The organism is Enterococcus sp. JNUCC 77 (genome assembly GCF_054819945.1).
On record NZ_JBTHIG010000002.1, the window covers coordinates 1 to 57671 of the forward strand.

62 protein-coding genes (1 of these 62 running past the window's edge) are annotated in these 57671 nt (G+C 35.1%); 10 read left to right on the plus strand and 52 right to left on the minus strand.

Annotated features, from left to right (window positions below):
* Positions 1–1350 (plus strand): amino acid permease (locus ACVWNY_RS12790; RefSeq protein ID WP_454072099.1); only part of this gene is annotated, 1350 nt, incomplete at its 5' end.
* Positions 1351–1436: 86 nt separating this feature from the next.
* On the opposite strand, the gene ACVWNY_RS12795 is transcribed toward ACVWNY_RS12790, so the two are convergent.
* Together ACVWNY_RS12795 and ACVWNY_RS12800 are read right to left on the minus strand one after the other, a co-directional pair.
* Positions 1437–2600 (minus strand): aminotransferase class I/II-fold pyridoxal phosphate-dependent enzyme, encoded by a 1164-nt coding sequence (locus tag ACVWNY_RS12795; protein ID WP_438720516.1) that lies wholly within the window; start codon positions 2598–2600, stop codon positions 1437–1439.
* The gene (locus tag ACVWNY_RS12800; protein WP_218325942.1) at positions 2597–3091 is read right to left on the minus strand and encodes an Lrp/AsnC family transcriptional regulator; all 495 of its coding nucleotides are present in this window, start codon (positions 3089–3091) and stop codon (positions 2597–2599) included. The genes ACVWNY_RS12795 and ACVWNY_RS12800 overlap by 4 nt, the downstream gene beginning before the upstream one ends.
* A 174-nt stretch (positions 3092–3265) precedes the next feature.
* On the opposite strand from ACVWNY_RS12800, the gene ACVWNY_RS12805 reads away from it, so the two are divergent.
* The gene (locus ACVWNY_RS12805; RefSeq protein ID WP_218325943.1) at positions 3266–3595 is read left to right on the plus strand and encodes a hypothetical protein; all 330 of its coding nucleotides are present in this window, start codon (positions 3266–3268) and stop codon (positions 3593–3595) included.
* Between the two features lie 46 nt (positions 3596–3641).
* Here ACVWNY_RS12805 and ACVWNY_RS12810 read toward each other — a convergent pair whose 3' ends face one another.
* From ACVWNY_RS12810 to ACVWNY_RS12855, 10 genes are all read right to left on the minus strand, one after another.
* Positions 3642–4196, minus strand: a complete 555-nt coding sequence (locus ACVWNY_RS12810; protein ID WP_438720514.1) for a hypothetical protein — start codon at positions 4194–4196, stop codon at positions 3642–3644.
* 67 nt (positions 4197–4263) lie between these two features.
* Positions 4264–5169, minus strand: a complete 906-nt coding sequence (locus ACVWNY_RS12815; protein WP_454072100.1) for a TMEM175 family protein — start codon at positions 5167–5169, stop codon at positions 4264–4266.
* 55 nt (positions 5170–5224) lie between these two features.
* Positions 5225–5680, minus strand: a complete 456-nt coding sequence (locus tag ACVWNY_RS12820; protein WP_454072101.1) for a GNAT family N-acetyltransferase — start codon at positions 5678–5680, stop codon at positions 5225–5227.
* Between the two features lie 10 nt (positions 5681–5690).
* Positions 5691–6080, minus strand: a complete 390-nt coding sequence (locus ACVWNY_RS12825) for a hypothetical protein (protein WP_218325947.1) — start codon at positions 6078–6080, stop codon at positions 5691–5693.
* A 55-nt stretch (positions 6081–6135) separates the two neighbouring features.
* Positions 6136–6744, minus strand: coding sequence for a DUF998 domain-containing protein (locus ACVWNY_RS12830; RefSeq protein ID WP_438721235.1), 609 nt, complete (start codon positions 6742–6744; stop codon positions 6136–6138).
* Positions 6745–6803: 59 nt separating this feature from the next.
* On the minus strand, positions 6804–8141 hold the full coding sequence (brnQ, locus tag ACVWNY_RS12835; protein ID WP_218325948.1) for a branched-chain amino acid transport system II carrier protein: 1338 nt from the start codon (positions 8139–8141) through the stop codon (positions 6804–6806).
* 137 nt (positions 8142–8278) lie between these two features.
* A complete protein-coding gene (locus ACVWNY_RS12840) occupies positions 8279–8479 on the minus strand; it encodes a cold-shock protein (protein ID WP_218325949.1) in 201 nt (66 codons plus the stop codon).
* A 225-nt stretch (positions 8480–8704) separates the two neighbouring features.
* Positions 8705–8878, minus strand: coding sequence for a hypothetical protein (locus ACVWNY_RS12845; protein WP_218325950.1), 174 nt, complete (start codon positions 8876–8878; stop codon positions 8705–8707).
* Positions 8879–8887: 9 nt separating this feature from the next.
* Complete coding sequence (locus ACVWNY_RS12850) at positions 8888–9232, minus strand: MerR family transcriptional regulator (RefSeq protein WP_218325951.1); 345 nt, start codon at positions 9230–9232, stop codon at positions 8888–8890.
* 16 nt (positions 9233–9248) lie between these two features.
* The gene (locus tag ACVWNY_RS12855) at positions 9249–9971 is read right to left on the minus strand and encodes a dihydrofolate reductase family protein (protein ID WP_218325952.1); all 723 of its coding nucleotides are present in this window, start codon (positions 9969–9971) and stop codon (positions 9249–9251) included.
* 255 nt (positions 9972–10226) lie between these two features.
* Between ACVWNY_RS12855 and ACVWNY_RS12860 the strand changes: the two genes are divergently transcribed.
* From ACVWNY_RS12860 to ACVWNY_RS12870, 3 genes are all read left to right on the plus strand, one after another.
* On the plus strand, positions 10227–10481 hold the full coding sequence (locus tag ACVWNY_RS12860) for a hypothetical protein (RefSeq protein ID WP_218325953.1): 255 nt from the start codon (positions 10227–10229) through the stop codon (positions 10479–10481).
* A 155-nt stretch (positions 10482–10636) separates the two neighbouring features.
* Positions 10637–11503 (plus strand): aldo/keto reductase, encoded by an 867-nt coding sequence (locus ACVWNY_RS12865; RefSeq protein ID WP_218325954.1) that lies wholly within the window; start codon positions 10637–10639, stop codon positions 11501–11503.
* A 57-nt stretch (positions 11504–11560) separates the two neighbouring features.
* Positions 11561–11911 carry a DUF2200 domain-containing protein gene (locus tag ACVWNY_RS12870; protein ID WP_454072102.1) on the plus strand — a complete coding sequence of 117 codons (351 nt, stop codon included), beginning with the start codon at positions 11561–11563 and terminating at the stop codon, positions 11909–11911.
* Between the two features lie 47 nt (positions 11912–11958).
* Here ACVWNY_RS12870 and ACVWNY_RS12875 read toward each other — a convergent pair whose 3' ends face one another.
* The 23 genes from ACVWNY_RS12875 to ACVWNY_RS12985 all read right to left on the minus strand — a co-directional run bounded on the left by ACVWNY_RS12875 (position 11959) and on the right by ACVWNY_RS12985 (position 34677).
* Positions 11959–12525, minus strand: a complete 567-nt coding sequence (locus ACVWNY_RS12875) for a sugar O-acetyltransferase (RefSeq protein ID WP_246601454.1) — start codon at positions 12523–12525, stop codon at positions 11959–11961.
* Positions 12526–12537: 12 nt separating this feature from the next.
* Positions 12538–13566, minus strand: a complete 1029-nt coding sequence (locus tag ACVWNY_RS12880; protein ID WP_218325956.1) for a LacI family DNA-binding transcriptional regulator — start codon at positions 13564–13566, stop codon at positions 12538–12540.
* 53 nt (positions 13567–13619) lie between these two features.
* Positions 13620–14819, minus strand: a complete 1200-nt coding sequence (locus ACVWNY_RS12885) for an MFS transporter (protein ID WP_454072103.1) — start codon at positions 14817–14819, stop codon at positions 13620–13622.
* A gap of 2 nt (positions 14820–14821) precedes the next feature.
* On the minus strand, positions 14822–17032 hold the full coding sequence (locus tag ACVWNY_RS12890) for an alpha-galactosidase (protein WP_454072104.1): 2211 nt from the start codon (positions 17030–17032) through the stop codon (positions 14822–14824).
* A gap of 118 nt (positions 17033–17150) precedes the next feature.
* A complete protein-coding gene (locus tag ACVWNY_RS12895) occupies positions 17151–17906 on the minus strand; it encodes a DeoR/GlpR family DNA-binding transcription regulator (protein WP_218325959.1) in 756 nt (251 codons plus the stop codon).
* The gene (locus ACVWNY_RS12900) at positions 17875–18183 is read right to left on the minus strand and encodes a hypothetical protein (RefSeq protein ID WP_461211736.1); all 309 of its coding nucleotides are present in this window, start codon (positions 18181–18183) and stop codon (positions 17875–17877) included. Before ACVWNY_RS12900 ends, ACVWNY_RS12895 begins: the two co-directional genes overlap by 32 nt.
* 64 nt (positions 18184–18247) lie before the next feature.
* Entirely contained in the window at positions 18248–18961 is a 714-nt protein-coding gene (locus ACVWNY_RS12905) for an acyltransferase family protein (protein WP_454072355.1), read from the minus strand.
* Positions 18868–19089, minus strand: a complete 222-nt coding sequence (locus ACVWNY_RS12910; protein WP_454072356.1) for a hypothetical protein — start codon at positions 19087–19089, stop codon at positions 18868–18870. The genes ACVWNY_RS12905 and ACVWNY_RS12910 overlap by 94 nt, the downstream gene beginning before the upstream one ends.
* A 113-nt stretch (positions 19090–19202) precedes the next feature.
* The gene (locus ACVWNY_RS12915) at positions 19203–20066 is read right to left on the minus strand and encodes a ketose-bisphosphate aldolase (RefSeq protein ID WP_454072106.1); all 864 of its coding nucleotides are present in this window, start codon (positions 20064–20066) and stop codon (positions 19203–19205) included.
* Positions 20066–21484, minus strand: a complete 1419-nt coding sequence (locus ACVWNY_RS12920; protein ID WP_218325961.1) for a PTS fructose transporter subunit IIC — start codon at positions 21482–21484, stop codon at positions 20066–20068. Before ACVWNY_RS12920 ends, ACVWNY_RS12915 begins: the two co-directional genes overlap by 1 nt.
* 15 nt (positions 21485–21499) lie before the next feature.
* Complete coding sequence (locus ACVWNY_RS12925) at positions 21500–21946, minus strand: PTS sugar transporter subunit IIA (protein WP_454072107.1); 447 nt, start codon at positions 21944–21946, stop codon at positions 21500–21502.
* A 193-nt stretch (positions 21947–22139) separates the two neighbouring features.
* Positions 22140–23054: an Mn/Fe ABC transporter substrate-binding lipoprotein EfaA gene (gene efaA / locus ACVWNY_RS12930; protein WP_438720500.1), complete on the minus strand. Its 915-nt coding sequence runs from the start codon at positions 23052–23054 to the stop codon at positions 22140–22142.
* The gene (locus ACVWNY_RS12935; protein WP_218325964.1) at positions 23051–23893 is read right to left on the minus strand and encodes a metal ABC transporter permease; all 843 of its coding nucleotides are present in this window, start codon (positions 23891–23893) and stop codon (positions 23051–23053) included. The genes efaA and ACVWNY_RS12935 overlap by 4 nt, the downstream gene beginning before the upstream one ends.
* A 10-nt stretch (positions 23894–23903) precedes the next feature.
* The gene (locus ACVWNY_RS12940; protein WP_218325965.1) at positions 23904–24629 is read right to left on the minus strand and encodes a metal ABC transporter ATP-binding protein; all 726 of its coding nucleotides are present in this window, start codon (positions 24627–24629) and stop codon (positions 23904–23906) included.
* A 123-nt stretch (positions 24630–24752) separates the two neighbouring features.
* Entirely contained in the window at positions 24753–26939 is a 2187-nt protein-coding gene (locus tag ACVWNY_RS12945; RefSeq protein ID WP_454072108.1) for a heavy metal translocating P-type ATPase, read from the minus strand.
* A 188-nt stretch (positions 26940–27127) separates the two neighbouring features.
* Positions 27128–28156 (minus strand): WxLIP family cell surface protein, encoded by a 1029-nt coding sequence (locus ACVWNY_RS12950; RefSeq protein WP_461211737.1) that lies wholly within the window; start codon positions 28154–28156, stop codon positions 27128–27130.
* Positions 28156–28725: a hypothetical protein gene (locus ACVWNY_RS12955; RefSeq protein ID WP_246601457.1), complete on the minus strand. Its 570-nt coding sequence runs from the start codon at positions 28723–28725 to the stop codon at positions 28156–28158. Before ACVWNY_RS12955 ends, ACVWNY_RS12950 begins: the two co-directional genes overlap by 1 nt.
* Positions 28726–28738: 13 nt before the next feature.
* A complete protein-coding gene (locus tag ACVWNY_RS12960; protein ID WP_454072110.1) occupies positions 28739–29293 on the minus strand; it encodes a hypothetical protein in 555 nt (184 codons plus the stop codon).
* A complete protein-coding gene (locus ACVWNY_RS12965; protein WP_218325968.1) occupies positions 29280–29546 on the minus strand; it encodes an LPXTG cell wall anchor domain-containing protein in 267 nt (88 codons plus the stop codon). Before ACVWNY_RS12965 ends, ACVWNY_RS12960 begins: the two co-directional genes overlap by 14 nt.
* Positions 29547–29556: 10 nt before the next feature.
* Entirely contained in the window at positions 29557–31824 is a 2268-nt protein-coding gene (locus ACVWNY_RS12970) for an L-type lectin family protein (protein WP_218325969.1), read from the minus strand.
* 293 nt (positions 31825–32117) lie between these two features.
* Entirely contained in the window at positions 32118–33002 is an 885-nt protein-coding gene (locus ACVWNY_RS12975; RefSeq protein ID WP_218325970.1) for a glycerophosphodiester phosphodiesterase family protein, read from the minus strand.
* Positions 33003–33083: 81 nt separating this feature from the next.
* Positions 33084–33833: a type I methionyl aminopeptidase gene (map, locus tag ACVWNY_RS12980; protein WP_218325971.1), complete on the minus strand. Its 750-nt coding sequence runs from the start codon at positions 33831–33833 to the stop codon at positions 33084–33086.
* A 13-nt stretch (positions 33834–33846) separates the two neighbouring features.
* Positions 33847–34677, minus strand: coding sequence for a helix-turn-helix domain-containing protein (locus tag ACVWNY_RS12985; RefSeq protein WP_218325972.1), 831 nt, complete (start codon positions 34675–34677; stop codon positions 33847–33849).
* Positions 34678–34791: 114 nt separating this feature from the next.
* On the opposite strand from ACVWNY_RS12985, the gene ACVWNY_RS12990 reads away from it, so the two are divergent.
* Positions 34792–35694 (plus strand): DMT family transporter, encoded by a 903-nt coding sequence (locus tag ACVWNY_RS12990; RefSeq protein WP_218325973.1) that lies wholly within the window; start codon positions 34792–34794, stop codon positions 35692–35694.
* 35 nt (positions 35695–35729) lie between these two features.
* Here the strand turns inward: ACVWNY_RS12990 and ACVWNY_RS12995 are convergent, their stop codons facing one another.
* The 5 genes from ACVWNY_RS12995 to ACVWNY_RS13015 all read right to left on the minus strand — a co-directional run bounded on the left by ACVWNY_RS12995 (position 35730) and on the right by ACVWNY_RS13015 (position 42226).
* Positions 35730–36917 (minus strand): NAD(P)/FAD-dependent oxidoreductase, encoded by a 1188-nt coding sequence (locus tag ACVWNY_RS12995; RefSeq protein ID WP_454072112.1) that lies wholly within the window; start codon positions 36915–36917, stop codon positions 35730–35732.
* Between the two features lie 95 nt (positions 36918–37012).
* Positions 37013–38248 carry an MFS transporter gene (locus tag ACVWNY_RS13000; RefSeq protein WP_218325975.1) on the minus strand — a complete coding sequence of 412 codons (1236 nt, stop codon included), beginning with the start codon at positions 38246–38248 and terminating at the stop codon, positions 37013–37015.
* A 34-nt stretch (positions 38249–38282) separates the two neighbouring features.
* Complete coding sequence (gene xylB, locus ACVWNY_RS13005; protein ID WP_218325976.1) at positions 38283–39776, minus strand: xylulokinase; 1494 nt, start codon at positions 39774–39776, stop codon at positions 38283–38285.
* Between the two features lie 18 nt (positions 39777–39794).
* Positions 39795–41102 carry a xylose isomerase gene (xylA, locus tag ACVWNY_RS13010; protein ID WP_454072113.1) on the minus strand — a complete coding sequence of 436 codons (1308 nt, stop codon included), beginning with the start codon at positions 41100–41102 and terminating at the stop codon, positions 39795–39797.
* Between the two features lie 233 nt (positions 41103–41335).
* Complete coding sequence (locus ACVWNY_RS13015; RefSeq protein ID WP_454072114.1) at positions 41336–42226, minus strand: helix-turn-helix domain-containing protein; 891 nt, start codon at positions 42224–42226, stop codon at positions 41336–41338.
* Positions 42227–42399: 173 nt separating this feature from the next.
* Between ACVWNY_RS13015 and ACVWNY_RS13020 the strand changes: the two genes are divergently transcribed.
* Positions 42400–44055: a glycoside hydrolase family 43 protein gene (locus tag ACVWNY_RS13020; protein ID WP_454072115.1), complete on the plus strand. Its 1656-nt coding sequence runs from the start codon at positions 42400–42402 to the stop codon at positions 44053–44055.
* Positions 44056–44106: 51 nt separating this feature from the next.
* On the opposite strand, the gene ACVWNY_RS13025 is transcribed toward ACVWNY_RS13020, so the two are convergent.
* Positions 44107–44442 (minus strand): zinc ribbon domain-containing protein YjdM, encoded by a 336-nt coding sequence (locus ACVWNY_RS13025; protein WP_218325980.1) that lies wholly within the window; start codon positions 44440–44442, stop codon positions 44107–44109.
* A 204-nt stretch (positions 44443–44646) separates the two neighbouring features.
* Here ACVWNY_RS13025 and ACVWNY_RS13030 point away from each other — a divergent pair, with 204 nt between their 5' ends.
* Entirely contained in the window at positions 44647–46098 is a 1452-nt protein-coding gene (locus ACVWNY_RS13030) for a sensor histidine kinase (protein WP_438720480.1), read from the plus strand.
* Between the two features lie 48 nt (positions 46099–46146).
* Here ACVWNY_RS13030 and ACVWNY_RS13035 read toward each other — a convergent pair whose 3' ends face one another.
* The 7 genes from ACVWNY_RS13035 to ACVWNY_RS13065 all read right to left on the minus strand — a co-directional run bounded on the left by ACVWNY_RS13035 (position 46147) and on the right by ACVWNY_RS13065 (position 51333).
* On the minus strand, positions 46147–46482 hold the full coding sequence (locus ACVWNY_RS13035) for a hypothetical protein (RefSeq protein WP_218325982.1): 336 nt from the start codon (positions 46480–46482) through the stop codon (positions 46147–46149).
* A gap of 9 nt (positions 46483–46491) precedes the next feature.
* Positions 46492–47877, minus strand: coding sequence for a flotillin family protein (locus ACVWNY_RS13040; protein WP_218325983.1), 1386 nt, complete (start codon positions 47875–47877; stop codon positions 46492–46494).
* Positions 47878–47964: 87 nt separating this feature from the next.
* Complete coding sequence (locus ACVWNY_RS13045; protein WP_218325984.1) at positions 47965–48195, minus strand: hypothetical protein; 231 nt, start codon at positions 48193–48195, stop codon at positions 47965–47967.
* Positions 48196–48311: 116 nt separating this feature from the next.
* Positions 48312–49016 (minus strand): SIS domain-containing protein, encoded by a 705-nt coding sequence (locus ACVWNY_RS13050; RefSeq protein WP_218325985.1) that lies wholly within the window; start codon positions 49014–49016, stop codon positions 48312–48314.
* A 118-nt stretch (positions 49017–49134) separates the two neighbouring features.
* On the minus strand, positions 49135–49623 hold the full coding sequence (locus ACVWNY_RS13055; RefSeq protein WP_218325986.1) for a PTS sugar transporter subunit IIB: 489 nt from the start codon (positions 49621–49623) through the stop codon (positions 49135–49137).
* Positions 49624–49655: 32 nt separating this feature from the next.
* Entirely contained in the window at positions 49656–50471 is an 816-nt protein-coding gene (locus ACVWNY_RS13060) for a PTS system mannose/fructose/sorbose family transporter subunit IID (RefSeq protein WP_218325987.1), read from the minus strand.
* A complete protein-coding gene (locus ACVWNY_RS13065) occupies positions 50458–51333 on the minus strand; it encodes a PTS mannose/fructose/sorbose/N-acetylgalactosamine transporter subunit IIC (RefSeq protein ID WP_218325988.1) in 876 nt (291 codons plus the stop codon). Before ACVWNY_RS13065 ends, ACVWNY_RS13060 begins: the two co-directional genes overlap by 14 nt.
* Before the next feature lie 422 nt (positions 51334–51755).
* Between ACVWNY_RS13065 and ACVWNY_RS13070 the strand changes: the two genes are divergently transcribed.
* Positions 51756–52466 carry a GntR family transcriptional regulator gene (locus tag ACVWNY_RS13070; protein WP_218325989.1) on the plus strand — a complete coding sequence of 237 codons (711 nt, stop codon included), beginning with the start codon at positions 51756–51758 and terminating at the stop codon, positions 52464–52466.
* 43 nt (positions 52467–52509) lie between these two features.
* On the opposite strand, the gene ACVWNY_RS13075 is transcribed toward ACVWNY_RS13070, so the two are convergent.
* The 4 genes from ACVWNY_RS13075 to ACVWNY_RS13090 are packed head-to-tail and all read right to left on the minus strand — an operon-like array spanning position 52510 to position 56211.
* Entirely contained in the window at positions 52510–53316 is an 807-nt protein-coding gene (locus tag ACVWNY_RS13075; protein WP_461211738.1) for a DUF4832 domain-containing protein, read from the minus strand.
* Complete coding sequence (locus ACVWNY_RS13080; RefSeq protein ID WP_454072117.1) at positions 53267–53962, minus strand: DUF4874 domain-containing protein; 696 nt, start codon at positions 53960–53962, stop codon at positions 53267–53269. The genes ACVWNY_RS13075 and ACVWNY_RS13080 overlap by 50 nt, the downstream gene beginning before the upstream one ends.
* Positions 53963–53992: 30 nt before the next feature.
* Positions 53993–54397, minus strand: coding sequence for a PTS sugar transporter subunit IIA (locus ACVWNY_RS13085; RefSeq protein ID WP_218326175.1), 405 nt, complete (start codon positions 54395–54397; stop codon positions 53993–53995).
* A gap of 35 nt (positions 54398–54432) precedes the next feature.
* Positions 54433–56211 carry a glycoside hydrolase family 35 protein gene (locus ACVWNY_RS13090; RefSeq protein ID WP_218325991.1) on the minus strand — a complete coding sequence of 593 codons (1779 nt, stop codon included), beginning with the start codon at positions 56209–56211 and terminating at the stop codon, positions 54433–54435.
* 176 nt (positions 56212–56387) lie between these two features.
* Here ACVWNY_RS13090 and ACVWNY_RS13095 point away from each other — a divergent pair, with 176 nt between their 5' ends.
* Positions 56388–57671, plus strand: partial view of a hypothetical protein gene (locus tag ACVWNY_RS13095; protein WP_454072118.1) — the 5' portion only. Its footprint extends 1119 nt past the window's final position; the window shows 1284 of its 2403 coding nt (coding positions 1–1284); its start codon is at positions 56388–56390; the stop codon falls past the right edge of the window.

Sequence of the window (57671 nt, forward strand, 5' to 3'; positions counted from 1 at the left end):
ATGGAAAAACATCAAGAATTAGAACGTGGACTAAAAAATCGCCATGTCCAATTAATCTCGATTGGTGGAGCAATTGGTACAGGTCTTTTTTTAGGTTCTGGAAAAACGATTCAATTAACAGGTCCATCTATTTTACTAACTTATGCCATTACTGGTGGTGTAATTTTTCTGGTGATGCGAGCATTAGGTGAATTAATGCTAACTAACTTGAAGTATCATTCTTTTTTAGATTTTGTAGCAGAATATTTAGGTACGAAAGTCGCTTTTGTTACTGGTTGGACTTATTGGTTTTGTTGGATTTCGATTGCCATGGCAGATTTAACCGCAACTGGTTTATATGTCCGTTATTGGTTACCAAATATTCCACAATGGCTTCCAGAAATGATTGCCTTGGTCATTTTACTTGGTTTAAATTTAGTGGCTGTCGGATTGTTTGGTGAGTTGGAATTTTGGTTTGCATTAATTAAAGTCGTCGCAATTATTGGTTTAATTATTGTTGGTGCATTTATGATTATCACCAGTTATAAAACAACAGCTGGTCATGTGACGGTAAGCAATTTGTGGAATCAGGGTGGTTTCTTTCCAAAAGGTGGCTCTGGATTTGTAAAATCATTTCAGATGGCAACCTTTGCCTTTGCTGGAGTGGAACTAGTTGGCTTGATTGGTGGTGAAACGAGTGATCCAGAAACGGTTTTACCTAAAGCGATCAACAATATTCCAGTTCGGATCATTTTGTTTTATTTGGGCTCATTATTTATGATTATGTCAATTTATCCTTGGCATAGTTTATCGGCAGATCAAAGTCCTTTTGTTCAAGTATTCTCCGAGATCGGGATTGTAGCAGCCGCATCGATTGTTAATATTGTCGTTTTGTCATCAGCTATGTCTGCTTGCAATAGTGCTATTTACAGTACCGGTAGAATGATTCGCTCTTTAGCACAGGAAGGCAGTGCACCAAAACAGTTTAAACAATTAACTAGCCACCGTGTTCCAGGTAGAGCACTATTGTTTTCAACGGTTATTATTTTCTTTGCTGTCGTGTTAAATTTCTTTTTACCTAGTCAAGTCTTCACCTTAATCAGCTCAGTTGCAACCATTTGTTTCTTATTTATTTGGGGAATTATTGTTTATACTCATATGATGTATCGCAAGAAAAATCCAGCGGCAGCTGCTCAGCATCACTTTAAATTACCTTTCTTTCCTTATTCGACTTATTTGATTTTTGCCTTTTTACTTTTCGTATTGGTTGCTTTAACATTGCAGACAGATACCTTAGAAGCTTTAATTTTTACTCCTTTGTGGTTTATTTTATTATTACTGATTTATCGCTTTAAATTCTCCAAGAGATAACTCTATATTCTTAAAAATTTTATTATAATTTGAACTCATCATTTAGAAAAAGTTATTTAAACTTAAAAACCACTAATCAAATTTGATTAGTGGTTTATTTTTTGAATAAATTTTTCTAAACGTCGAATGGCTTCCTTCAGTTCATCTAACGAATAAGCGTAAGACAAACGCAGGTAACCTTCTCCAGATTCTCCAAAAGCACTTCCAGGGACCACTGCTAGTTTTTCTTCCTCCAATAAACGGATTGCAAAATCTTCGCTACTCAAACCAAATTGACTAATTTGAGGAAATAAATAAAATGCACCTTCAGCTTTATAGCAAGGCAAACCCATATTAGTTAAGGCGTAATGCAAATAATTACGCCGTTCTTCATAAGATAACCGCATGTTTTCAACTGTGTCATGCCAATCCTTTAAACCTTCTAAGGCTGCATACTGACTAGCAGTAGGTGCTGCCATAATCGTATATTGATGAACTTTTAACATCTCTTGGATGAATATTTCAGGCCCAGCGACAAAACCTAAACGCCAACCAGTCATAGCAAAAGCTTTTGAAAAGCCATTAATGACAATTGTACGCTCCCTCATCCCCGGTAGACTAGCAATGCTAACAAAACTACCATCATAGATTAATTCTGCATAAATCTCATCCGAAACTACTAATAAATCATGTTTCTTCACTACATCAGCAATTTTAATTAACGCCTCTTTAGGCATAATTGCACCCGTTGGATTATTGGGATAAGACAACATCAAAATTTTACTTTTAGGTGTAATGGCCGCTTCCAATTCCTCAGCAGTCAACTGAAACTGATTCTCCATCTGTAAATCAATCGTAACTGCTTTCCCACCAACAAGTTCAGTAATCGGTTTGTAGCAAACAAAACTTGGTTCCGGAATAATCACTTCATCTCCTGGATCCAAAAATACGCGAAAAGCCAGATCAATCGCTTCGCTACCTCCCACAGTCACAATAATTTCTGATTCTGGTTGATAGTTTACTCCCACTCTTTCATTTAAATAATCATTAATTCTCTTGCGTAACGGTAGTAAACCTGCATTTGCAGTATAAAAAGTTCGACCTTCCCGCAACGAATTAATGGCCACTTCAGTCATTTGACGCGGCGTATCAAAATCTGGTTCCCCCACGCCTAAAGAAATCGCATCCGGTTGTTCTGAAACAATATCAAAAAACTTACGAATGCCTGAAGGCTTGATATTAGTCATTCGTTTCGCTAAAAAATCTCTCATGGACTCACCCGCATTCGTGGATCGTTGTCGTTTCCTGTTAAATCAATACCCCATTCTTTATATTTATCTAACAAGAAATGTGTCCGTGTCCCAGAAACTTCGGGAATGGAGGCTAAGTTCGTTGAAATGAAACGAGAAATATCCTTTATATTTCGTCCTTGCAATAACACGATAAAATCAAAACCACCACTTATAAAAAACAGTGATTCAACTTCTTGATAACTTTTAATTTGCTGGGCGACTTTGCGATAACCATCCTCACCGGTAGGTACCATTGAGACCTCCACTAATGCTTCGATCCAATCATCCTCTACTTTATCCCAATTAACTAAAGCTCGATAACCAGCAATAATCTTATTCTCTTCTAACCGCTTCAATTCAGCCGCAACTATGGGCTCTTCTAAGCCCAACATAATTGCTACTTCTGCAACATTTAAGCGACAATCTTTTTCAATAATTTTTAGTAATTGACGTTGTTTTGCTTTCTCCATTGAAAAACCTTCTCTCATCATAAACTCATAAAATTAATCACTTGTTTATTATTTATGAAATACTTCCCAGTGTCAAATTTTTCTCAAAAATTAGTTGTTTTCCCGAAAATAATCTATTCAATTACATCAATTCATAGTACAATTGATTTAAATCGGTCATAGAAGGAGTCATTCATGGAAACAGTCGTTGAACTATTTATTGAAAAACAAAAAAAACGTTTAGCTGAAGGTAAAATTCAGCAAGAAGAATATGAAGCCTTTTTAGATGGGGTAAATGATGCTTTATCCTTTTTGGAAATGCATTATGAAAATGGTTCAGAAACCGTTGAAAAGTCTGATAAAAAACCCCGTACTTTTAATGAAATCGAAGAGAGATATCAAAAAATGCGTGAAGTTGCAATGTATAAAAACAGCTTTTTACGCGTTTCAGATATTGCAAGGCACACTGGTCAAATGACTGATGATTTGAAAAAAATCTCTAAAACTATTTCAAATGAACTATAAAATAACCGCCAAGAGTAATTTAAAGAATTACTCTTGGCGGTTTTCTTTAGCCTTTAATCAATATTTCATTGTAAAATGCTTGCCCAACTTCTTTTAATTGATCTTTCTTTTGAAAGCTGCCAGCAAACCATGGCGGCATCGGTTCTGAAATATTTCCATAAACGGCAATTAATGTTTGAATAAAAAGCTCACTGTCTAATTTTTTGATGGCTTTTTGCAACTGACGCATTGGCTCAAGTAAATCAGCCTGGCGACCTTCCGCTTTATATTTACGATAAATTTTTTGTCCTTCTTTTTGCGCTAAAGCAAACAACGGCTGCTCACCACTTAAAGTTTGAAGGGATTCCTGTTTATAACGATCAGCTTGCTGCTGCCACTGCAATAATTCTTTATAGACAATTTCAATCTTTTTATCAGCAACTGTTGCTAAAGCTGCATAAAAGTCAATTGGTAATTTTTCTACTCGTCGCTCTCGTTTAATCCAAGTAGCTAAAGTTGATTGGGGAATGCCCGCAATTTGACCAAATTGTTCGACGGTAATTCCTAAATCACGACGAATATACATTTTTATTGGGTGTTCTATTTGCGTGGGTCGAAACATTTATTCACCTTATTTCTTTTGCGATATTTTTATTTTATTATAGCACATAAACAAAGAAGCGTAAAAATTACGCTCCCCGATTTTTTCTTTTTGGTGGAAATTTTCCTCTTTGTGCTAATTTTTGACTCATTCTATCTAAATTTCGGAGTTCATTTTCGATTTTATGTTGATCTTTAGGATTCATTTCATTGGCTAGCTGCTTTTTACGTTCAGCAATATCAACATGTAAACGTTGTTGCCATTCGTTGATGACTGCTTGAAATTTTTCAGGATCATTTTGTGTGCTACTATCCTTTAGCGAATCCCGCAGAAAACGACCATACCGTTGTATATTGTTCCCAACTATTTCCTTACGATTTTGATAATATTGATTTTGCTCGTCTTGATCTAAAGTATCGACAAAATTATTTTCTTCTCGATCAATCATATTTTGTAGAAAAGCCATAATTGGCATAATTAGATAAACAATCAATGCTGTTCTCACAAAAAACCAGCTAAAAATCAGCAGACAAACCAATACAATCATGGTAAACATATCTTGGCGGTCTAGCTCTTGTTTGCGCCGCGTCCGTTGTTGCCCATTCAATATTTGTAATTCCAAACTAGCATTCAAGCGTCGCGAAATCAACGTGACAATAAAGGTCAAAACACCGTAAATAATAATTGTTTGACGAGTCGTATCTTCAATTAATAACCGAGTAGCAGAAGGTACTAGTGATAAGGTAAATAGCATCATTAAATAAACTACCAAGGTTCGATTTTTTACTTCAGTAATCCGATTAAAGCTATAAGCACCTTGAAACCAGATATTCGCCACAAAACAAAAACTAATAAAATATATCCCAATCGCTCTCAGCAATTCAGTCATATTCACAGCACCATTAGCAAAATATTTAACCGGCAGCTCTAAAACCATAATGGTTAGAATAATCGCAATGATCGCATCGCCAAAAACAACAACTCTTTCTTTCATTTTTCCACTTCCTCTTTTGAATTCTCTTTTATTGTACTGGAAAATTCGCAAAAGACTAAATGAAACGATGACGGTAGATACGGCTGGGATTTTGTGTCTCTTCTGGTTGTGCCAAAGTGTAAAATTCCCACTGGTATTTTTCATAAAATGCTTGATGGTCAGTCAATAAATACAGCGTTTCAATCCCCTGATTTTTCATATCCTGACAAACAAAATCTAACATTTCACCAGCAATCCCTTGGTTACGATACCCCTCTTCAACATACAAGCTACAAATATTTGGCTTCAAATCTTGACGGTCGTGGAAGTCATTTTCAATCACACCAATACCGGCGATCATTTTATTTTTCGAAAACATGCCATACCATTGAGGGACTGCTGTTTTACCAATGATACTTGTCTCAATACTTTCTAAATAAGCTTCTAACGGCACACCCCATTTATGATGAAACCAATTGGCAGCTAATCCTGTTAATTCAGGATGATCTTTTATTTTTATGATTTCTCGCATTTTTGCTCCTTTAAATTTCTTCACTCCATTTAAGATACGTCACCAGTTCTACATATTGGATTTGTTCTAGCAAGATTGTTTGAAAATGATCTATCTCTTCAACCAGGTATATGGTTTGTTGATCAATTCCAGCGATCACACCAATTAGATCAGCTTCTGGTTGGCCCTCAGAGTTTAAAAAAGCCAATTGTAATCGAACTTTTTGCTGATCCGTATAAGCTTGATTTAATATTTTACCGATTGCTTCGTCACTCATTATTTCTCGTCGCTGCCATATTTCATGACGATCTTTTTCTTCTTTATTCATCTCAGCCGTATGCTCACTTAGATAAAAACCGAGCCACTTCGCCATTTTACGATCATCATAATTGCGAACATAGGGATCTGGATGATATGACATGAACGCTTCTCCCATCTTTATCACCTCTTTAAAAATAAGTTGCGAACGTACGTTCTCATTGTAACTTATTTTTAAAAACATCGCCAACAAAAATCACCATCGGTAAATAATTAAAGAAAAAGCTAACTCGTTGCCACAATCCTACCAAATGGAGAAACGGTACATTTAGTTGAGCCAAACCATAAATTGCACCAAATAAAAGACTAATAGCAAAGAGTAGCTGATATTTCCTGACTTTTTTTAGTTCTCCTTGTTTTTGATAAAGTAATATCAAAATTAATGGGAATAGAAAAAAACCTGCATAGCCGATGCCCGAGCCAATATTATGAATCCAAGTAGATAAGTTCCATGTTGCTGCTTCTTCATTAATACTAAAAAGCCCCGTAAAAATACAGTCACCAATTCCATACAACGCAACTGACAAAGCTAACAAACTCGCCAAACCAACCGAAGTCTTGCGAAAATAATGAAAGACAGCTGGGACTGCCAAAACAAATAAAATACCCGAAATCACTGACCAAATTAAAAAAGGAGTACGCACTGGACTACTGACATCGCCAAAAGCGCTCATTACATCTTTCATTTGATGGATATTTGGTGCAAATAATCCCAATCCATAAGGTGTCAAAAAATCACTGATCACTGCTAACAATAAAAATATCATACCTTTTCTCACACATTTCCCTCCAATTAAAAAAAACGAAGGTCTCCCCTTCGTTTAATTTATTTTTTTAGCTTAACGATCAATAAACCAACAATAAAACCGACAAAGGCTGGAACAACCCAACCCATTCCCAAATTAAATAATGGTAAATATTGCTTAGCAAAGTTCAATAATGTCTGAACCCAAGATAAGTTGACGATCACACTCGGACTAGCAGCTAAACCATCTAATATCGCCGCAATTAGTGTAAAAATAGTCGTCATTTGATAAACAATCGGACGATTTTTAAATAACGGACCGATAATTGCTAATAAAATTAAAGTCATCGCTAAGGGATAAACAAACATCAAGACTGGCAACGAAATTTCAATAATCTTTGTTAAACCAATATTGGCAAATAAACAAGGTAAAACACTAGCAAAAACAATAAAGAATTGATAACTTCTTTTTGGAAAGATTTCAACAAAAGTTTCGGAAAAAGCCGTCACTAAACCGATTGCTGTTTTTAAACAAGCGGAAATAACAATTAATGCTAACAAAATACTACCAATTGTACCTAAATAATGATTGGCAATTTGGGCTAAAGCAATTCCTCCATTTTCACTAATCGGAAATTTTCCCAAACTCATCGCACCTAAATAAGCTAATAAAGTATAGATAATTCCCATTAATATCACACTAATCGTCCCTGCTTTAATTGTATCTTTGGCAATTTGGCTAGGTTTCTCAATACCCATTGAACGAATCGTGGTAACAATAATAATTCCAAAGGCTAATGATGCCAATGCATCTAAGGTATTGTACCCTTCAATAAAACCTTTTAAAAAAGTTGCGGATTGATAATCTGGCTGTACTGGTGCCGTAGCAATCGGTCCTAATGGTCGTGTAAATCCTAAAAACAATAAAAATCCCAGTAAAATTAAAAAAATTGGATTAAGAAACTTACCAACATAATCTAAAATTTTGGTAGGTTTTCGGGAAAAGAACCAAGTGGCCACGAAAAATAAAATACTAAAAATAGCTAACGCAATTTTTGAATGTTCTCCTGAAGTAAAAGGTGCGATACCAATCTCAAAGGAAGTCGTTGCCAAACGGGGTAAAGCAAAAAATGGACCAATCACTAAATAAATTAAGATGGTGAAAATAATTGCATATTTGCGATTAATACGTGAAGCTAAATCTAATAGCCCCTCACTTTGAGATGCTCCAATAGCGATAATTCCTAAAAAAGGTAGACCGATGCCAGTAACTAAGAAACCTAAATTTGCTAAAAAAACTTTACTGCCAGCTAATTGACCCATGTTCACAGGGAAAATCAAATTCCCAGCACCAAAAAACAAACCAAATAACATTGAACCAATAAATAAATAATGCTTAAGTGATAATTTTTTCTCCATAAAATATCTCCTACTATTTGAAAAATATCTGAAACTATTCTCCATTGTAGCTGAATCATCGATTTTTTTCACTTCATAAGGTAAATTTAGGCAAAAAAAAAATGAAGGTCATAATGACCTTCACTTAAAAGTTTAAATTAAGCTTTAACAATGTTAGTTGCTTGAGGGCCACGTTGACCATCTTCAACATCGTAAGTTACTGCTTGACCTTCGTCTAAAGTTTTGAAACCGTCACCTTGGATAGCTGAAAAATGAGCGAATACGTCATTTCCATCTTCACCAGTGATAAATCCAAAGCCTTTGTCAGGGTTAAACCATTTTACTGTACCGTTATTCATATTGTAGTACCTCCAAATACACATCTAATGTGCTTATTTGCAATACATTGAGAAGTGTAAAAAGAAGTCGAAACTTGCTAAATTAAAAAACACATCAAAACTATTACTTTCATACCATAACACGCCTGTTATCCAATAGCAACATAATTATTATAAAAAGAGCATTTTCGCGCTATTTTATTAAGTTTCCAATAATTTTATGAAAAATTTCAAGTAATCTCAGATTTATTGACTACTTAAAAAAATTGTATACTCACAATTTTTCACTTGGGAATCAACCTTTAATTGAATTGCGCTATCAGGAATTGTCTGACTTTTTTTTGGCATCATCAAATCCCAACCCCAAAAAAAGATTACCGTAATACCAATGATTACCAACAAACGATGGCTTTTTTTCATAATTCCCTCCTATTTCCGATAAGATGCAATAACTTGATTCAATTGCTGCATAGTGGTCATCAAATCTTGATATCGCGCAATCAAATGTTGCTGCGCTTCTTCTAATAACTCCTTTTGCCAATCATCTGTAAAAGGGCCTAAACGATATAAAAAGTTATAATCCAATAAAACTTCTAGCGGTACCTCATTCGCCAATAATTGTTTCATTAAATGAATCCATTTAATGTCCTTCGAACTATAATTTCGGCTACCATCTGGATTTCGTTTGATTGTTCCTGTCAAACCAATTCGTTCATAATGTCTTAACAGGCTAGGGCTTAATTGAGTCTCTTGTGCTGCTTCAGAAATTTTCATCCCTTAGCCTCCTTTATTATTCCACTTGATATCTTAACCATAACGCATCATCTGCTAACACTTTGCTTTCTATTAATTTAAAATCAGCAAATTTCTTTCCATCAGCCTGACCTCCGATAGCATTAAAAAGTGAAGGCGTATCTGGATTTCCATCAGCAACTGGGGCTAAAACAAGACTTAATTCATCGCAAACACCCGCTTGAATAAATGACCAATTAATTACACCACCACCACCTAACATAATGCTGTCTAATTGAAAATACGTTTGTAACTTATCAATCGTCACTTGCGGATCAATCGTTTCTTTTCCAGCAATGATATACGGAATATCTAGTTCTCGTAAAAAAGCTTTGTATTGTTCGCTAACCCTTTCTGTTAATACTTCGATGACTGTTGCGACCGTTTCTCGATAACTAATTGTATTTTTTTCCCAACCTAATTTGCCTGAAGGATCCAAAGAGATGTAATACATTTCTGCCCCAACTTGGCTAATAAAATCACCTGCGGGGACAGGTTGATAATTTGCCGATAAAGCTGGTTCTTTATAAAAAGTAAAGTTGTCGTCTGACGTAACTCGACCAGAAAGCCAGCCTTGGTTTTTGTAATAAGGATCTTTCCCGAAGGCAATATTGTAGAATTGAAGACTAGCAGATTTGGCTTTTTCACTCTTAAAAAAATCGCCGGTAATTTTTCCATCTAATGATGTTAACATGTGGCAAAAGATAAATGGTCGTGTCATGATTATTCCTCCTAAATATGATTTTTCTCATTTCTATGTTTAGATTCTACAACTTAAAGTCGACTTTAAGGCAATCCATTAGTTTCATTCCTTAATTAAATTTTAATCAAACCGTTTTTTTGAAAATTTTTAACAAATAAAAGAAAACGTGCTTTCTTATAGGACTTTTCTAATTTCCAAGTTTTTCTACGACTTTAGTCCTATTTTCTTTTACAAAAGTTTCGCCATACTACCTTTCAAAGGAGGTGAAAACAAATGGAACAGATTTTAGCCATCGCTGTGATTGCATTTATTTTGTATTTTGCAATCCGCATGGGATCCTTGCTGTGGCGCGTTGCTGGCGTATTAATCGTCCTTTATTTAGTCGTCAACTACCATGAAGTTGCTTTAAATCAGTTGGAAAATTTTGTGGTAAATCCCGATTTCGCTGTATTGTGGGATAAAATCTCGCTCGCTGCTTCAGGGATTTGGACACAAGTGACCGGACTGTTTCAAGGGGTTAGCGCTTAGTCACTAGGAGTAGAAAAATATTGTTAGGAATTGTGCCACTAAAGATAAGCTGTTGAGTATTTCGGCTGAATTTATTTTTAGTGGCTTTTTGCTTGCCTTAATGTCCAGTTTAAGTGTTAGGCTTGTTTTAACAAATACAGAAAGAAGGATCTAATATGTTAAAAGAAACGTACACTCTTTCCAATGAAGTAAAAATTCCAAAAATTGGTTTTGGTACTTGGATGATTCCTGACGAAAAAGCTGAAAAAGCAGTGATTGAAGCAATCGAAGTTGGTTATCGTCATATCGATACAGCCCAAGCTTATGAAAATGAAGTTGGAGTAGGCGCTGGCATTCGTCATTCTGGGATTCCTAGAGAAGAACTTTTCTTAACGACGAAATTGGCAGCAGAAATTAAAAATTATGACGGTGCAGTTGCCGCAATCGAAGAATCTTTGAACAAATTAGCTATTGGTTATATCGATTTAATGATTATCCATTCTCCTAAGCCTTGGGCAAATTTCCAAGAGGAGGCTAATCATTATTTTGATGGCAACTTGGCTGCTTGGAAGGCCTTAGAAGAAGCATATGAAGTAGGGAAAATTAAAGCAATTGGTGTTTCAAATTTTGAACAAATTGATTTAGAAAACATCATCAACAATGGAAAAATTAAACCGATGGTTGATCAAGTCTTGGCTCATATCGGTCATACACCTGTTGCATTAATCGATTTTGCTCAAAAAAATGATATTTTGGTAGAAGCATACTCGCCCATTGCCCATGGTGAAATGATGAGTAATCCCGAAATCACGGCTTTAGCGGAAAAATATCAAGTATCAATTCCTCAATTAGCAGTACGATACTTGTTGCAACTTGATTTATTGCCATTACCAAAAACAGAAAAAATTGCTCACATGAAAAACAATGCCGATGTTGATTTTGAAATTTCAGCTGAAGATATGGCGACTTTAAAGAATATCGGTAAAATTGATTATGGTTCTAGCACTGACATTCCTGTATTCCGTCGGGCAACTGATAAATAATCGTTAGGTTGTCTCTCCCTTCTTTTCTTGATACTATTATAAAAAAAGGAGCGTTAGATGACGAACACAAAAATATTCGAGATGTCCTTTGCGACAGTTTATCCTTTGTATGTTAAAAAAGCAGAAAGAAAAGGTCGTACTAAAACAGAAGTCGATCAAATTATTTGTTGGTTGACTGGTTTTACGCAACAACAATTAATGGCGCAACTTCAAGCTGAACATTCTTTCAGAGAGTTTTTCGCAGTAGCTCCGGAAATAAATCCAGACACGAAACTGATTAAAGGTGTGGTTTGTGGTGTGCGAGTGGAAGAAATTGAAGATCCTTTGATGCAAAAAATTCGCTATTTAGATAAAATGATTGATGAATTAGCAAAAGGCAAAACTATGGAAAAAATCTTACGAAAATAAAAAAACAGCCAAGAACGATTTTTGTCGTCTCTTGGCTGTTTTACTATCTAACTATTCTCTATTTTTTTTATCACCTTGCATGGTGAGCCGTAAGCTAAAACATTCTCTGGTACATCCTTTGTTACTAAACTACCAGCACCTATCACCGAATGGTCGCCAATTGTCACTCCTGGAAAAACAATTACATTGGCCCCTAACCAAACATTCTTACCAATCGTGACTGGTAAATTATATTGAGCATTTTTTAAACGTAGCTCTGGATTTAGAGGATGAGTTCCGGCAATCAAGGTTACATTGGGACCAATCATTGTATCGTCTCCAATAATAATTTTAGTGTCATCAACTAAAGTCAAATTAAAGTTACTATAGACTCTTTCACCAATAAAAGTATTTTTTCCCCAATTAGCATGAATTGGCTGCATTAAAGTCGTATCATTTCCTACACTGCCAAAGATTTTTTGTAATAAAGCTATTTTTTCGGTTTTTTTACTAGGCAGTAATTGATTGTATTGAAAGATCCAGTCGGTATATTGAACCTGTTCTTGATAAATTTCGGCATTTTCATAGTAGATTTCGCCACTATCCATGCGCCGTTTGATTTCTGCTGTATCCAAATAAAAACTCCTTTAGCTAAAACGGAAACTTTCACGTTCGATTAATTTTGAAGGAAAAGTTAGTACAACATTTTCGCTTCTTTCTTGATTAATTTTTTCTTTGGCCAAACGAACGGCAGCTTTTCCGATTTCTCGACTATTAATATTGACGGTTGTCAGATTAGGTGTTAAATATTCAGCGATTTCAATATTGTCAAAACTAACAATGACGATATCTTCACCGATTTTTTTCCCAGCTGACTGCAAGCTACGGTAGACACCCACTGATAGTGGATCACTTCCAACTAAAATTGCAGTCGGAAGATTCTCGCCATTTTCTGATAATAGCTCATCCATCATTCGTTTACCTTCCAAAGGTTCCCATAATCCTAATTTGTAATCAATATTTTGCTTTAACCCTTGTTCGTACATAAACTGTTTATACACCCGTAATCTTTTTTCATTTTCGTTATATTCTTTTTCCCCAAATTCATTCATATCAATATTGTAACCGCCGATATAAGCAATTTTTTTATGACCTGCGGCAATTAATAGTGATAAAATTTTTTGTGTCATTCGTTCAAAGTCAGCATAAACTAAATCCACATCGGCTTGAATGTCAGGATTATCCACCACGACAATATTTTTATTTTGTGACATTAACTTTTGAATTGATTTTTCTTGGACCGAACCAATAATAATAATGCCACCTAAATGATCAAAGTCTTTCCATTCTTGCGGGTCGTCCTCAGCTAAATAATAAGTTCGATTCATACCTAAGTGTAGTCGACGCGCTTCTTCTTTGATTCCTGCCCGTAATTGACTGAAATAAGGGTCATCTAGTTCTTTTTTTCGATCAATAGTGGAAATTAAACCGAGAGATGGCAACTTTTTCTTTTCATATTTACGTTTACTAATATCGTAATTTAAATCTTTCACTGCGGATAAAATCCGAGTCTTCGTCTCATCAGAAATTGATAATGTTTGATCTTGATTTAAAAAACGAGATACTGTACCGGGACTAACATTTGCCTTTCGAGCAACATCACGGATACCAACCATTTTTTCCACCTCACCTGTTTGATAACTAAATTTTACCACAGATGATCGCAAAGTTATTTAGACTTCACGGTTTTAGTTAGTTGGTTTTTTTGAAAAAAACCCATATCTCTCACGATAAAAGCAATCAATATCCCAATAATAATGAAAAACAACGCGATAAATGGAGCAAAAATACTTTCTGATCCAGTAACCTTTTGTAAAATACTCAAACCAAATGGTGCTAAGAAATTTCCTAAGTTACAACCGATTAAAATAATCGAAGTGGCAATATTCATTTTGCTAGCAGGAGCATAACTGTTTAATGAGTTATAAATAAATGGAAAAATCAAACTTCCAGGAATCCCACTAATAAAGTACCCAACTAATAATAGAGCAAAATTACCATTGGATAAGCCAATTAATAAAGTCGCAATTGCTAATAAAATCAAGCCTAAATGCAGACACTTTTCTCCTAAAATTTGATTGATGCGCCCGAAAAATGTACCGGTAACAATCCCAATAATCGGCATCACCGCTAAAAAGTTAGAGGCATTGTAGTCCTCTCCTCGCATCGAAGTCACCATTGCTGGAAAACGAACGCCAATTGCAATAAAGGTCATCACTAAAAATAAAGCAAACAGCGCTAATAAAAAGACTGGTAATTGAATTTTTTCGTGAGATTGTCCTTGATCACTACTTTTTTCATGATCTTTTTCATCAATTTCTGGAACAAACATGGTGAATAAAATAAAGATTGGAAAAGCAATCGCATAAACACCGAAAGAAAATTTCCAACTGACACTTAGCAAAATACCTGCAGCAATCGTCATAACCGCACTCCCGATGTTTTCAGCTGCGCCTCTAAATCCTAGCAAAGTCGCCCGACGATTCACTTCATCTCTATACAACAAATTAATAATTGAAACTGCCAAAGAATTAAACAAACCAAATCCTGCACCTAAAATGAAGCGACTAACGATAATCATAGGGTAACTGGTTAGAAAAATTGGTGCAATCCCGCCGAATCCCACAAAAAGCAAACCAATTTGAACAGTCTTTTTAATCCCGATTTTTTTAGCAATTAGATTAGAAAGGATTACGAAAATTACGACCGCCAAGGCTGGCACAGTTGCCACCAGCTCTCCTTGAGTAGTTGTCATATTTAAACTATTGCGCATTTGTGGTAAAGCACCGTTAATGGCAGTTGCACTCGTCAATAAAATCGAAAGGGACAAAATCGCTGCTTGAGTAATAACCGAATTTCGTTTTTCCATTTTTAGTTTCCTCTTTTCTTAAAGTGAATCAGTTTCGTTTGGAAGTCGCCGTAAAAGTCAGGGAAATAGACACCGATCTGATTTAGCTCAGATCCAGAATAAATTTCTCCAGTCGCTTGGTCCTCGTATAAAAAGCCCTCTGCTAAACCTTTCAATCGTACCTCATTAAATACTGGCTGCGCGCTTGCTAAAGTACGAGCCATAAATAAAAGAGCTTCTGATTGATCTTCAGCCACAAATAACCAAGCTGTCGTATTGCCTTCAAAAGGACTAATCAAACGGATGAAGTTGCCGTATTGTACTAATGGACGTAAATCTTGATACACTTTAATTTGCTGCGTAATTTCATCTTTTTCTGCTTCACTTAACATCGTTAAATCTAATTCATAGCCTAAAACGCCAGACATGGCTACATCCCCGCGGGTTTTCAAAGAGGTCACACGACCAGTTTGATGATTTGGTACAGCAGAAACATGGGCCGTAATCGCGGACGTTGGATAGGCAATACTTGTGCCATATTGAATTTTTAAGCGTTCAATCGCATCTGTGTTATCGCTAGCCCAAGATTGCGGCATATAATATAAGAAACCGGCATCAAAACGTCCGCCACCACCAGAACAACCTTCCCACAAGATTTTAGGATATTTTTCCGTTAGGTTTTCCATCAACTCATAAACCCCTAAAATATAACGGTGAGCTGTTTCACCCTGTTGGTGACTTTCTAAAGCGACCGAATAAGTATCAGACATACTTCGATTCATATCCCATTTAATATAATCAATTTCAATCGTATTTAGGATCGCTTCCATTTGTTTTTGAATATTTTCACGCACTTCTTTGCGCCCCATATCCAACAAATGCTGATCCCGCGAACCAGATGGTGTCCGTCCAGGTACTTGCATCAAATAATCAGGATGTTCCTCATATAATTTAGAATCAATCGAGATCATTTCTGGCTCAAACCATAAACCGAATTTCAACTTTTTAGCATGAACATAATCAGCTACTGCTTTCAATCCTTTAGCCAATTTCCCTTCAAATTCAAACCAATCTCCTAAAGAAGAATCGTCGTTGTTTCGATGCCCAAACCAACCATCATCTAATACAAACATTTCTATTCCTAAATCAGCTGCCTCATCTACAATTGCTTCAATTTTTTCATTAGTAAAATCAAAATAAGTTGCTTCCCAGTTATTCACTAAAATTGGCCGTTCCGCATATTGATGCGCTCCTCGAGCTACTCTTTCTCTTAACAAATGATGGAAAGTATCACTCATTTTATTTAAACCGCTATCAGAATAGGCTAATAATACTTCAGGTGTTTGAAACTCCTGTTGTGTTTTCAATTCCCAAGAAAAATTATACTCATTTATACCAACAACTAAGCGTAATTGGTTAATCTGATCGACTTCTAATTCAAATGAATGATTACCTGAATAAACTAAGTGAACACCAATTACTTCACCATTAAATTCATTAGCATCTTCCTCCATTAAAGCGATAAAACTATTCATATGATGACTTGTTGCGCCTCGCCGACTTTCGAATCTTTTAATGCCAGCAGATAATTTCTCGCGATTAACTTGACGTTCTTGCACATGGGCTCCTGGTAAAGATAAAACATCTTGATATTTCCCTGAATTGGTTAAATCCAATTGCATAGATGCGATTTTTTCAATCGAAAGTGTTTGGTTCGTCAAGTTCCGGACTTTTACTGAACGGGCAATAACATTACGTTCGTTATATATGGTGTAAAACAAATCCAGATAAATTTCTTCAAAGCGATCCTTTAAAGTAATAGTTAAAGTACTCGCTTCATTTTCTTCGACGACATACGCTGCAGGTAGCCCCGCTAATACTGGTTTTCCAGCGGAAATCTTATACGAATGATAGCGTAAATCAGTTAAGTTTGCACCATTTTGTCGCTGAATAATACTTGCTGGGATGCGATAATCCATCGAACCATGACTAGAAAATTCTTGCGGTAAAGTATCTTTTGAGTAAGCCCTTTCTTCTTGTCCCGGTACATTACCAGAAAAACCCCGATCTCTTCTAGGATAATTTTTATGGTCATGGTATTGATTGACTTTTTTTCCAAAATAAATATGTGCCAACACACCTTCATCTTCAAGCTTCATAATGTAAGAGATTTCATTGTTCTTTAAATGGAAAATACCCTGTTCTTGGTCAAAAGTAATTAAATTGTGATTCATTGTCTTCCTCCTAGTAAACATTTTTATTTTAGTAATTGTTTACCTTATAATGTTTACTAAACACTTTTGTCAAGAGAAAAATCAAAAAAACTGCTAAATAATTTTAGCAGTTGAAGAATTAATAGATGGTTTCTATCTTTTTAGGGTGTAAATCAGGAATTTCTTTATCACTAATCAAATAATCAATCTCACTTAAATCCATTGATTGATACATGTACTTACTATCAAATTTATCGTGAGTAACTAGAACTGCAACTTTTTGTGCTTGCTTTCGAAAGGCTTTTTTAATCAAGGCCTCGCCTTCACTAGTTTCCGTCGCACCATAATCTAGCGAAAAACCACGACAACTAACAAAAGCAATGTCGACATTATAATTTAAAACATCAGCAAACGCCTTGGAGCCATTAATCGTTGCTCTTTTAGGGACAATTGAACCACCTAAAACAGAAATTTGCGCATTGGTAAATTCACTGAGCATCACCGCTGTTAATAAACCATTGGTAATAATACGTAATCCATCAAATTTAGCCAATAAATTGACAAGATGGAGACAAGTTGTTGAAGAATCAATAAACAAAATCATATCATCTTTTATTAAACCTTCCGCCAATTCTGCTACATACTTTTTATTTTTATCTTCATCTAGTTGGGCGATTTTCATCAAATAAGGCACATCGATCTTTTCATTATCAATAATCATTGCGCCGCCACGGGTTCGTCGGATTAAGCCATCATTTTCTAAATCAACTAAATCACGTTTAATCGTCGCTTCACTGTAATTCACCAACTCTTTTAGTTCATGGATGCTGGCAAATTGATTGATTTTCAAAAAATTTATAATCTCATTTTGCCGCGACTCCAGTGGATTCATCATTTGTTCCAACTCCCTTTGTTAATATAAAATAACCAAGCATTGACGTAGTTAGCCATAAACATGGAACTAGTTCAAATTTAAGCAAAACCTCAACTGGCTTGAATTGATAAATCGTTCCAGCTAAAGCTAAAGTAGCTAACATCCCAAAAAACATTGCCCCACCAATGTATTTTTTTCGTAAGTTTTGTTGCTTAATATAGATAACCATTAAACAAATCAAATGAGTGAATAGAAAAATCAAGCAAAAACTGATTATTCCTTGATTCAACCAGCTCATTTGAAATGCTTTTGCAGCTTCCTCAACTATTACAATACATATAGGATGAACAAAATAATAGTATTTAGATAATAGTTATCATTTTCCCCGTGTCAAATGATAGCTGCTTTGGAAAAAACAATAAACTGATAAACAGACAAAAACTGAAAGGAATTAGCATGAATAAAAAGTTCATATCTAATTTATCAACAGAATATAAGAGAATTCCTTCTAATACCATCATAGCAAAAAATAAGCCTGTCAAAAAAAATATTTGTCGATATCTTAAAAGTAATTTTTCCTGGTAGTCATAAATAAAAAATCCGATACCTACAAAGATCAACCCAAATAATAAACCACTTCTGGTGGTAAAAAATATTTGGATAACAATATCAAATAGTTCTTTTAACCAACCATTTGGTATCAGACCGTAGTATGTTTCGATGCTACCAAAACTATATAAAAATGTGGCTATAATCAACAGTAATTTATACGAGAAGTGTTTTAAAAATTTAGTAGCGATAAATAAAGATAAGATTAAGGCCGGAATATACCATAAGTGATAATAAGTTCCAACATGAATTAAGCCAAAAATCAAAGCCAATGGTAACAACTCTTTTGATAAGGTCAGATTTTGATGAAGCCAATCAAAGCCAATCGGAATAAAGATCACACTCCACCAAAGATAAGATTGAGTTAATCGTTTTAAATAAACTGGTAAATAGTTCCCATTGTTGTCCATTCCTCGTCTGACAAAATAAGCACTACTGATGAAAAAAACGGTACCGCCCAGCGACACAGAATATTTTTGACAAAATAATTGACTTCTGGCAAGCCACTGATTGGTTGACAATGCACACAAATCACTAAAATTGCCGCTATGTATTTTACTGAATCTAGCATTTTTCCGTTTATTTTATTTTCCAATTAAATCACTCTTTCCAGCTCATCTTCCTTCAATTTTAGCATTAAATTTTATAATTAAATATCATACTTAAGTCTAAAAAGCGCTGAAATTTTTAGATTTCAGCGCTCATGCTTTATTTATACAACTCTGCTTTGCCTAAAGTGTTTAGAACACCTAGCTTGTGGCGTACCACTTCTTTAACTTTTTCATTTGGCGAAATGTAAACTTGATTTGGTTCGAACATACCAGGATTTTCATTCAACATTTTATGGATTTCTGCAAAGAAAACACTTTTTAAATCAGAACTCAAATTAACTTTTGCAACTCCATATTTGACGGCTTCACTGACTTCGTTGTCTGGATTCCCTGAGCCACCATGTAAAACAAATGGAATATCAATTTTTTGATTTAATTCTTTTAACAACTCGATGTTTAGTTCAGGTTTTTTATCTTTTGGATATAAGCCATGAGCTGTTCCAATCGCGACAGCTAAAGTATCAATACCCGTTTCTTCAACAAAATCTACCGCTTGAGCTGGATCGGTAAAGATAATATTCGCTGATCCACCTTCTGCGGAACCATTGTCACCAATTGTTCCCAATTCTGCTTCTACTGAAACATTTACTTTATGAGCTAATTCAACGACTTGTTTTGTTAAAACTTTATTGTCTTCATAAGACGCTGTTGACGCATCGATCATGACTGAAGTATAACCGTTGCGGATGGCACGCATCACATCATAGATTGAACCGCCATGATCCATATGAATAACCACAGGTACTTTACTATTATGAGCATAAGCTCTAACAGATGCGACAAATTCATCATTTAAATAAGCAATTTCATCGGGATGAATTTCAATAATAACTGGAGAATTTTGAGCTTCCACTTCTTCCATAATAGCTTTTAACATGTCGTAACTACAAATATTAAAAGCTGGTACCGCAAATTTGTTTTCCTTAGCAACTTTCAATAAATCTTTCATTGTGTATAACATTATACTTCCACCTCTTCATTTAATTGGTTTACTACAATTTCAGTTGGTTCTTCTTCAACTACCGGTTTCTTTAAAAATCCAATAGCTAGTGCAGTTACTACTGTCCCCGCTACTAAAGCTAAAGCATACATTGGTAAACTACTAATAACATTTGGAATCAACATTACCCAAATTCCGCCATGTGGCGCCATTGAAGTCACACCAGCAGCCATTGAAATGCCAGCAGCCGTTGCTGAACCCAACATCAAACTCGGAATGATTCTGATTGGATCAGACACTGCGAAAGGAATTGCACCTTCCGTAATATAAGAGGCCCCTAAAATCCAGCAAGATTGACCAGAAGTTCGCTCTTCTTTGGTAAATTTCTTTTTGAACAAGACAGTTGCTAACGCAATTCCTAAAGGAGGTGTCATCCCAGCAGCCATACAAGCAGCAATTGGAGCATTCACTCCTGCAGACATTAATCCGATACTAAATGTAGAAATTGATTTATTAATAGGTCCACCCATATCGGCTGCCATCATAACACCGATTAATAGACCGAAGACTAATCCTGATGTATTCCCTAATCCATTTAACCAACCCGTTAAAGCATCTAATACCCAAGCAATTGGTTTGTCGATACAAAAAACCATCAATAAACCAATGATTAGAATAGAAATCAATGGCACTACAATCAATTGATACATCGCAGCAAAAGTTTTGTTGACATTAATTTTATTAGCAAAAATATTCGTCACATAACCTGCTAATAAACCGCCAACCATGCCACCTAAGAAACCAGAGCCACCAGTTGAAGCGATTAATCCAGCAACTAAACCAGGAGCAAATCCAGCTTTACCAGCCATTGACATGGCAATCCCCGCACCTAAAGCAGGCACCATCATTGCAAAGGCAACATCACCACCAATTTGACTCAAGGCAGCAGCTAAAACATTGTAATCAGCACTTTCTGGATTTGAAGCGTTTATACCAAAAGCAAAACTCATGGCAATAATAATCCCGCCGGCAATTACAAACGGTAGCATCATATTGACACCATTCATGAAGTGATTATAAATTCCAGCTTTTTTCCCGCCATCACCTTGTGTTTCTCTGTTAGCAGAAACAGTTGTTAGGCCGACACCATTTTTTGCTTCATCAATAATTTTTTCTGCATCTTTAATTGCTGCAGCGGTGGATACTCGCTTAATTTTTCTTCCAGCAAAACGTCCCATATCAATATCTTTATCAATCGCTAAAATAATTACATCCGCTTCATCTACTTCTTTTTGCGATAAGATATTTTCGACTTTGGCACCTTGTGTTTCAAATTTCGCTTGGTCGCCTTGCGCTTGAGCGGTTTTCTCAAGTTTTTCAGCCGACATGTAAGTATGTGCAATCCCCGTTGGACAAGCTGTTACACCGACAATTTTCATAATAGTTCCTCCTTATTATGTGTGCATAATTGCTAAAATCTCTTCTCTGGTAGTCGCATTTTTCAATTGATTTCTAAAATCTTCATCCATTAATTTCCGTGACAACGAACTCAAAATCTGTAAATGAACATCACTTGATTTTTTTGGGACAATGATTGAAAAAACGCATTCAATCGGTTGACCATCTAATCCTTGATAATCATTTATTTGACCAACATGAGCAAATAAAATACTTGGTTCAGTTACATGTTTACTTTTTGCATGGGGAATACCAAAGCCTGCTTCAATTCCCGTTGAAGTTTCATTTTCTCGTTTAAATAAATCCTTGATTAATTTCTTACTATTTGTTGCTCTTCCAGCTGAATGAAAAGATTCACCGATTAAATTAAATAGTGCTTCTTTTGATCGAATTGAGTCATCAAAAATTATAAGTTCAGGTAACATTAAATCAGTAATATTCATATAAATCCCCTTCTTGCAGTCGTAAGTAAGCGCTCACTTGCTATGACATGAATATAGCAGAACTAGCTAAACCGTTCAACGATATGAGCTAATTATTCCTTTATCATGGGTTTGAGATTGAATTAGTTCATTTCTTTGAGCTAAATAGCGCAAAAAAACTTCCAGCGGACTAGCTGAAAGTTTTTTTGATCTTTTATTGATTTAATCCTTCGTGAATCTTTTCCAAATTCCATTTCATCATGTCGTAGTAGCTGTCACCGTCTTCTCCCTTTTCAGCAATCGAATCGGTAAACAAATTACTGTAAATTGGCAAGTCGACTTCTTTCGATAATTTTTCCATGCTACGAGCATCAACACTGGTTTCTACAAATAAAACCGGCACTTGACTTGCTTTAATTATTTCGACAATCTGTTTGATTTGTTCAGGTGTTCCTTGATTTTCAGTATTGATCTCCCAAATATAGCCCGCTTTTAATCCATAAGCCTGAGAGAAATATTTAAATGCGCCTTCGCTGGTAACTAATAATTTCTTTTCTTCAGGAATATCAGAAAATTCATTTTTTGCAGTATTATCAAGCTCTCTCAACTTTTCAATGTATTTATTGGCACGTTCTTGATAGTATTCTTTATTTTCACTATCTTTTTGACTCAATATTTTTTCAATTGACTGTACATATAGCACGCCATTTTCTAGTGATAACCAAGCATGGGGATCTTGTTGCTTATTATTTGTTGTTAAATATAGGGGTGTGACCTCTTGACTAACTGCAAAGAAATCTTTATCTTCCTTTTTTTCTGCCGTATCCATCAATTTTTCAAACCAGCCGTTACCAGTTTCCAAGTTTAAACCATTGAAAAAAATAACGTCGGCGTCACTTGCTTTCTTTGTATCTTCCGGCAAAGGTTCGTATTCATGAGGATCTGTCCCTACAGGAACAATGCTATGGAGCGTAATTTTATCTCCACCAACATTTTGAACCATATCTGCAATAATTGAATTTGTTGCTACGACTTTTAGTTTTCCATCCTCTTCTGCTGACTGATTATTACAACCGGCAAAAATTCCTAATGCAGCAATTCCTAATAATACCAAAACTATTTTTTTCATTCAGCCACTCTCCTAAATTGTCTAATTAATCCTTTTTCTGGTGCAAAAACAAAAGCAATCACGAAAAATACCGCGCAGGCCATGACAATAGTTGCTCCTGAAGGTAAATTATAATAATAACTAAAAAACAAGCCAATAAATGCTCCAACAACACCAAATGACGCCGATAGACAAATCATTTTCACTAAATTATTAGTTAAAAGATAAGCAGTCGCAGCAGGTGTAATCAGCATAGCAATCACTAAAATTGTTCCTACTGTTTGTAATGAAGTCACCGCTACCAAGGTCAGTAAAAACATCACACCATAATTAATCAAACCAACTTTCCAACCATATGATTGCGCCATCACAGGAGCAAAAGAAGTTAATTTTAGTTGTTTATAAAAAATAGTCACCGCTAAAATAACAACTATCATCACACCTGCTGTTAAATACATATCTGAATTACGCACTGCCAGTACATTTCCAAATAAAATATGGTACAAATCCGTCGCACTACGAGCAAATGAAATTAAAACAATACCTAAAGCAAAGAAAGTGCTAAAAACAATGCCGATTACGGTATCATTTTTTAAACGAGAATGTTTGGTTAAAAAACCAATCAATCCTGCCGCTAATAAACCAAATAAACTAGCGCCAAAGATATAACTGCCACCTAACATATAAGAAATCGCCACTCCAGGCAAAACAGCATGAGAAATCGCATCACCCATCAAAGAAATGCCTCTCAAAATCACGAATGAGCCAATCACGCCTGCTGAAATCCCCACCATCACCGAAGTGATTAAAGCATGTTGTAAAAATTGATACTGAAAAATATCTGCTATAAACTGAGTCATCTTTTCCCTCCTATAGATTAAAATTAATTAACGCATCTCCATATGCTTTTACCATATTTTCACTGGTATAAACTTGTTCAATTCCTCCTGCTGCCACGACACCATGATTCAGTAAGATTACTTCATCAAAATAATCGCGGATCTTATGAAGATCATGATGGACAATCACGATTGATTTTCCTTCATCACGTAGTTTTTTTAGTAATTCCACAATAATTTTTTCACTGGCAGCATCAATTCCTGCAAATGGTTCATCTAATAATAACCACGGTGCTTGTTGTGCCAGAGCTCTAGCAATAAAAACCCGTTGCAGTTGTCCACCAGAGAGTTCACTAATTTGACGTTTGGCAAAGGCAGTCAAATCCACTTTTTCTAAGGCTTGCCAAGTAATTTCTTTTTGACGCTTACCTGGACGTTTAAAAAAATTCAATTGCGGATAGGTTCCTAATAGCACAACATTAAATACATCAATGGGAAAAGTTAAATCAATTTCTTGTCGTTGTTCCACGTAAGCAATTAGATTTTTCTGTTTACTAACAACTTCACCTTTATAGAAAATTCTCCCTGTTTTTGTTGGAACTAGACCCAATATTCCTTTTAATAAACTTGATTTGCCAGCACCATTAGGACCGATAATACCCACCATTTTTTTACTAGGGATGGTTAAAGATAATTGTGACAAAACGGATTTTCCTTGATAACTGACCGACATATTTTCAATTTCTAAACTTTCCATTACTCCACCTCTTTTTTTAGGCTAACCTAACTTATTGTATTTAGGATAACTTATAACAAAAAATTAGGCAAGCCTTTATTTTTGGAATAAAAAAACTGGAGCAAAAAACTCCAGTAAAATTAGTTATTTATTTATTTTTAAAGTTAAAGCATTTAAGGCCACAATGACCGTACTCATACTCATCAAAATAGCGCCCACAGCCGGATCTAGTAAAATACCAATTGGTGCCAAAATACCTGCTGCTAAAGGAATCGCAATAATATTGTAGCCAGCTCCCCACCATAAATTCTGAATCATTTTACGACGGGTTTGTTTCGCTAAATCAAGAAAATGTAAAATATCTTGAGGATTACTGTTGGTTAATACGACGTCGGCTGAGTCAATGGCTACATCTGTTCCAGCACCAATCGCTATCCCAATCGTTGCTCGTGCTAAACTTGGAGCATCATTGATACCATCACCTACCATCGCTACTCGATTGCCTTCATTGACTAATTGCGCGACAATTTTTTCTTTTCCATCTGGTAATAAGCCTGCATAGAATTTTTTCATTTCTAAATATTCAGCCACACTAGCAGCCGCTTCTTGATTATCACCAGTTAACATCACAGGTTCAATCCCACGATTCAGCAATGCTGAAATAAATTCTTTAGCCTCAGGTTTGATCTTATCACCTAAAGCAATTAAACCAACTAATTGATTGTCAATTAACAAATAACTAATGGTATTTCCTTGCTCTTGATAGGCTTGAATTTTTTCAGTTGGCAATTGTAAATTTAATTCTTCCAATTTTTTTGCGTTAACAATCTGAACGGTTTTACTTGCAACTTCACCTGACAAGCCAACGCCAGAAATATTTATTACATTTTCTGCAGTCATTGGTGTGATATTTTCAGTATTTAAGTACTTCATAATCCCATTGGCAATTGGATGGTTAGCTGATGCTTCTAAAGCACCAATATATTGTAATACTTCTTCTTTTGAAAATTGTTCAGCTAAAACTTCTACACCAGTAACAGCAAAAGTCCCTTGAGTTAAAGTCCCTGTCTTATCTAGCAAAATCATATTCAAATCATGGGCATTTTCTAAAGCATTGCGATTTTTTAGCAATAAGCCATTTTTAGCAGCAATCGAAGTAGAGCGTGCAATCACTAATGGAACTGCCAATCCTAAAGCATGAGGACAAGCAATAATAAAGACAGTCACCATTCGTTCTAAAGCTTCAGGTAAATCTGCAACAAAAAGCCAAACCACAAAGGCAATAATCCCAGAAAATAAAGCTACATAAAACAACCATTTTGCAACTTTGTCAGACATCGCTTCTAATTTAGATTTATCTGCCTGCGCTTTTTTAACCATCTCCATTACTTTTGCAAGATAGCCATTTTCGCCTGTGCCAGTAACAATAATTTTTAAAGTACCATCTCCATTAACAGAACCGCCAATGACCTTTTCACCAACTGTTTTAGTTACACCGCGAGATTCTCCAGTTACAGCTGATTCATCTACAATTGATTGACCAGATTCAATCAAACCGTCTGTCGGCATCTTATCGCCGGCTTTGACAATTAAATGATCGCCTTCATTGACTTTTTGCAAGGAAATTTTTTCTTCACTGCCGTCTTTAGTAATTCTAGTGACTTCATCTGGTAAAAGTTCGGCTAATTTTTGTAAAGCATCACTAGCACTCATTACTGCATTCATTTCAATCCAATGACCTAATAGCATGATTACAATCAGCGTGGCTAATTCCCAAAAGAAATTCATCACATGTCCACCGAAAAAAGTATTTGCGACAAATGAATATAAACTATAAATATACGCAACCGTAATCCCCATAGCAATTAAAGTCATCATAGCAGGACTTTTCATTTTTAATTCCATTTTTGCGCCACTTAAAAAAGGTTCTCCACCATAGATAAATAAAATTGTTGCCAAAATTAAAACTATCCAGTCAGAACCGGGAAAAGTAAATTGAAAAGGAAGGTCCACCCCCATCATTGGTGACATCAAGATAATAGGAATTGCAATCACAAGGGACAACCAAAATTTTTGTTTAAAATTTCCCATGTGCATTGAATGATCCATGCCACCCATGTCATGATCACCATGCATTGAGTGATCCATTTGACTCATGTCATGATTACCATGCATCGAATGGTTCATCTGACCCATATCATGATCGTTATGGATTGAGTGATTTCCATGACTCATTTCACTCTTTTCTTGCATCATATGATCTGCGTGATTCATATCTTTCATATGATTTTTTTCAGGTATGGAATGATCCGTTTCTTTATTTTTACTCATTTCATTTTCCTCCCGTCAATGATTTAAAAATCATTTACATTTGTAAACACAAAACAAGCTTATCATTTGCTTAATTTTTTGTAAAATGAAATCCCTTGAAGTTTTCAAATTTTCATTCTACCAATATTTAACATGAAAAAAGATTGATTACAAAAAAACAGCTAAGCATTTTGCTTAACTGTTCTTAATTATTCTTCTTCACTTTTTCTTCTTTTCAACAACAAAAAGACAATGATTACCAATAATAAGGCTAAGATAACCCCTAATAATCCATATAACCAAATAGGTAATTTTTGATTATTTTGATTAGTGATTACCGTATTGACCTCTGCTGCTTCTTCGGCAGTAATCGTAAAATTCTTTTTGAAATTCCAAACATTTCCTTTAGCATCCGATACTTTTAAAGCCAGTCGGTAATCGCCAGCTTCTAGCGGTTGATTTTTCCAATCGATCACAAAAGAATAAGTAGAATTAGGCGCCATTTGCATATCATTATCAAAATTAGCTTTCTTGACTAATTCATCTGTTTCTCGATTATAAACTTTTCCATCATATTTCAAATGTCCATAAGCATCCATTGTTGGGTTTTGCAAATTCGCTACAACACTAGTTTTTTGAAACGAAATAGCTGGTTTGACTGATAACAATTTTAAATCTCTGGATACTTCGTTGTCTGTTTCAGTTAATTTTAATCCCAATACGTAACCATAACTATTGCTTATGCCACCACTATTTTTTTTCGTGTCTTTAATGACTTCGATCGCAGCTAAAATCTGACCATCAAATGATTCTGCTGGCATTGTCAGTTCAACCGGCACTCTGACGGAGCTATTTGCAGCTACAGTGACTTCACTTTCTATTTGTGCAATCTCATTGATTGGATATTTTAAAGACGCATCATTGGAGCCTTCATCTTTGTCATAATCAATAAAACCTTGGCTATTTGTATAAGCTTGGTTAATCGACATTTGATAAACTGATGGTTGATTGGATGTATTGTTAATGATAAATTCGATTGTTTGCGTTTGACTAGGTGTCATCCTTAAATTAAAAAACGAATCCGCCCCATCGACTTGATTTTCAGGCAGTACTGCTTGGATATCGTAACCTACATCCCCTTCAGCATAAACTGCCTCTTCACCAAGTAAAAATAATCCCAATAACAAACTAAAAACTAACACAAGCTTTTTTAAAAATTTCCTTTGTGTCTTCAACATTAATTAGCATCTGGTGTATCAAATAATTTGTAATTAATTTTCCCAGTTAGTTCATCGTCAGGAACTAAAGAATTAGCTGAGTCTTTAAAACCGATCGACACTTTTGTTACCTTAGTTGAAATATCACCAACTTTGTTAATATCTGGAGCACCTGCTTTTGCTACGATACCATCACTTCCTGTACCGACAATTTCAAAAGAATTTACTTTAAATGATGTAACTTCATAAGGTGTACTATCTGAAACTCTAGTGATTTCATTTCCAACAACTGATGCTTTTACACTCCAGTCCCCATTTACTTGGTTATTAAAGACAACAATATTTTGGTTCGATAAATCTGTTTCTAATGTATAGGTGCCATTTTGTAAAGTAGACTCGAAATCATATCTTGACGGTACACTTTTTAGAACAAGTACTCGTTCATCTGGATCTTCGTTATCAATGATTTTCACACTTGTATCTGACTCTTTATCTTCGCCACTAATTTCAGCAGCATTGACATTAGTTGCCGCGATATTTACTGCTAATAATCCTAATGCTAACATTCCTACTAATTTGATTCTTTTCATATTCTTCCTCCTATTATTCTGGGTTAGTTGTATCGACTAAACTAATTGTCTGCATTCCAGAGTATTCTCCAGCAGGTGCATCGGCTGGAACCGACAAATAGATGTCTTCTTTTTTTATTTGGTACTGGTAATTCTTTGAAACTGTTGGCGCCGTTTTTAAAATAGTTTTTTCTTGATTTGAAGCAATTTCAGTTGAATAAGCTTCATAGTCTGTTTCTGCTTGACCATCTGAAGTTAATTCTCCTTTTCCTAGGTGCAGACTAATTGGATATTCTTTCCCATTAGAAAAAGTCGATAATTGATATTTAATTTGCCATGAAGTCTGAGGATTTTCCCGCGTATCTTTAATAGTAACAATGAAATCATTGGTTGCTTGAACCTTTTGATTATTACTGGAAATCATTTTCGTCTCAAAGGTCGGGACCTTCACTTCCGTCAACTTCAATGGATTTTCAACTATTCGGACAGTTATTTGACTTTCAGCTTCATAACTTTTGGCATTTGTAATCAGAGGATGGGAAAATAAAAGTAATCCAAACACTAATAAAACTTGTTTATTTTTTCTCAATAGCTTTCCTCCTGACTAGCAAAAAAAGCAATAAGAATCCGAGGATGCACGCGCCTAAAAATGAAAGTAAAAAGGTCTGACCTTCATTGGTTTGGGGTAGCATGCGGACTTTTGATAATAATCCACTGGTTTCCGTCAAGCGAAAAGTTATTCCCTGTTGGTCATAATCAGTTCGAATTGTTTCTGCAAAAACTTTACCTGGCAAACAACTAATGATAATTAAGAGGAGAGTTATTTTATTTTTGTATTTCATTCCTCTCCTCCTAATCTGGACTGGCGGTATTATTTAATCGCCAAGTCACTTTTACTTGATTGCTGTAGTCTCCGATTGGCAAATAATTTTCAGATTTAAGTAAGACACCACTTGAAGTATCCCATGATTTGACATAACTGAAGTCTTTTATTGCAACAGAATGATTATCCATGACTTGAATTGCTTTAGTTAAATCTGTACCTTCATCGGTAGCATCATTTTTCCAAATCAAATTGAAACTTTGACTTTCTCCTACCATTTTTGCTGTAATTGACCAATTTGGATTGCCTTCACGACTGTCAAATACCTTTAAGTCAATAGAATTATCAGCGTCTCTGGGCAATATCCCCTTTGATTTATCAATTGTACGATCGGTCCATTTTAATAAATCTGGTGCCTTCTCAAAAACTATTTTTCCGCTTACATTAATTAGTAATTTAAGTTCTTCACTTTCTTTGATCAATTCAACTTCACCAGTAACCTGATTCTTTTTTTCTCGTTCGATTGAAATAACAAAATTATTATCTCCGTAACCAAGTTGTTCTAAAGGTATTTGAATTTGATCTGATTGAAAATCGGCTAAACCAGTTGAGATCAATTTTTTTGAATCAAGAATAGTCTCATTTCCAGCTTTACGAAGTGAAAAAATTAAACTATCGCCGTTGTCATCGTCTTGCCACCAGAATTCTTGCATCATACTAGTAGTCCCTTCAGATGAAATAAGTTCTGAAGGATCTTTCTCCACAGTTAACTCTGTAAGAATCTGGTCTTTTTCCCAAGATAGCTTGGTTGGAATATTTGGCTTTTCTATCCAAAAATATGTTGGTTCACTAGGAAAAGATAATTCTACTTCCTTCCCCTTTTCCACCCCTATAACCGAAGACGTCATTTCTACAAAGTAATTTTTGTCCAATGAGGATTTAGTTTTTATCTTGTAACTTAATCTAGCGGTCTGATTGTAACCAATCTCAGCCTTAGTAGGGAATTGGACCAACACTTCACCAGTAGCAGGATTCAGAGTAGCTTCTCCATCAAATACTTTTCCCTCTTCTGTCGTTAGATGAACTTCACTGATATCACTTGGCTCGCTAAGCTGCAATCCTTCTGACAATAATTTTGTCTGCCATGAACGTATCTCGACTGGTGATTCTCCTGTAATTTTTAAATCCGAATGAACAGTTAAAGTTTCATCTACAGTTGCGGATTTTTCCATCGTTGTATTTTCTTTTTCAACTGTAATGGAATCATCTTGAGAATTAGTCACACCATTTGTCAGCTCACCTTCTAAATTTACCGGTGTTTGGCTAAAGACAAATTTTGTTTCCCCTTTGGCAGAACCATTCGCTGCAGTGAACCCCCAATAAGCTTTATTGTCATTATTAGCTAAATCTAACTCAGTAGATAATTTGTCCCATGGAATCGTTGTAATAGCCGTTGCTTGATCGGTAGCAGGATTTTTCAAATAATATTGAAACTCTTTAGAGTCCGATAAGAAACGATAACGAAATTCATACCAGGTACCATTTTGAATAGTTGCATTAAGACTTTCGTTTAATGGAATTATTCCATTGTGAACAAGGGCTGCTTGACGAGGGCTACCGATTATTGGAAACCATTTATCAGGATCTAATAATGGAGGATCCAAAGGACTATAACTATCTCGATTACCTGGAAATGCGTATGCCAAATGAGGAGTTGTTTGATTATTTTCATCATAAGCTGCATTAGTACCAAGTAAATTTTTCTTATTCGTGTACAAATCAAATTCAATCGCGACAGATTTTTTTATTGCCCAACTTTCAGGATAGATTTTTGCTGCCCAGTCACCTCTTGAAGCATGGGTAGATCCATAGACACCTAAGTTTTGTCCGTCACTATTTTGAACTGCTGTAGTCAAAGCATTCAACCCAGTATTTTGCATGACAAAAGCAAACCCATCAGCATCAGCCGTTCCGAAGTTCACATATGCTCTACCTTCAAAGGATTGATTGAAATTTAAACGGTAGTCTTCTTGTGACCATATTGAAGTGAAATTATTACTACCTGACAAAGAAATTTGGGAATAAGGTAAGCCATTATTTTCATCTGGGTTACTTATTGTTGTAACAACTGCATCACTGTTTGTGGGTAGAAAAAGGTCTCCAACCGTTATTGCACCTTTTGGAATATAGGTTAGTCCTTCGCCTGCTGCCTCTACTTTTGAACCATAAAACATAAAAGACATTAAAATAAATAAAAGGGGCGTCATCATCTTCTTAATACATATTATTAAAAACACCTCCTAAATATACCTTCATTTATTATATACATGTATATAATATACGATTCAACCTTTTGACGGAAATATTTTTAATAAAATCATTAATATCATAGTTTACTATTTTATGCCAAAATAAAGCGCGTTCTTTCTCATATTAATTATATAAATAAAAAAAATCCACATTTTAAATATAATTAACAAATATATTTTTGAAATATAAACAAAAGAACGAAAATATCATTTATAGTTATTTTTTGTCAAAAAAAACCCACGCAATCTTTTTTTAGATTACGTGGATTTTTCTTGGATTTTTATTTCATTTGATCAGTGGTAATATAATCAACATTCAATGCGACTACTTTAAGAAAATCGTTATTTAAAACAGTATATGCGCCAACTTCAAGACCTGCTTTATGAGCTTGATTGACTTTGGTCTTATTTAAATTTAGATAATCAGTATTAATACCGGCATTTTCACCGAGTTTTCTTGCTTGTTTGATTGTTTTTTTATCAATATCCTTAACTAATAAGTAATATGAATAATTAGTATTCAACTTACTGATTTTTCTCAAAGTTTTATAGTGAAAAGAAATCACTCGGACTGCCGAAGTACCAAAACCATATTTGTTCAGTAGATTGATAATTTCATTTAATTCTTCAACTGAGGCCGATTTATCTTTGATTTCGATAAATGGACTCTTCCCCGTTTGTTGACAGATTTTTAAGAAATCCTCCAACGTAGGAATTTTTAATTCTTTTTTAGTAAAATTCATGGTTGTATTAATTTTAAAATCCTTCAGTTGATCAACTGTATAATCTTTTACACGACCTTTACCTGTCGTTGTACGATCTATAGTACTGTCATGCATAACTACCCATTGACGATCTGCGGTTAAACGAATATCCGTTTCAATTGCTGTTCCTTTGGCTTTTTTGAAAGCAGGTAATGAATTTTCTGGTGCCTTCATTGTATTTCCACGATGATTTACATATCTGGTAGGAACACTTTTTTTAGCAGGTTCTTCTTTAGTATAAGCCAGCCGCATCATTTTATTTCCTTCAAATTTTCGGTAAGCAGTCGCTGTTGCAGTCTCTACCACCATGCTCTTGGGATCTTTTCCGCCAACGATTGTTCCATTACTAGAAGCTACAATTGCCAAAACAACCAGCAATCCACTTAATAAGATTTTTTTCAAACGACCACCTCCTCAAATCATGTTTTATTCATCAATGACTAACTTAACAGATTTAACTCGAAGCCGTCAATTTTCATAAAATTATTTTTGTTGGGTCATAATGATTGGACCATCTTTAGTAATCGCGATTGAATGTTCATATTGAGCACAAAAACTGCCATCAATCGTTCGTCCAGTCCAGCCGTTAGCATCCATCTGCATTTCCCATGTTCCAGTAGTAATCATTGGTTCAATGGTAATTGTCATACCTTCTTTAAGGCGCATTCCTTTTCCAGCAGTGCCATAATGAGGAAAAAGCGGTTCTTCATGAATTGATGGACCGATACCATGAGCCAGAAAATCTCGGACAACGCTAAAACCATTTTCTTCTGCATAAGTTTGAATCGCGTGTCCGATATCTCCTAAACGATTTCCAACTTGTGCTTGTTCAATTCCTAAGCGTAAAGTTTCTAAAGTAACGGTCATTAATTTTTGATGCAGCTCAGAAATCTCTCCGACTCCATAGGTCCAACAGCTATCAGAAATTGCTCCACGATAATCAACACAAAAATCAACACTCACAATATCGCCAGTTTTTAATCGATAATTGGATGGAAAACCGTGAGCGATCTCATCATTGACACTTGTACAAGTAGCAAATTTATAACCTTCAAAACCAATTTGAGCAGCAACCGCACCCTTTTCTTCAATTCTCTTTTGTACCAATTGATCGATTTGATTAGTGGTAATACCTGGTTTAATAAACTCTCGTAATTCTTCATGGATACTAGCTAGAATTTCTCCAGATTTTTTCATTTGTTCAATTTCTCTTGGTGATTTTAATGCAATCATTGTTGATACTCCTTTATTGATAATTTTTACGAAATTGTAGTGGGGTAAAATGATATTTTTTCTTAAACGCTTCGATAAAATAGCTTAAATGATTGAAGCCTACACTATAACAAATTTCTGAGATTGTTTGGTTCGTGGTCAATAACTTTTCTTTAGCAATAAATAAACGATAATAAATGACATAATTTTTCGGTGAATAGCCGGTGTATAACTTAAACAATTCCGTACATTTATTTTTATTCATATGCCCTCGCTGGCTCAGCACATCAACCGAAATATCTTCTATGTAATGCTGATGAACATAGTTTAATAAAGGATAAATAAAGGCCTCCGATTGTTTAGTTTCCACCGTTTTCTTTTGAAAGACTTTTTCAATAAATTCTAACAAAAAAATTGTCAAGGATAAGAAATTTTCATCGACTGGTTTTGTATGCAGTTCCCTTAAGCGTTTATCCCATTTAGGATCACGTAAAACAACTTGAAAATCAGCCTGTTCTTCTTGCATCAGCTCTTTTAAAAAATTTTGATATAAAATATCATTAAAAAAATACGGGGAAAAGTCAACACAAATGTACTCGACTTCCTCAGTTAAAACTTTTGCTTGATGTAACCGTCCACTATTAATAAACAATAATTTATCTTCGTCTAAATAAATCTTTTCACGACCAACTTGATAGGAAAATTTCCCTTCTAAAACCCAGACCAGTTGAAATTCTTTGTGCCAATGAAGACGAATCCCGTCTCCTCGATCTTTTATTAACTTGTTTCGATATATAGCAACTGGCAATTTTCCAGTAACGTGCTGAGTCGCCTCTTTAAAATTTATATCTGTTAAAAAGTTCATTTTATCTCCTCATTTACACAATAGTGATAAAAATACAGAAAATAGTGATAGTATTGAAAAAAAACATATAGTTATAATAGCATAGTTGGTATTTTATTGTGAAGGAGTGACATGATGAGTAATTTACAAAAGGGATTAACATCTGTGATTGTTGGTTCGATTTTATGGGGGGCATCTGGTACAGTGGCGGAATTATTTTTCTCAGAAAGTACCGTCAGTACTCAATGGGTTGTCGCTTTGCGTTTACTTGGTGCCGGTATTTTGCTTTTATTATGGTGTTTGTTTACGATTCCTCATCAAGTTAAAAACCTTTTAAGACAACCAAAACAAGTATTGGCTGTTTGTCTTTTTGGTTTTTTAGGTGTTTTACCTTCCCAATTTACTTATTTTATGGCTATTCGCACAGGAAATGCTCCTACTGCGACAATTTTACAATTTTTGAGTCCTTTATTTATTTTACTTTATTTCACGATTACTAAAAGAGAGTTACCGCGAAGAATCGACAGTTTTTGTGTCTTTTTAGCGATGTTTGGTACTTATTTATTAGTTACTAAAGGACAATTTAATCAATTGGCTTTATCGCCTGAAGCTTTTATCTGGGGAATTTTATCTGGAGTCAGTGCAGCTCTTTATACCCTATTACCGCGAAAATTATTACAAGCCTTCGATGCAAAATTGGTCACCGGCTTAGCGATGTTTGTTTCAGGGATTGCTCTTTCACCAATCTTAATAAGTACTGATGTTCCGGTATTAGCGCCACGAAATTGGGGTATGCTGGCCTTTATTGTAATCGGAGGGACAATGTTCTCTTATTTATTCTATATCCAAAGTTTACAATATATCGATGCTAGTTTGACAAGCATGCTAAGTTCTTTTGAACCATTAACGGCAACAATTTTGTCTGTAGCTTTGTTGCATACTGCTTTTGGGCTGCCAGAAATAATTGGGGCTTTGTTTATTTTATCAACAACTTTCCTACAAGCTTGGGCCAGTCATCGAGAGTTAGCCAAAACATAAAGTGAAGCCCATTTTAAAAATGAGCTTCACTTTTTTTAATGATAAAAATCAGCACGACCTTTTGACAGCATCTCTTTGACACCGCCTGTTTCCATTAAGGAGCGATCCATGATGGCTTTTTTGATGAATGAAGCAGGATAACCTTTCACTTCAGCCGGTCCAACGATTCCTAAAGCATCTGTATTTCCAATTGATGCTACTGTTCCTAAAGAGTGAAATACAAATGGCGCTTGTTTTTTTCCTGCTGCTTTAGCTAAAATATCTTTTGCGGCATACTGTCCCATTTTTAAAGATAATTGGGCCGTGGTTGGATAAGGTTTCCCTGTTGTATCATCCACTACAAAAGCAACATCACCAACAAAATAAATTTTATCATCATCGGGATCGATAAGATTTGCTTTCACAGCAATTCGATTACGTTTGGCTGAAAAACCAGAGTCTTTGATTACATGGCTGCCACTGACACCAGTTGTCCAAATAATTGTTTTAGCAGTCAATTCGGTACCATCATCACAAGTTACTACGCCATCAGTAACCGCTTGGATTCTTTTTGGTCGGAAAAATTTCACACCCCGCTCTTCCAAATGTTTCATACCGTAAGCCGACAATTTTTCGCTAAACATCGGCAAATATTGTTTACCAGAATCCACACAAAAAATTTCAATTTGATTTGGATTTACTTTGGCGGTTTCAGCTAATTTTTCACGGGCATCTAGTAAAGCCCCTAATAATTCAGTTCCAGTAAAACCAGCGCCAGCAACAATTATTTTCAAATACTCTGGGTTGTTTGTCTCTTGATATTTAATCATCATTGCATGCAAATGATGTTGAATGGCTTCTGCTGAGTCAACATCATCCATTTTTAGACAGTATTCCGTCACGCCCTCAATGCCGAAAGATTCAGATTCAAAACCCAAAGCAACAATCAAATAATCATAAGATAATTCTTGTCCATCACTTAAACGCACCAATTGTTTTTCAGGCAAGATTTTCTCTACTTCCCCTTGAACAAAATGCGTGCATTTATGATTGACTACTTCTTCAATCGGATAAGTAATCGCTTCAGCCGGCTGTGTTCCAGCGGCAACTTCATGCAAGTTTGTTGCTTCATAATGATAATTGTTGCGATCTACTAAAGTTATTTTTATGTCGTGGTGAAGCTGTAATTCTCGTAAAGCTCTCAATCCAGCATAACCAGCACCTAAAATTAAGACCTCCATCATTTTTCCTCCTTTTAATCTTACTTCTATTGTAGCAAGAAAAAAAGAAAATGACAGGGGTTTCAATAACAAAAAAAGCCCTAACAGACTCTTTTTGTTTAACGTTTAACCGATTTGATATTCAAAATGCACAATCCGCCAATCATTGCAAAAGCAAATGAGACTAAGAAAATAGCTGAAAAACCAGCGATTGAAATAACTGCAGCAGCAATTACTGGGGCTAAAGCTTGGGTAATTGTGTTACCTAAATTATATACCCCTAAGAAAAATGCTACCCGCTCTTTATCAGGGATTACCTCTAGATTCAATAAATTATCTAATGAATTCCAAATGCCCATTCCTAAACCAGCAGTAAAACCGTAAATAATAATCGCTGTATCATTTCGTAAAAAGAATAGACTTAAAGCACCAATTCCTAATGAAATTGTTGATAAAGCGACAGGTAATTTCAAAACATTAAATTTATCAGAGATCGGTCCAGCAATAAAGCCCATGGCAATCCCGAAAATTAACATGATTGTGTTGATTAATTGAATCGAAGTTTGTGTACCAGAAGCTCCTTTGTTTAAAAAGTCAGTCATAATATATAGCAAGTAGCCAGTAATAGCAAAGTTTCCGACACCTTGAAAAAGTTTACCAATCAGTGCTAAATAATAATCACGACCAACTGACCATTTTGGAAAAATAGTTAAGACTTCTTTTAATTGAAATTTTTCTTTTTTCTCTGCTTTAACTGCGACTACTTCATTTAAATTTCCCGGTTCTCGAACGATTGCCACGGCAATAAGTGTACCGACAAAAGTAATAATGCCAAAAATAATAAAGCCAAGACGAAAATTTCCTAAAAAAGCTGCTGCAATAATTGTAAAGCCATTATTTCCTAACGCCATCCCTAAACCGCCATAAGCACCGGAGGCAGTTCCACGACCGTTTTCAGGTGCGAAGTCCAACCATGCGACCATTGGTGCCACAATAAAATTTAAAGCGACTTGGCCTAACATCCAAGCTGCTAACAATGGCGGTACACTGTTGGCCATTGACGCTAAAATCATCGCAATCATAAAGAAAAATGCGCCGCCGACAATCCAAGGTGTCCGTTTGCCAAAGCGACTTCTTGTTCGATCGGATAATAATCCGGCGACCATATTGGAAACAGCTGCTACCACCATCCCACAAGTCGAAAACAAAGCCACTAATTCAATTTTGTTTTCTGAATTAATTTGTTGAATTAACGCTGGTAAAAACAAACTTGATGCTGCAATATATGGACCTAACCATGCTGCCGGACCAATCACAAGGCCAGGTAATAATCTTTTTAAGGGAATCGAAACCATTTTTACTTCCTCCTCTTTCTATTTGAAACTATTATTATGATAATTGCAATAAACTACTTGAAATATCCTTAGTCGCCTGATAAATCTTCTGCCAAATAGTGTAAACTTCAGCGTATTTTGCGACCTTCTCTTCATTCGGGAAAAAGACTCGTTCTTGGTAATTCACAAAAGTTGTCACTATCTCTGAAAGTTCCCCCCAACCACAGCCAATCGCTGCAATCATACAAGCACCTGCACCAGGTCCCTGCTCAACCACTAAACTTTTTATTTTGGCATTAAAAATGTCTGCTTGCATTTGTAACCATTCGGGGTTTTTAGCTCCACCACCGACAGAAATCATTTCCTTGAAAGCTTTATTTTTAGTTTCTTCCATTAATAGTTGAGAATCTTTCAAACTAAAGGTAATCCCTTCCAAAACAGCACGAGCAAAATGGTCTCTCTGATGGCGAGTATCAATACCTATAAAACTGCCACGAATTTGGCTATCAAAATGCGGCGTCCTTTCTCCAACAATGTATGGTGCAAATAGTAATCCTTCACTACCAGCTGGTATTTCCCCAATGTCTTTTAACAATTCAGAAAAGCTTTCCTCTTTAGCAAAGCTATCTTTAAACCATGATAAAGAATTTCCTGCAGCTAAAGTAACACCCATCGAGTAATAGCTATTTGGAATCACATGATTGAAAAAGTGCAGCTTGCCTTGATAATCCTGAATATTTTTTTCAAAACTACTAAATACACCACTAGTTCCGATTGAAATCAAAGCAGCATCTTCATTAATTAAACCAGCTCCTAATGCACCACAAGCGTTATCAGCCCCACCAGCAAAAATCTTAACCTGTTGAGTAAAGCCAAATTTTTCAGTCAATGATGATTTCATCACACCAACTTGATCAGTAGCAGCAACTAGTTTCGGTAAAATAGTCGAATCAATCTTGAATTGTTCCAGAATTTCTCGTGACCATTGCCGCTTTTCAGCATCCAATAATAAAGTACCTGCCGCATCACTGTAATCAGTCACTAGCTGATCGGTAAAATAAAAGCTTAAATAATCTTTCGGCAACATCAGATGTCTTACTTTTCCCCAACCCTCAGGCTCATTTTCTTGTAACCATAAAATTTTAGGTAATGTAAAACCTTCCAAAGCAATATTTTTTGTAATTTGTAATAATTCTTCACCAAAATTTGCCATAATTTCTTGGCATTGTTTTGAGGTTCGAACATCATTCCACAAGATTGCTGGATAAATCGGTTGTTTTTCTTCACCTAGGACTACTAGTGAATGCATTTGTCCTGAAAAACTAATTCCCGCTAAGTTTTCTTTTAAGCTGGGGAATGTAGCCACCAATTCTGTTAAGACTTGATCACAAGCTGCGATCCAGTCAGCTGGATTTTGTTCTGAAAAACCAGACTGCGGAGAAGACAAAGAATAATCGCTACTTTTTTCGGCGACGACTTGACCATTTTGATTCATCACAATCCCTTTTAAACTACTGGTTCCTAAATCAATTCCTAATACGTAACGCATCTTTTCCCCTCCAAAAATCTAGATTAAGTAATCATTTAAAACTGATTTAATGTATTCAATGTGACTAGATGGCATGTCCACTTCTGATTGATTCAAAGCGTAATTAGTTAACGATTCTAAATCTTCTTTTCCAGCGACAATTTCGGCTCCAATCCCTGATTTAAAACTGCTGTAACGCTCAGCTTTTAAATCTTCGAAGAATTTATCCTCTTTTAATTTAGCAGCAGCTTTCAAACCTCTGGCAAAAGTATCCATTCCAGCAATGTGAGCTAAAAATAGATCTTCCATCGCAAATGATGAACGGCGAACTTTCGCATCAAAATTAATACCTCCAGGAGCAATCCCACCATTATCTAAAACTTCATACATCGCCAAAGTTGTATCGTAAATATTAGTAGGAAACTCATCAGTATCCCAGCCTAATAAAACATCTCCTTGGTTGGCATCTAATGAACCTAACGCACCGTAAGTTCGTGCGACAGCAATTTCATGTTCGAAAGTGTGACCGGCTAATGTCGCATGATTGGCTTCTAAATTTAATTTAAAATCACCAGTTAAATTATATTTTTGAATAAAAGCCATAGCAGTTGCAGCATCAAAATCATATTGATGTTTTGATGGTTCTTTTGGTTTTGGTTCTAATAAAAATTGTGGTTTATGACCGATCTTTTCGCCGTAAGCAATCGCCATTTTAAAGAAACGCGCAATATTATCTTGCTCAAAACCCATATCGGTATTTAATAACGTTTCATATCCTTCCCGGCCACCCCAAAAGACATAATTTTCTCCACCTAATTTTTTAGAAAGATCCAAACCCTTTTTGACTTGTGCCGCTGCGAAAGCATATACGTTCGCATGATTAGTTGATGCTGCACCGTTAACGTAACGAGGATTTGAAAACATATTGGCAGTGTTCCATAAAAGTTTAATCCCTGTTTGATCCATTTTTTCTTTAATCAAGTCAGTAATTTCATCCAGATTTTCAAAAAATTCAGCTAATGAATCACCTTCAGGTGCGATATCAACATCATGGAAACAAAAATATTCCGCACCTAGCTTTTCACAAATTTCAAAGAAAGCTTCTACTCGATTTTTAGCAGTTTCCATTGGTGTTTCACCAAACCAATTTCGTTGATTGACTGGATTACCAAATGGATCTGAACCATCTTGAGTCATCGTATGCCAGTAAGCAATTGAAAAACGTAAATGTTCTTTCATAGATTTACCAGCAATGATTTCCTCTGGATTATAATGGCGAAATGCAAAAGGATTTTTGGTTTTTGGTCCTTCATATTTAATTTTTTCGATTTTTTCAAAGTAAGTCATGTAATTTCCTCTTTTCTTAATACGCTTTCAAAACGCTAGAATAATCAACTCAGTTCATCTTTTCTGGCCAGCAAAAACATGTTGCAAGATGTAACCGATTTCTTGGACTAATCATAAAAAATTTTCTTGTGACAATCTATATCAAAATGAAGCAAAAAATTACCATTTTTCGTATTTAAACACTGATAAACAAAAAGAAAGCCAGAAATATCAAGCATTTCTGGCTTTCTAAATTAATTTTCGGTAACTTTTCGATAATCCTTTGGTGACATACCACTCCAAGTTTTAAATTGGCGGGTAAAATGTGAAGCATTCTGGTAGCCAATAATTTCGGCAATTTCATGAACAGATAATTTTGGTTGATGTAGTAAAAATTTTGCTTCGTTGTATTTCAGCTGATCCAAATATTGTTTTGGACTCATGCCGTAAACCTTTTTGAAGCTTTTCAGCATACTGCTCTTACTGATAATTAAAGCTTCGGCTACATAGTCCATCGTCAACAAGTAACGGTTCTCTTCTGTAGGATACTCGGTAAATGTGCGGAAATTTCTCTGAATATTTTCGGCGATACTTTTTGCTAGGATCAAAGAATTATTATCTGAATGATCAATTTTGACTTGCTCAGCTTCAGCATATTCCAATAGACTATTGACTAAATTTAATAAAAGTATTTCGACTCGTAATTTTTCTTTAATGGTAAATGCTGTTTGATTTAACAAGCTCACATATTCCATTAAAATGGTTGCAATCTTTTCATACTGGGGATTTTCACGTTGAAATTGAGTCGGGCAATACATCAATAACTGCTGCTGAATTTCTGGATCATCAATATCAAAATGAACACAAAAATATTCCATTCCATCTTCTGAGATACAAGAATTCTCATGCCGCAAGCCAGGTGTAATCAAGGCGATATCATTTTCTTCAAACTGATAAGTTATTCCATCAAAAATTGTTTCTTGCACGCCACTAATAATCAACATTATTTCAAAAGCAAAGTGAGTTTCCGGTTCAGCTTTCCAACCATAAGGAACCCACTGCTTATGACCGCCAAAAGATTTTATATTGGCATTTACATCAGGTAAATTAACGATTTCTTCTAACCATTCTGGTCTCTCATTCAATTTCATCACCTCTATAAATACGAAAAATGGTAATTTTTCAATCTATTTTGATATTTATTATACACTTTTTTTCTTTTATCATAAAGCCATCGCAAGAAATCGATTTCAAAACTATTTTTTAACATTGCATGCAAACGTTATCAAAGATTTCGACAATAGAAAGGAATTTTACCATGACAATTAAAAACCCAATTATTCCTGGCATGGCGCCAGATCCATCCATTATTCGCGTTGAAGACACTTATTATATTGCTACATCAACTTTTCACTGGAATCCAGCGGTTCAAATTTTTGAATCCAAAGATTTAGCCAACTGGGAACTGATTGGCTATGCTTTAGAAAATGGCGAAGTCAATCTTCGAGGAACCAATACACCAGCAGGCGTTTGGGCACCTCATTTATCTTATGACCCTGAAACAAAAAAATATTGGTTAGCCTATTCCCATATGTTAAATATGGCCGGTCGAGAATTTAATTCTGATTCTTATGCCATGTGGGCAGATGATATCCGTGGTCCTTGGTCTGAACCGATTTATTTAACTTCAATTGGTTTTGACCCAGCCATTTATCATGATCAAGATGGAAAAAAATATGTAGCGATTTTAGAATGGGAAACGCGACAAGGTTACCAAGCACCCGGTCATATTGTAATTGCGGAAGTTGATTTAGAAAAAGGTGGCATTATCGGTGAATGGCATCGGGTAACCCATGGTTTTACAACTCGTGGATGTGCCGAAGCTCCGCAAATTTATCAACATGATGATTATTATTATTTATTAATCGCAGCAGGTGGTACAGGTTATGGTCATGATGTTGAGATTGGTCGTTCCAAAAATGTTTTTGGTCCTTACGAGCCACATCCATCAGGTGAACCAATCATTACTTCATCACCAAATCATTTATTTTCATTAGGTGATCCCGACGCTGGTCATTTTGAAATGTATAATCCCAATTCTTTAATGCAAAAAGCTGGTCACGGTTCTTTAGTTGAAACCCACACTGGTGAATTTTACATTGCACATTTGATGTCGCGTCCACTTTCAGGAGAATTATTAAATCCTTTAGGTCGTGAAACTTCATTACAAAAAATGACTTGGACAGCTGATGGCTGGCTAGAAATGGCTGACGGTTCCAATTTAGCGAAAATGGAAGTTGAAGGCATGAAAGGTAACGATGCCGAGACAATTGGTAATTTTGATATTTATGACGACTTTTCAAAAGAAGCTTTTACAAAAAAATTCATGACGCCTTATCGTGAACAAACAGTTAAGTGGGCCAACACGACTGAACGTCCTGGTTATTTAAGAATTCATGGAGAAAATTCTTTCTTCTCTCAAAATAATCCAGCAATTTTAGCAACTCGCGCAACTTCTTTCGATTATGAAGTCGATACAAAAGTTGTCTTTCAACCGGTCCATTATTCGGAAACAGCTGGTTTAGGTCTATACTATGATTCAAACAACTGGTTATATGTCCATCTGACTTATTCAGAAGAAAAAAATGCGACCATCTTAACCCTTCTACAAGCTAAATTAGGCACGAGAATTGAGTATGTTAATCATCGTGTTGAAGTTCCAAATCATGCTGCTAACTTAAAAATTGTTTACAATCACGGCTATGCTGATATTTTATATAAACTTTATGAGACAGATCATTGGACAACTTTATTGCAAAAAATTGACGTGAAATATCTTTCTGATGAAGGTGTCAACGGTGAACCTGGAGAAATTGGTGGCTTTACAGCTTTGTTTAATTTCTTAGGTAGTGTTGATGCCAATCAACATCAATCTTTCGCTGATTTTGAGTATTATCAAGTCAAAAATCAATAACTAGAAAACTCCTTGAAGTTACGGACAACCGTTACTCAAGGAGTTTTTTAATTAAAGCTTCTTAACGAACTCAGATTTTAATTTCATAGGTCCAAAGCCGTCAACTTTGCAATCAATATTATGATCGCCTTCAACCAATCGGATATTTTTTACTTTAGTGCCTTGTTTAATTGGATTGCTGGCGCCTTTTACTTTTAAATCTTTGATTACTGTAACACTATCGCCTTCTGCCAATAAATTTCCATTAGCATCTTTAGCGATAACTCCTTCTGTGGCAACTTCGGCTGATTCGTTCCATTCATGTCCACATTCTGGGCAAACAAATAAGCCACGGTCCTCATAAGTATATTCTGAACCACATTCTGGACATTTTGGTAGTTGTGACATGGTGAGTCTCCTTTTCATTTTTACAAATTTACTGCTTAACTTTTATTCTAACAAAAAAATACTGCTTGTGAAAAGAGGCATAAGCAATTTTGTCGATTTTTCCAGTGATTTCAATCACTTCCCTATCTTTCTTCACATTTTCCACATATTCGTGTTTTATAATACATAATATAATTAGGTTCTACTCTATCTGAGGTGCAAAGAATGAAATACTTATATCAGTTAATGCTGGCTTTTTTTATTTTAACTTTAGCCATCATTTCAATCATTGGTCTAACCTTTTCTCAATTTACTAGACGAACGTTGGAACAAAATAATTATAGTCAGCTCAGTCACTACGCTGAGACCATTGCCGATCCACCAGCCAGTTTCCAGACAAATCCCTACTTTAATAGTGGCAGTGTCAGCGAACAGTTAATCAATCGGATTTCTTATACTGAAGACGTTTTAAAATCACAAAATGTCGAATTTGCTTTTATCAATGCTGATAATGAAGCTGAATATCCCGAAATTAACCAAACTCTTTTGAATAAATTAGTCACCAAAAAAGAATTTAAAATGGTAAAAAACCGAAGCGAAATTCGTAAAACTTTAAATTACGATTTAAACAATCAAAATGTCTCGACTGCTTATGTTTTAAGAGGATTATATCAAGTTGATACTGGGGAATTTCTAGGTATTTTAGTGATTTCTCAAAATGCTAAAATGATTCATGACAACGCTAATGCCATGTTTGCTGATTTAGGAAAAGGATTTATCGTATCCGCTGTTATTGCTTTAATCATCAGTTACTTTTTAGCTCAACGACAAGCAAAAAAAGTTAAAATATTTAATGACGCCACGAAAAAAATTGCCGCTGGAGATTTTGATGTTCAGTTAGCAGCAAATAATAGTCAAGATGAATTCAGTCAATTGGGACACTCCTTTAACGATATGGCAGTTTCTTTAAAAGAATCCAGTGAAGAAATTGATCGCCAGGAAGAATTACGCAAACAATTTATGGCAGATGCTTCCCACGAGATGAAGACGCCTCTTACTACAATCAAGGGCTTACTAGAAGGTATGAGATACGACGCTATACCTGCCGCCCAAAAGAAAAATGCCATTAATTTAATGGAAAAAGAAACTGACCGCATGATTCGTTTAATTAAAGAAAATTTAGATTACGAAAGTATTCGTGCCAACCAAATCAAGATTAATTTACAAGAGTTTAACGCGACGGATGCTTTAAAAGATATTGTTACTCAAATGGAAAATAAAGCAGCCGATGAGGGGGATCAGTTGATTTTGGAAGCTCCTGAAAAAGTCCATATCACTGCAGACTACGATCGCTTTACCCAAATCGTTGTTAATATTGTACAAAATGCGATTCAATTTACCCATGATGGAAAAATTATGATTCAAGCTAGTCAGGATGACCAAGGTACAGTAATTAAAATTTCTGATACCGGTATTGGCATGGATCCTGAACAAATCAAAAATATTTGGGAACGATATTATAAAGTTGACCCTTCTCGTACCAATAAAAAGTACGCAGAATCTGGTTTAGGTTTATCAATCGTCCAACAATTAATGAAGCTCCACAATGGAACGGTAACTGTTGTCAGTGAACTAAATCAAGGGACCACCTTTGAACTACACTTTCCCAATCGATAAAAAGAAGCCATTTTCCTAGTGAGGGAAAATGGCTTCTTTTGCTATTCTTTAAAAATCTACTTGATAAGTAGCAACACTGGCAATGCCATCAACAATCTGAATAATTAAAACCGTTTCTCCTACTTCAATTGATTCTGTTTGCTGATAAAGCTGAGCAGGAAAAATATTGCCGCTATCAATTACTTGAATTTCTCCTAATTTTTCAGGACGAATCCTCTGGGTACAACGGGCCAAAATTAGTTTTTCATTGGACAATGTATTGGTTTTATTTTTATCCGTCAAGCGATTAAACAGCGCCATTCCTGGAAAAAAAATTAAATTGATTAAAACAAAGATCACTAAGATGACTAAGATAATTAAGGCAATCATTAAATATTGGTTCATATGCTGTGCCTACTTTTCTTTTGGCTGGTGAAGATTTTCTACTGCATCCGTCAACGCTTGATTACCTTTGTTTTGTGCCAAACTTTCTGTCATTAACAGAGGTAAATCTAACCCAGTCGTTTCTTTAATCGTTTCAAAAGTTCTGGCTAGTCCAGCTTCCCCCATTTCATGGATGTCACTGCCGCCTCCAAATGAAACGATTTTATCAATGTTACTAATTGGCTGATTGACTTCTTTGGCAATTTGCGGCAAGACTTTTAGAAACTCTACTAACAATCCTGATTCATTTAATTGTTTCAAGGCTTGTGCCATTAATTCTTTGGCTTTCGCTTCTGCTTCACCGACACTTTGAACTTTCTCAGCCTCAGCTCTACCGATTTGAGCAATCTTATCGGCTTCGGCTTTTGCACTCAAACGAATTTTTTCCGCATCTGCTTCGGCTTGGGCGATTTCTTTATTTTTATCGGCTTGAGCTTGTTGTTCGATGACATATTTTTCCGCTTCGGCTTGTTTTCTAACCGTTGCCGTCAATTCTTTTTCATTCAATTCTGCTTGTTTTTCTTGAATTTCAATATTTTTTTCTTGTTCGATTAATTGAACCTTCATTTTTTCAGCGACTGCAATTTGCTCTGCTTGGGCCTGAGCAACTTCTTGTTCTTTTTGATATTGTGCTTGCTTTAATGCCATTTCTTTATTGGCTTCAGCTATTTCAGTCTTGCGGCGAATTTCTTCTTGTTGGGCCAGCTGTTCATTTTCAGCTTGTTTTACCCGTGTTTCTCTTTGAGCAACAGCTTCCGCTACTTCCGCATTTTTACGAACTTCAGCAATCTGAGGACGACCTAAAGATTCTAAATAGCCATTTGAATCACTGACATCTTTAATCGTAAATGAAACAATTTCCAATCCCATTTTACTTAAATCAGTCGAAGCAACTTGTTGCACTTGCTCAGCGAAATCATCACGGTTTTTATAAATATTTTCAACCGTCATAGTTCCCAAGATTGCTCGTAAATGACCCTCTAAAACTTCTTGTGCATCATCTTCCAGTTGCGCTGGTGTTTTACTTAAATATTGTTCCGACGCAACCTTTATTGCTTCAGTTGAGCTACCGATTTTCACAATAACTGTTCCGCTAGCTTTAATTGGTACCCCTTGCTCGGTATAAACTTCTGGTGTACCAATTTCTAATTTATGAGTCAATAGACTTAATTTTCGGTGTTTCTGAACCACAGGTAAAACAAATGTCCCGCTGTTCTTTAAAATTTTAATACCTTCTTTACCTAAAAAAGATCCTGTTACAATTAAGACCTCATCCGGTTGACCAATTTTGTAGCGACTAACCAATAGCAAAGCAATGATTAATACTAAAACAATTAAAATAATTAACCCTAACATTTTCATTCCCCCTTTTTTCTTATAAGTATAACATTATCCTACAAAAAAAAGACAATTCTTAAAAATTGTCTTTTCGCTCTATCTTAATTATTCAAAATAATCTTTTAAAAATTGATCGTACTCTTTTTGGTCAAATTTCTCGAACTTACCTACTTCATGTAAAACTTTCTTAATTTCAAAAATGGCCTTTTTTTGTTCTGCCCAGGCTTTCAGTTTACTGTCAGTATCATCAAATTTTTCCAAGGTAACATCCAATTTGTCAATAGTGTTTGCAATCTTCTCTAAGGTACGTGCTTCTTTTTTTTCATAATCTGCCATGATAAAGCCTCCTTAAAATATTTAACAAATTAAGTATAACGCTAATCATCAATTTAGTTAAATATTTTGCATTTTTTTACGTTAATTGATAAATATTCCCTGTTTTTTATTGAAATTTAAATATGAAAAATACGATCAGCATATTTTTCTTCAATCTTTGCATTATATTGAGGACCTCCATAAATGTTAGCACTTTTGTAAATTGGAGGTTCAAAACCTTGATCAAGCATCAGTGAACAAGCTTGATAAATTGTTTGCTGTAACAACAATGTCGCGGTAAAAGATGATGTTCCGCAAACTTTTGTGTCCAATCCTTCAATTGTTAGAGCAGCATCACCAAAAGTAGAATGATTATCCAAGACAACATCAGCAAATTCATAAAGCAATTTTCCACTACTATGCCTTGAAGAAGATTTTTTTGATGCCTCTAAAGCGGTTACGACTATTAGTTTATTACCTTCTGATTTAATTTTTTCTGCAAGTTCAATAATCATTGGATTTCTACCTGAATTTGAAATTAGAAAGAAAATATCATTAGGGGCGATCATCATCCTATGACCTAATATTTTACCTGATCCTTCTAACGTTTCATACATACCACCAGCTGCATCCATAATCACTTTAGACGGAATCAATCCTCCAGCGCGTCCACTTACCTCGAGGGCAGCTGCATAAGAATGTCCACTACCAAAAGCTTGCAGAATACCGTCATTCATAATTCCATCAGCGACTAATTTTGCAGCTTTTGTGATATTTTCTTTTTCATAGATTTCTAGTATATTCGTCAACTGTCTAGTTTCTTCAAAAAAAGCAAGCGTCATTTCATGTCCTCCTTAAAAAAAACAGTAATATCTTAGTTCTGAAATTTTGATCGCCAGCCTAACAAAATTAGCAGAAAATTATTAAGATACAACTGTCTTTTTTTATTCTTTTTTATTCTTATTTTGTTTTTTCATTTAAAGCGGCCATGAAGTCTTCTTGATCAGAATCAGGTGTCATTTGATGAATTAATTTCACACCTAATTCGTTTAATCTTTTGAAGCAAGCAATTTCTTCTTCATTTAGATAGACTGACTTATAAATACTAATTTTATCGTCACCGTTAGAAACATTCCCTACATTTATTTCATCAATCGGAACACCCGCTTCTTTCATTTGCACTAAAGCTTCAGGTTCTCTAGTTACAATCAAGACTCTTTGAGAATCGTATTTTCCAGCTAAAATATTTTCGATAGCTCTATTTGGAGGTAAAATAGATAGTTTTGCTCCAGCTGGTTTAGCTAATTTCAGCGCATCTTTTCCGAATTCATCTGCTGCAATTTTATCGCCGATCACCATTACTCTGGTAATTTGTAAAGATGGTGTCCATAGCATAGCTACTTGACCATGAATTAATCGGCCATCTACACGAACATTTATAATCGCCATAATTTCCGTTCCTTTCCAATATTAACTAAGTTTTATCCTTTTGCAATGATTCCCAGTCCACCTAGTATCACTGATAAAACTAAGATAATCATCAACACTTTTAAATTAGACATTTTTTTCTTTCCTAAGAGCCAATAAGAAAATCCGACAACAGCTGCTGGTAAAAGACCAGGTAAAATCATATCTAAATTATTTTGAAGATCCAAAGTAACCTCACCAATTTGCGGAATGATTGCAATTTTTAAATTAATTATGTTTGCAATCATCGCACCAACCATGAAAACCCCCATTAATGTAGCAGTATTTACTAAGGCTGAGAATTTAGTAGCTAGTTCATTTACTAAAGTAGTCCCTTGCTTATAAGCCCAACGTAATTGTTTTAAACGAAAAACAATCCAACATGCTTGAACTGCTAATAAAATTACAACCCCCATTGGGTTTTTTTGCATAGCCATGTTCGCAGCTAACGCGCCTACAATTGTTGATGAAATTGATGTTAACGAATCTCCAATTGCAGCAAAAGGTCCTAAAAGTCCAGTTTTGATCCCCTCAACCGCGGATTGAGATTTATCTGTTTCTTTTTCTTCTATTGCTAAGTCAATACCTGTGATGATCGTATTGAAATAATTACTGGTATTAAAAAACTGAGAATGTGTTTTCATCATCTTTTTTAATTCTGGCGTATTATCACCATATATTTTACGCAATTGCGGTAAAATGTGGTATAAATATCCAGAACCTTGCATCCGTTCATAATTCCAACCAGATTGGAAAAAGAAATAGCTTCGACGATTAATTTGCGAAAAGTCTTTATCAGTTAATTTATAATTAGTTTTAGTATTCGTCATCTTCAATTTCTCCTTCACTATCTTGATTATTTTGATTAGCTACAGCAGTTGGTACCTCAGAGTTTCTTTTAAAATCAATATAAGCTAACGCGCCACCAATAAGTGCAATACCCATCATTGGTAAGCCGTTTAGTACTGGCCCTGCATATCCTTCAATTGAACCACCGAGTGCTTGAATAGTTTTAAATAGTGTTGAGAGAATAATAGTAATTGTAAATCCTAATACAAGATAAGCTGCGTGTTTCTTCGCAGGTAGGAAACGAAGTAATATCGCAAAACCGACAGCAGGTAATACCGCTCCTGCGACTGTTAACCCATCACCTAACCATTTTAAGTCGCCGTTTAAAACTTCTACTAATGATTGCACTAATCCACCACCGAAAGTTAAAGCAAAGAATACAGGAATCATACGACTCAATGTCCATGATACAACACCAGCTAAAAACCAGCGCTCAATTCCTTTATAATTTTCTTTTTCAATTTCATGATCAATTCTGTGAACAAAAATTGTATTCGTCATCCGTCCTAAAATATCTGTATAAACTAATAATGCCGCAACTGGAACCGCGATTGTCGTTAATGCTTGTTCAGGACGCATACCTAGAGCAACCGAGAAAGCTGTACCAATAATTGCACCACTTTGAGCATCGATCCGACTTGCTCCACCAGGCGTTCCGATACCCAGCACCATTAATTGCATACTTCCGCCGATTAATAAACCTGTGCCCATATCCCCCATAATAATACCAGAAATTAAACCAGCAAAAACTGGAAAACTTGTACCTGTTCCCGGCCCTAAATCATCAAAAATGCACCATCCGCTATAAATTGTTAATAATAAAATCTGCCACCATTGAATCATTGCATCTGCCTCCATCCTTTTTTGTTTACCAAACTACAGAGTACTTTGTTTCTTTAGTTAATCTTACTTTTTACCCCCTTGTAAAATTCTATATATTAATTTTAAACGCTTACATTGATTTAATCAAGCCTTTTAACCATTTTCTAATAAATGCATATAATAGCCTTTTACGTAGACAATAATATTCTTTTTGTTGGTTTTTTTGAAAAAAAAAGAAATAACTATATATTAATATATAGACTTACTCTAACCACTATCTGGCTTTATTTTATTTATGAAATTCAGCTGGAATATTTTTTTAAATAACTATTGAACTATCATTTGATTTTCTTGATTTATACTCTAAAATTTTTATTTAACTTTGCTGAATACTTTATGCTAGTATGTATAGTGAGAAATAAGTATTGAGAGAAGGGATTTTTATGAAGGAACCAAAATACTTAAAGATAAAAAAAGACTTACTTCAAAAAATTGAAAACGGTATTTTTAAATCTGGAGATAAGTTTTACACTGAAACAGAAATAAAAAATTTGTATAATGTAAGTTCTATTACAGCTATCCGAGCTGTTCAAGAGTTAGCTAACGAAGGCTATTTAGAACGTTACCAAGGAAAAGGAACTTTTGTCTCTCGTTCAAAAAAAAGAACCATTGTAGAATTTACAGACTTAGAAGTATTTGCTGGAATGGAAGAAACCGTGTCAGTTTTAGAAGTGACGGAAATGAATAACCAAGAAATCAAAGATAAACTAAAATTAGCTAAAGATGAAACGTATTACAAAATTGTTCGATTAAGAAAAGCTGGCAATATACCGTATATTTTGCAAAATTCATTCATCCCAAGCAAATTTATTAAACCTAATTTCCCTTCTAACACTTACTTTGATTCAATTTACCAACGATTCAAAGAAGATTTTGGTATTAATTTGTATGAAACACACGCCATCGAAACAAACGAATTTTGTTCGAAAATTTCTCCTGACACGATGCAACTACTGGAACTAAAAGAGACGGATGGTTGTATTTTACAGGTTAAAACAAATGATAATGGCGAAGATGAAGTTTATGAATATGTTGAAAGCTATAAACATTGTGAATATTATAAAATCCAAATTGAAACCGTACAACGTCAATAAAATGATAAAGTCAAAAAAAAGAAGCAAAAAAATGCTTCTTTTTTTAGTTAAAGAGCCAATTAAGCTGATCTTTAAAAGCTATATCATTAGCTAAACGATTCCCACTGCCATCTTTAGCTTGCAGTTTAAGAGAAATTGATAAATCATCGGGGCTAAACTTTTGATTAAAAAGAGCTACATCAATCGTCAAAGGCTTCATCGATTGCAATTTATTCAGTTCAAAGAAGTCTGCTGAAATTATTTTTTTATCTTTTAGAAAGACCTGGATTGTTATTTTTTCAAGACCAACTGGCGCAGCAAAACCACGATTAATCAAATGAATCAAAATTTCAATGTGCTTATTTTTTTCCTTTAATTCAATCGACTCACAATTAATACGATAGCCTAAAAAATCTCTAAAGTATTCATACCAATTTCTTTGTATTACTTGGTCTTCTCGATTTAAAAACCAAGCTGGATCATAAGGTAATCCTAGTGATAATAATTTTTCCATTTCAATCGTTTGATTTTTCCAAGCATTGATTGAAGAAAAGCTTGAGTATTCACTTTTTTGTAAGGATAAATACTCATCAGGATTCTTATTATTTCGTTTTAATTCATTTTCCCAAACAAACTTTGAAAAATTGCCATCCAGCATATCTTTATAATTATGAGTTAAGCTTAACGAAGTAAAATGACCATTCGCCAGACGTTTAGCCATTTTTTCTGGATCAATCGTTCGATTATTTAGATAAATCGGATTCGCCCACCACCAAATCATCTCACCATCAACGAGTTGATACCGCGAATCCTGTCTTAAATCATGATTTGCAGCAGATTCCCATAGCCCCCCCCGCAGTGTTCCACCCATGAAGATTTCCAATCAAAAAATCATCATGGTACCCTATTCTTTGAAAACCAGAATCTTCTTGGCTTAGTAATTTTTGTTTGATATCCCAATATCTAACCTGTAATTTCATATCTTTAGGAGTAGCCTCTATTATTTTATTTAAAATCTGACCTTCGTCAGACCTTTCTCGTGATTTAAAAGACCATTCTCCCCATGCACCAATGATTCCAGCTTGTAATACATGAATTTGCCCAGACCATTTTTTCAAATAGGGTCGTAATTGATCCAAATGTTCATAAATTTGTTCTTCTTTTGGTTCCTGCGACATGGGATTGCCATCATCCCATACATATGCAAATCTTAGGACCGCCTTCAGATGTAATGAAGATAATTTTTGAATAAATCGGTCCATATTTTCGAACGCTATTTGATCAAGCCTTTTTTCTTTATACTCAGTTAAATAAAAGTAAACTTGGACTAATGTGGGGTGATCGTCATGATATTTTTTGAATTCTTGTTCCAATGCCTCAATTGCATTATCTTTTTCATATTGATAGATACTTTTTCCCGTAGCTACATTCAAATAGACCTCAAAACGAAACCCTCGATCACTGTTTTCTAACAGCTCAGTGTCCAATCCTTTTTTTGGTGGTATCTTAAACTTCACTTTTTCACATCCTTTGTAATGAAATTGCTTTTAGTCTTCATCATCAGAATCACCGCTAAGTCGATCATTTAAATATAATATACTTTCTTTTCCATCATCTAAAAATTTGGGTGCACTATTAATTAGCATCGAATTGATAAAACTTACTACCATCGGCATATTCATTCCTGTATAAACATCAAATTTCCGACCTTCCATTAGAAGTTTAGACAATACGTTTGCTGGTGTTCCTCCTAAAATATCTGCAAATACGATAAAGTCATTGCCAAACGAAGACACAGCAGCTTCAAATTTCTTTGAGAAATCTTCTTGCCCCTCTTCTGGTAAAAGAGGCACGGCAATAATATCCTCTTGTTCTCCCATAATCATTTCAGTACTTTTTTTCAATTCTACACAAAAATTACCATGGCTAACTAGCACAAGTTTTTTCATAATTATTATCCTACTTTCAATTTTATAAAATTTAAATTTTACTCTTCTTGTGATAAATCAAGAACAATTGGTGCAGAAGAAAGGTTGATTGTCTCGCTATAAGTGCCCTCTGTTTCGAAAATAATTAATTCATTTTCGCCTTTTTTCAATAGAGCTTTAGGAATATACAACGTTAGATAAGGACCTTTTTCCCAAAATCTTCCTAGATTAACGCCATTAATCAGTGCAATTCCTTTTCCAAATTTTGAGATATCAAGAAAAGTATCTTCAACCGCATCAAGTTCAAATTTATATTGATAAAATGCTGGATTATTTTTTTGCCATTCTTTTGAAAAATCAATTCGATCCAGTTTCTCGAAATTAATCGAAAATTGTTCCCAGTTTAACATGAAATGTAAATCCATCATTACACCGGTGCGGATACCTTTTCTTTGCGTATCTGCTAACAACTTATGGCCGTAATTTACACGCCCCATATTCTCCATTAAAATATCCACTTGATTTTCTGAGCGAGAAAGTGCTAATTGGATATCATCACCAATTTCTTCTTGATATTGGGTCGTCACATAGCTTTTATTCAAATAAATTTGTGCTCGATCCCGACCATCAATAATTCTAAATCTTTCCTCAGTAGCATCTTTTAAAAATTTAGTGCGATAAACCATATAACCATAATATTGTTCGAAATATTCCATATTTGCCGGATATTTTGTTGTATGTCGTTCACTGATTTCTTCTAACACTTCAAATAAAGCAACTTTATTCGTTAGTTGGATAGATGATTTTTCTATTGTCGATTTTACCTTTGGTGCCGTTTGAACAATATCAGGAAACATTTCATGAATCACATTTTTTATAACAGTATATTTTTCTGTAGGGTTTCCCTGTTCATCTAGCGGTGCACCATAATCGTAAGAAGTGACTTGTGGTAAGTCCTTAGTTCCTCTAGCAGAACAACCGTTCATAAAGCCAAAATTGGTCCCCCCGTGGAACATATATAGATTAATACTACCAATCATCAGTACCTCTCTAACTGCCTCACCTAATTCTTCTGGATCACGTGTTACGATTGGCTCTCCCCAACGGTTGAACCAGCCATCCCAAAATTCCATACACATTAATGGCCATTTTTTGTTATTATTTTGATGAAAAGATGTTAAGTTTTTAAAATTCAGTTGTCCTTTTGAACCAAAATTTCCCGTTGACAAAATATCTTGCTCATCCATACTTCCTGCTCTTAACGTCGCTAACCATGCGCCATCTGAAGTAAACAAAGGAACAGTTACACCATTGTTTCTCATTAAAGTAACCATGGCTTGCAAATACTCTTTATCTTCACCATAAGAACCATACTCATTTTCTACTTGCATCATAATGATAGGTCCACCATTTTCCATTTGAAATGGCGTAACTTTTGGTAAAAGGACATGATAATATTTTTCTACATACTCTAAATAATTAGGATCGGACGAACGAATGCGACAATTTTTTTCCAATAACCAAGCTGGCAAACCACCAAATTCCCACTCGGCACAGATATAAGGTGATGGCCGCAAGATAACGTATAGCCCTGTATCTGCGGCCGTTTGAATAAATTTTTCCAAGTCAAGAATACCTTCAAAATTAAAGACCCCTTCTTTTGTTTCGTGGGCATTCCAAGGTACATAAGTTTCAACAGTATTAAAACCCAATGCTTTCAAATTAAAAAGCGAATGTTCCCAATCACTAGGATGGACCCGAAAATAATGTATGGCACCTGATAATATTTTGAAAGGCTTACCGTCTAATAAAAAATCTTCTTTAATTTCAAATGTCATCTTTGATTCTCTCCTTTTAAGAAACCGCTAACAATTATTTTATATATTAAATAAATTACCATGTAAAAACTACTATGTCAAAGGTTTCATTCAAGTCGTTTATAAGTTAATATATAAAATATATAATTCCCTTTTTACCATCATTTTTTAAATTTTAAGAAAGTAGGTTTTACACTATGCAAATGAAGTCCAATTCGGTCGAAGTCAATTTTAATACGAACGGGTCAATAGAATCTTTAATATCCACTATCAATCCTAAAATTAACTGGGTTTTAGCAAACAACAGCACTTTTGGTCTCCCCTTTGTTAATGGCAGCCAATCAACAGAAACTTATCTTACTGGAAATACTATCTATACAGAGTCTGAAAAAAGTTTTAATTCTGAATCAAAGGAATGCTTTGTTAAATTTCATTTAAATGAAGATTTGCTTTCATTTACTAGCCAACTACCTTTACATGCCGGACCAAGATCAGGAATTGATTTTAGCTTTAATCTTTTAGATTCCCCAGATGACAAATGGACCAATCAATGTATGCCTCATGTTATCTATACTGCTGAAGACCAGAGCTTTTGCTATATTATTTTCTTTAACCCTGACGGGGGCTATTTAACTTGGATAGTTGACGAGCCGTTTGCGGCATGGCGTATTAAATATAGTCCAAACGGACATAAAATGGTTGGTTTCCAGTTATTAAATGAAGCAGATGATATTGTTGGAAAGAATTTACCGTTAACAGAAAATCTTTCTGGGCATATTTTCTTTTCTGAAGACTTATCAACTGCTTATGACCGCCTTTGTGACATCTTAGAAACAACAATTATTAGTTTTGATCAGTCAGGCGCTCTAGTTGGCAACAAACTTCCTTTAATCATTCATGGTGCTTCTTATGCTGATTGTTTTCAAATAATTGACCCACAAAATAATAGACAGACAGTCTCATCATTAAAACAGTTGTCTTTATCAACAAAGGGCACCTATACTCTATTACCTATTACAAAGGGTCGATGCCATCAAACTAAAATTTTAGCACATGATTATTGGCAAGATTTGTTACATCGTTCGAGCGATTTTTATCGGAAAAATTTTCAAGATAAAACTGGTGCTTTTTATCGTGTTATTTGGCGAGATAGTCTTTCACCAGCTGGGGGCATAACCTACGAAGGGATTGATTTTGGTAATCCTCAAAAAATGATTTCTTGTAAAACAGGAGAGTTTGGGGGTTTCGCAGGTTGGTTAATGATTAAAGCTGCACTTTCCGACCCTAGTGATGAAGCTGCCCGATTAGCAGCCGAAAAATATATTGAGTCTTGGGCTTTAAATTTAGATCATCCAGACAAACCGCTCCCAGGCACAATTGCCGCCTTTCCTCAAGAATTTGGCGGTCGGAAATTTGGTGCTTATCATGTTTATCATGATTTTAATTATCCACAATATGAAATTTTTTTAATCGAACAGTTA

Excerpts from the sequence above, each read along its gene's own strand:
- ACVWNY_RS12850 (WP_218325951.1), bottom strand. The coding sequence starts at position 9,232 with ATGAAAATTTCTGAAGCAGCACAAGAGACTCAATTAAGCCCTAGCCTG.
- ACVWNY_RS12995 (WP_454072112.1), bottom strand. The coding sequence starts at position 36,917 with ATGATGGAGGTCTTAATTTTAGGTGCTGGTTATGCTGGATTGAGAGCT.
- ACVWNY_RS13030 (WP_438720480.1), top strand. The coding sequence starts at position 44,647 with ATGAAATACTTATATCAGTTAATGCTGGCTTTTTTTATTTTAACTTTA.
- ACVWNY_RS12795 (WP_438720516.1), bottom strand. The coding sequence starts at position 2,600 with ATGAGAGATTTTTTAGCGAAACGAATGACTAATATCAAGCCTTCAGGC.
- ACVWNY_RS13060 (WP_218325987.1), bottom strand. The coding sequence starts at position 50,471 with ATGACGAATACTAAAACTAATTATAAATTAACTGATAAAGACTTTTCG.
- ACVWNY_RS13090 (WP_218325991.1), bottom strand. The coding sequence starts at position 56,211 with ATGACATTTGAAATTAAAGAAGATTTTTTATTAGACGGTAAGCCTTTC.
- ACVWNY_RS13020 (WP_454072115.1), top strand. The coding sequence starts at position 42,400 with ATGACAATTAAAAACCCAATTATTCCTGGCATGGCGCCAGATCCATCC.
- ACVWNY_RS12955 (WP_246601457.1), bottom strand. The coding sequence starts at position 28,725 with ATGAAAAGAATCAAATTAGTAGGAATGTTAGCATTAGGATTATTAGCA.
- ACVWNY_RS13025 (WP_218325980.1), bottom strand. The coding sequence starts at position 44,442 with ATGTCACAACTACCAAAATGTCCAGAATGTGGTTCAGAATATACTTAT.
- ACVWNY_RS13065 (WP_218325988.1), bottom strand. The coding sequence starts at position 51,333 with ATGATTCAATGGTGGCAGATTTTATTATTAACAATTTATAGCGGATGG.
- ACVWNY_RS12925 (WP_454072107.1), bottom strand. The coding sequence starts at position 21,946 with ATGAATATTACTGATTTAATGTTACCTGAACTTATAATTTTTGATGAC.
- ACVWNY_RS12840 (WP_218325949.1), bottom strand. The coding sequence starts at position 8,479 with ATGAATAACGGTACAGTAAAATGGTTTAACCCTGACAAAGGCTTTGGA.
- map (WP_218325971.1), bottom strand. The coding sequence starts at position 33,833 with ATGATTGCATTAAAATCACCAAGAGAAATTGAACAAATGAAAAAATCT.
- ACVWNY_RS13055 (WP_218325986.1), bottom strand. The coding sequence starts at position 49,623 with ATGGCGATTATAAATGTTCGTGTAGATGGCCGATTAATTCATGGTCAA.
- ACVWNY_RS12855 (WP_218325952.1), bottom strand. The coding sequence starts at position 9,971 with ATGACACGACCATTTATCTTTTGCCACATGTTAACATCATTAGATGGA.
- ACVWNY_RS13075 (WP_461211738.1), bottom strand. The coding sequence starts at position 53,316 with ATGGGTGGAACACTGCGGGGGGGGCTATGGGAATCTGCTGCAAATCAT.
- ACVWNY_RS12800 (WP_218325942.1), bottom strand. The coding sequence starts at position 3,091 with ATGGAGAAAGCAAAACAACGTCAATTACTAAAAATTATTGAAAAAGAT.
- ACVWNY_RS13000 (WP_218325975.1), bottom strand. The coding sequence starts at position 38,248 with ATGGTTTCGATTCCCTTAAAAAGATTATTACCTGGCCTTGTGATTGGT.
- ACVWNY_RS13035 (WP_218325982.1), bottom strand. The coding sequence starts at position 46,482 with ATGAACCAATATTTAATGATTGCCTTAATTATCTTAGTCATCTTAGTG.
- ACVWNY_RS13040 (WP_218325983.1), bottom strand. The coding sequence starts at position 47,877 with ATGTTAGGGTTAATTATTTTAATTGTTTTAGTATTAATCATTGCTTTG.
- ACVWNY_RS12890 (WP_454072104.1), bottom strand. The coding sequence starts at position 17,032 with ATGAATCACAATTTAATTACTTTTGACCAAGAACAGGGTATTTTCCAT.
- ACVWNY_RS12900 (WP_461211736.1), bottom strand. The coding sequence starts at position 18,183 with ATGAGCTGGTTGAATCAAGGAATAATCAGTTTTTGCTTGATTTTTCTA.
- ACVWNY_RS12805 (WP_218325943.1), top strand. The coding sequence starts at position 3,266 with ATGGAAACAGTCGTTGAACTATTTATTGAAAAACAAAAAAAACGTTTA.
- xylA (WP_454072113.1), bottom strand. The coding sequence starts at position 41,102 with ATGACTTACTTTGAAAAAATCGAAAAAATTAAATATGAAGGACCAAAA.
- efaA (WP_438720500.1), bottom strand. The coding sequence starts at position 23,054 with ATGAAAAAAATAGTTTTGGTATTATTAGGAATTGCTGCATTAGGAATT.
- ACVWNY_RS12815 (WP_454072100.1), bottom strand. The coding sequence starts at position 5,169 with ATGAAAGAAAGAGTTGTTGTTTTTGGCGATGCGATCATTGCGATTATT.
- ACVWNY_RS12935 (WP_218325964.1), bottom strand. The coding sequence starts at position 23,893 with ATGACTCAGTTTATAGCAGATATTTTTCAGTATCAATTTTTACAACAT.
- ACVWNY_RS12870 (WP_454072102.1), top strand. The coding sequence starts at position 11,561 with ATGACGAACACAAAAATATTCGAGATGTCCTTTGCGACAGTTTATCCT.
- ACVWNY_RS12845 (WP_218325950.1), bottom strand. The coding sequence starts at position 8,878 with ATGAAAAAAAGCCATCGTTTGTTGGTAATCATTGGTATTACGGTAATC.
- ACVWNY_RS12895 (WP_218325959.1), bottom strand. The coding sequence starts at position 17,906 with ATGATGAATCCACTGGAGTCGCGGCAAAATGAGATTATAAATTTTTTG.
- ACVWNY_RS13070 (WP_218325989.1), top strand. The coding sequence starts at position 51,756 with ATGAAGGAACCAAAATACTTAAAGATAAAAAAAGACTTACTTCAAAAA.
- ACVWNY_RS12920 (WP_218325961.1), bottom strand. The coding sequence starts at position 21,484 with ATGAAAATTGTCGGTGTAACAGCTTGTCCAACGGGGATTGCACATACT.
- brnQ (WP_218325948.1), bottom strand. The coding sequence starts at position 8,141 with ATGGAGAAAAAATTATCACTTAAGCATTATTTATTTATTGGTTCAATG.
- ACVWNY_RS12830 (WP_438721235.1), bottom strand. The coding sequence starts at position 6,744 with ATGATATTTTTATTGTTAGCAGTGATCAGTGATTTTTTGACACCTTAT.
- ACVWNY_RS13045 (WP_218325984.1), bottom strand. The coding sequence starts at position 48,195 with ATGGCAGATTATGAAAAAAAAGAAGCACGTACCTTAGAGAAGATTGCA.
- ACVWNY_RS12885 (WP_454072103.1), bottom strand. The coding sequence starts at position 14,819 with ATGGAAAAACGAAATTCGGTTATTACTCAAGCAGCGATTTTGTCCCTT.
- ACVWNY_RS12965 (WP_218325968.1), bottom strand. The coding sequence starts at position 29,546 with ATGAAATACAAAAATAAAATAACTCTCCTCTTAATTATCATTAGTTGT.
- ACVWNY_RS12950 (WP_461211737.1), bottom strand. The coding sequence starts at position 28,156 with ATGTTGAAGACACAAAGGAAATTTTTAAAAAAGCTTGTGTTAGTTTTT.
- ACVWNY_RS12825 (WP_218325947.1), bottom strand. The coding sequence starts at position 6,080 with ATGTCATATCATCCAGATCCCTATGTTCGCAATTATGATGATCGTAAA.
- ACVWNY_RS12940 (WP_218325965.1), bottom strand. The coding sequence starts at position 24,629 with ATGGAAAGTTTAGAAATTGAAAATATGTCGGTCAGTTATCAAGGAAAA.
- ACVWNY_RS12985 (WP_218325972.1), bottom strand. The coding sequence starts at position 34,677 with ATGAACTTTTTAACAGATATAAATTTTAAAGAGGCGACTCAGCACGTT.
- ACVWNY_RS12820 (WP_454072101.1), bottom strand. The coding sequence starts at position 5,680 with ATGCGAGAAATCATAAAAATAAAAGATCATCCTGAATTAACAGGATTA.
- ACVWNY_RS12865 (WP_218325954.1), top strand. The coding sequence starts at position 10,637 with ATGTTAAAAGAAACGTACACTCTTTCCAATGAAGTAAAAATTCCAAAA.
- ACVWNY_RS12880 (WP_218325956.1), bottom strand. The coding sequence starts at position 13,566 with ATGGTTGGTATCCGTGATGTTGCTCGAAAGGCAAATGTTAGTCCCGGT.
- ACVWNY_RS13050 (WP_218325985.1), bottom strand. The coding sequence starts at position 49,016 with ATGACGCTTGCTTTTTTTGAAGAAACTAGACAGTTGACGAATATACTA.
- ACVWNY_RS12945 (WP_454072108.1), bottom strand. The coding sequence starts at position 26,939 with ATGAGTAAAAATAAAGAAACGGATCATTCCATACCTGAAAAAAATCAT.
- ACVWNY_RS12860 (WP_218325953.1), top strand. The coding sequence starts at position 10,227 with ATGGAACAGATTTTAGCCATCGCTGTGATTGCATTTATTTTGTATTTT.
- ACVWNY_RS12915 (WP_454072106.1), bottom strand. The coding sequence starts at position 20,066 with ATGTTATACACAATGAAAGATTTATTGAAAGTTGCTAAGGAAAACAAA.
- ACVWNY_RS12990 (WP_218325973.1), top strand. The coding sequence starts at position 34,792 with ATGAGTAATTTACAAAAGGGATTAACATCTGTGATTGTTGGTTCGATT.
- ACVWNY_RS12810 (WP_438720514.1), bottom strand. The coding sequence starts at position 4,196 with ATGTTTCGACCCACGCAAATAGAACACCCAATAAAAATGTATATTCGT.
- xylB (WP_218325976.1), bottom strand. The coding sequence starts at position 39,776 with ATGCGTTACGTATTAGGAATTGATTTAGGAACCAGTAGTTTAAAAGGG.